The 57,671-nt window shown below is 53.6% G+C and carries 56 protein-coding genes and 1 riboswitch (2 of these 57 only partly in view); of the genes, 11 read left to right on the plus strand and 45 right to left on the minus strand.

What is annotated here, in order from left to right; all coding sequences use genetic code 11:
* On the minus strand, positions 1-325 hold the 5' end (the start) of the coding sequence (locus ACZ439_RS26680; protein WP_464620433.1) for a xanthine dehydrogenase family protein molybdopterin-binding subunit. 2,078 nt of this gene lie to the left of the window's left edge; only the first 325 of its 2,403 coding nucleotides appear in the window; its start codon is at positions 323-325; its stop codon lies beyond the left edge, outside the window.
* Positions 326-531: 206 nt separating this feature from the next.
* The gene (locus ACZ439_RS26685; RefSeq protein ID WP_372812852.1) at positions 532-1,323 is read right to left on the minus strand and encodes an IclR family transcriptional regulator; all 792 of its coding nucleotides are present in this window, start codon (positions 1,321-1,323) and stop codon (positions 532-534) included.
* 440 nt (positions 1,324-1,763) lie between these two features.
* Between ACZ439_RS26685 and ACZ439_RS26690 the strand changes: the two genes are divergently transcribed.
* Entirely contained in the window at positions 1,764-2,495 is a 732-nt protein-coding gene (locus tag ACZ439_RS26690) for a DL-endopeptidase inhibitor IseA family protein (protein ID WP_464620434.1), read from the plus strand.
* Between the two features lie 153 nt (positions 2,496-2,648).
* On the opposite strand, the gene ACZ439_RS26695 is transcribed toward ACZ439_RS26690, so the two are convergent.
* The 7 genes from ACZ439_RS26695 to ACZ439_RS26725 all read right to left on the minus strand — a co-directional run bounded on the left by ACZ439_RS26695 (position 2,649) and on the right by ACZ439_RS26725 (position 9,780).
* Positions 2,649-3,506, minus strand: coding sequence for an ATP-binding cassette domain-containing protein (locus ACZ439_RS26695; RefSeq protein ID WP_464620435.1), 858 nt, complete (start codon positions 3,504-3,506; stop codon positions 2,649-2,651).
* 24 nt (positions 3,507-3,530) lie between these two features.
* On the minus strand, positions 3,531-4,361 hold the full coding sequence (locus tag ACZ439_RS26700; protein ID WP_201318643.1) for a hypothetical protein: 831 nt from the start codon (positions 4,359-4,361) through the stop codon (positions 3,531-3,533).
* Positions 4,348-4,962 carry an RNA polymerase sigma factor gene (locus tag ACZ439_RS26705; RefSeq protein WP_258313421.1) on the minus strand — a complete coding sequence of 205 codons (615 nt, stop codon included), beginning with the start codon at positions 4,960-4,962 and terminating at the stop codon, positions 4,348-4,350. The genes ACZ439_RS26700 and ACZ439_RS26705 overlap by 14 nt, the downstream gene beginning before the upstream one ends.
* A complete protein-coding gene (locus ACZ439_RS26710; protein ID WP_464620436.1) occupies positions 4,949-5,647 on the minus strand; it encodes a hypothetical protein in 699 nt (232 codons plus the stop codon). Before ACZ439_RS26710 ends, ACZ439_RS26705 begins: the two co-directional genes overlap by 14 nt.
* Positions 5,640-7,808 carry a hypothetical protein gene (locus tag ACZ439_RS26715; protein ID WP_464620437.1) on the minus strand — a complete coding sequence of 723 codons (2,169 nt, stop codon included), beginning with the start codon at positions 7,806-7,808 and terminating at the stop codon, positions 5,640-5,642. Before ACZ439_RS26715 ends, ACZ439_RS26710 begins: the two co-directional genes overlap by 8 nt.
* A complete protein-coding gene (locus ACZ439_RS26720) occupies positions 7,801-8,670 on the minus strand; it encodes an ABC transporter ATP-binding protein (RefSeq protein WP_054795464.1) in 870 nt (289 codons plus the stop codon). Before ACZ439_RS26720 ends, ACZ439_RS26715 begins: the two co-directional genes overlap by 8 nt.
* Before the next feature lie 177 nt (positions 8,671-8,847).
* Positions 8,848-9,780, minus strand: coding sequence for an LLM class flavin-dependent oxidoreductase (locus tag ACZ439_RS26725; RefSeq protein WP_464620438.1), 933 nt, complete (start codon positions 9,778-9,780; stop codon positions 8,848-8,850).
* A 242-nt stretch (positions 9,781-10,022) separates the two neighbouring features.
* Between ACZ439_RS26725 and ACZ439_RS26730 the strand changes: the two genes are divergently transcribed.
* Entirely contained in the window at positions 10,023-10,280 is a 258-nt protein-coding gene (locus ACZ439_RS26730) for a hypothetical protein (RefSeq protein ID WP_127605932.1), read from the plus strand.
* A 283-nt stretch (positions 10,281-10,563) separates the two neighbouring features.
* Here the strand turns inward: ACZ439_RS26730 and ACZ439_RS26735 are convergent, their stop codons facing one another.
* From ACZ439_RS26735 to ACZ439_RS26765, 7 genes are all read right to left on the minus strand, one after another.
* Positions 10,564-11,712 (minus strand): NAD(P)/FAD-dependent oxidoreductase, encoded by a 1,149-nt coding sequence (locus tag ACZ439_RS26735; RefSeq protein WP_464620439.1) that lies wholly within the window; start codon positions 11,710-11,712, stop codon positions 10,564-10,566.
* The gene (locus tag ACZ439_RS26740) at positions 11,709-12,449 is read right to left on the minus strand and encodes a methyltransferase domain-containing protein (protein WP_054798950.1); all 741 of its coding nucleotides are present in this window, start codon (positions 12,447-12,449) and stop codon (positions 11,709-11,711) included. Before ACZ439_RS26740 ends, ACZ439_RS26735 begins: the two co-directional genes overlap by 4 nt.
* A complete protein-coding gene (locus ACZ439_RS26745; protein ID WP_464620440.1) occupies positions 12,442-13,593 on the minus strand; it encodes a type III polyketide synthase in 1,152 nt (383 codons plus the stop codon). The genes ACZ439_RS26740 and ACZ439_RS26745 overlap by 8 nt, the downstream gene beginning before the upstream one ends.
* Positions 13,594-13,752: 159 nt before the next feature.
* Positions 13,753-13,962 carry a CLC_0170 family protein gene (locus tag ACZ439_RS26750; RefSeq protein ID WP_054798949.1) on the minus strand — a complete coding sequence of 70 codons (210 nt, stop codon included), beginning with the start codon at positions 13,960-13,962 and terminating at the stop codon, positions 13,753-13,755.
* 41 nt (positions 13,963-14,003) lie between these two features.
* Complete coding sequence (locus ACZ439_RS26755; RefSeq protein WP_464620441.1) at positions 14,004-16,322, minus strand: Ger(x)C family spore germination protein; 2,319 nt, start codon at positions 16,320-16,322, stop codon at positions 14,004-14,006.
* Positions 16,270-17,874: a spore germination protein gene (locus tag ACZ439_RS26760; RefSeq protein WP_464620442.1), complete on the minus strand. Its 1,605-nt coding sequence runs from the start codon at positions 17,872-17,874 to the stop codon at positions 16,270-16,272. The genes ACZ439_RS26755 and ACZ439_RS26760 overlap by 53 nt, the downstream gene beginning before the upstream one ends.
* A gap of 261 nt (positions 17,875-18,135) precedes the next feature.
* The gene (locus ACZ439_RS26765; RefSeq protein ID WP_464620443.1) at positions 18,136-19,497 is read right to left on the minus strand and encodes a hypothetical protein; all 1,362 of its coding nucleotides are present in this window, start codon (positions 19,495-19,497) and stop codon (positions 18,136-18,138) included.
* Positions 19,498-19,778: 281 nt separating this feature from the next.
* Here ACZ439_RS26765 and dctP point away from each other — a divergent pair, with 281 nt between their 5' ends.
* The 3 genes from dctP to ACZ439_RS26780 are packed head-to-tail and all read left to right on the plus strand — an operon-like array spanning position 19,779 to position 22,620.
* Positions 19,779-20,804 (plus strand): TRAP transporter substrate-binding protein DctP, encoded by a 1,026-nt coding sequence (gene dctP / locus ACZ439_RS26770; RefSeq protein WP_127605916.1) that lies wholly within the window; start codon positions 19,779-19,781, stop codon positions 20,802-20,804.
* Between the two features lie 53 nt (positions 20,805-20,857).
* On the plus strand, positions 20,858-21,346 hold the full coding sequence (locus ACZ439_RS26775; protein ID WP_054795459.1) for a TRAP transporter small permease: 489 nt from the start codon (positions 20,858-20,860) through the stop codon (positions 21,344-21,346).
* Between the two features lie 2 nt (positions 21,347-21,348).
* Positions 21,349-22,620, plus strand: coding sequence for a TRAP transporter large permease (locus ACZ439_RS26780; protein WP_155614013.1), 1,272 nt, complete (start codon positions 21,349-21,351; stop codon positions 22,618-22,620).
* 113 nt (positions 22,621-22,733) lie between these two features.
* Here the strand turns inward: ACZ439_RS26780 and ACZ439_RS26785 are convergent, their stop codons facing one another.
* From ACZ439_RS26785 to infC, 3 genes are all read right to left on the minus strand, one after another.
* Positions 22,734-23,642, minus strand: a complete 909-nt coding sequence (locus ACZ439_RS26785; RefSeq protein ID WP_054798946.1) for a DMT family transporter — start codon at positions 23,640-23,642, stop codon at positions 22,734-22,736.
* Positions 23,643-23,792: 150 nt separating this feature from the next.
* Entirely contained in the window at positions 23,793-24,425 is a 633-nt protein-coding gene (locus tag ACZ439_RS26790) for a GntR family transcriptional regulator (protein WP_230875960.1), read from the minus strand.
* A gap of 184 nt (positions 24,426-24,609) precedes the next feature.
* On the minus strand, positions 24,610-25,086 hold the full coding sequence (infC, locus tag ACZ439_RS26795; protein WP_054795453.1) for a translation initiation factor IF-3: 477 nt from the start codon (positions 25,084-25,086) through the stop codon (positions 24,610-24,612).
* Positions 25,087-25,148: 62 nt separating this feature from the next.
* Between infC and ACZ439_RS26800 the strand changes: the two genes are divergently transcribed.
* Entirely contained in the window at positions 25,149-25,457 is a 309-nt protein-coding gene (locus tag ACZ439_RS26800; protein WP_054795452.1) for a hypothetical protein, read from the plus strand.
* Between the two features lie 71 nt (positions 25,458-25,528).
* Here the strand turns inward: ACZ439_RS26800 and ACZ439_RS26805 are convergent, their stop codons facing one another.
* Genes ACZ439_RS26805 through ACZ439_RS26820 form a run of 4 tightly spaced genes read right to left on the minus strand, consistent with a single transcriptional unit; the run spans position 25,529 to position 28,209 of the window.
* Positions 25,529-26,362: an energy-coupling factor ABC transporter ATP-binding protein gene (locus ACZ439_RS26805; RefSeq protein ID WP_201318653.1), complete on the minus strand. Its 834-nt coding sequence runs from the start codon at positions 26,360-26,362 to the stop codon at positions 25,529-25,531.
* Positions 26,363-26,366: 4 nt separating this feature from the next.
* Positions 26,367-27,164, minus strand: coding sequence for a cobalt ECF transporter T component CbiQ (cbiQ, locus tag ACZ439_RS26810; protein WP_054795451.1), 798 nt, complete (start codon positions 27,162-27,164; stop codon positions 26,367-26,369).
* Positions 27,161-27,445, minus strand: coding sequence for an energy-coupling factor ABC transporter substrate-binding protein (locus ACZ439_RS26815; RefSeq protein WP_054795450.1), 285 nt, complete (start codon positions 27,443-27,445; stop codon positions 27,161-27,163). Before ACZ439_RS26815 ends, cbiQ begins: the two co-directional genes overlap by 4 nt.
* Positions 27,442-28,209 carry an energy-coupling factor ABC transporter permease gene (locus ACZ439_RS26820; RefSeq protein ID WP_054795449.1) on the minus strand — a complete coding sequence of 256 codons (768 nt, stop codon included), beginning with the start codon at positions 28,207-28,209 and terminating at the stop codon, positions 27,442-27,444. Before ACZ439_RS26820 ends, ACZ439_RS26815 begins: the two co-directional genes overlap by 4 nt.
* 167 nt (positions 28,210-28,376) lie before the next feature.
* Positions 28,377-28,573, minus strand: a riboswitch (cobalamin riboswitch).
* A gap of 192 nt (positions 28,574-28,765) precedes the next feature.
* Between ACZ439_RS26820 and xerS the strand changes: the two genes are divergently transcribed.
* A complete protein-coding gene (gene xerS / locus ACZ439_RS26825; protein ID WP_141334756.1) occupies positions 28,766-29,866 on the plus strand; it encodes a tyrosine recombinase XerS in 1,101 nt (366 codons plus the stop codon).
* Positions 29,867-29,896: 30 nt separating this feature from the next.
* Here the strand turns inward: xerS and ACZ439_RS26830 are convergent, their stop codons facing one another.
* Entirely contained in the window at positions 29,897-31,186 is a 1,290-nt protein-coding gene (locus tag ACZ439_RS26830) for a PASTA domain-containing protein (protein WP_464620444.1), read from the minus strand.
* Between the two features lie 401 nt (positions 31,187-31,587).
* Positions 31,588-32,280: an SOS response-associated peptidase gene (locus tag ACZ439_RS26835; protein WP_464620445.1), complete on the minus strand. Its 693-nt coding sequence runs from the start codon at positions 32,278-32,280 to the stop codon at positions 31,588-31,590.
* 177 nt (positions 32,281-32,457) lie between these two features.
* On the opposite strand from ACZ439_RS26835, the gene ACZ439_RS26840 reads away from it, so the two are divergent.
* Positions 32,458-33,330, plus strand: a complete 873-nt coding sequence (locus ACZ439_RS26840; protein WP_054798940.1) for an aldose epimerase family protein — start codon at positions 32,458-32,460, stop codon at positions 33,328-33,330.
* A gap of 169 nt (positions 33,331-33,499) precedes the next feature.
* Here ACZ439_RS26840 and ACZ439_RS26845 read toward each other — a convergent pair whose 3' ends face one another.
* On the minus strand, positions 33,500-34,138 hold the full coding sequence (locus ACZ439_RS26845) for an NUDIX hydrolase (RefSeq protein ID WP_054795444.1): 639 nt from the start codon (positions 34,136-34,138) through the stop codon (positions 33,500-33,502).
* Positions 34,139-34,331: 193 nt separating this feature from the next.
* Between ACZ439_RS26845 and ACZ439_RS26850 the strand changes: the two genes are divergently transcribed.
* Complete coding sequence (locus ACZ439_RS26850; protein WP_054795524.1) at positions 34,332-34,589, plus strand: YpbS family protein; 258 nt, start codon at positions 34,332-34,334, stop codon at positions 34,587-34,589.
* A 101-nt stretch (positions 34,590-34,690) separates the two neighbouring features.
* On the opposite strand, the gene ACZ439_RS26855 is transcribed toward ACZ439_RS26850, so the two are convergent.
* The 3 genes from ACZ439_RS26855 to ACZ439_RS26865 all read right to left on the minus strand — a co-directional run bounded on the left by ACZ439_RS26855 (position 34,691) and on the right by ACZ439_RS26865 (position 36,632).
* Entirely contained in the window at positions 34,691-35,239 is a 549-nt protein-coding gene (locus ACZ439_RS26855) for a hypothetical protein (protein WP_054795443.1), read from the minus strand.
* A gap of 18 nt (positions 35,240-35,257) precedes the next feature.
* Complete coding sequence (locus tag ACZ439_RS26860; protein WP_464620446.1) at positions 35,258-36,022, minus strand: SDR family NAD(P)-dependent oxidoreductase; 765 nt, start codon at positions 36,020-36,022, stop codon at positions 35,258-35,260.
* A gap of 85 nt (positions 36,023-36,107) precedes the next feature.
* Entirely contained in the window at positions 36,108-36,632 is a 525-nt protein-coding gene (locus tag ACZ439_RS26865) for an ADP-heptose synthase (protein ID WP_127605877.1), read from the minus strand.
* A gap of 184 nt (positions 36,633-36,816) precedes the next feature.
* Here ACZ439_RS26865 and ACZ439_RS26870 point away from each other — a divergent pair, with 184 nt between their 5' ends.
* Positions 36,817-37,758 carry a DMT family transporter gene (locus ACZ439_RS26870; RefSeq protein WP_141334764.1) on the plus strand — a complete coding sequence of 314 codons (942 nt, stop codon included), beginning with the start codon at positions 36,817-36,819 and terminating at the stop codon, positions 37,756-37,758.
* Here the strand turns inward: ACZ439_RS26870 and ACZ439_RS26875 are convergent.
* From ACZ439_RS26875 to ACZ439_RS26920, 10 genes are all read right to left on the minus strand, one after another.
* Positions 37,755-38,582: a DegV family protein gene (locus ACZ439_RS26875; protein ID WP_464620447.1), complete on the minus strand. Its 828-nt coding sequence runs from the start codon at positions 38,580-38,582 to the stop codon at positions 37,755-37,757. The genes ACZ439_RS26870 and ACZ439_RS26875 overlap by 4 nt on opposite strands.
* A 188-nt stretch (positions 38,583-38,770) precedes the next feature.
* Positions 38,771-40,138, minus strand: a complete 1,368-nt coding sequence (locus ACZ439_RS26880; RefSeq protein ID WP_127605873.1) for a sensor histidine kinase — start codon at positions 40,136-40,138, stop codon at positions 38,771-38,773.
* Positions 40,135-40,824 carry a response regulator transcription factor gene (locus ACZ439_RS26885; protein WP_054795439.1) on the minus strand — a complete coding sequence of 230 codons (690 nt, stop codon included), beginning with the start codon at positions 40,822-40,824 and terminating at the stop codon, positions 40,135-40,137. The genes ACZ439_RS26880 and ACZ439_RS26885 overlap by 4 nt, the downstream gene beginning before the upstream one ends.
* A gap of 229 nt (positions 40,825-41,053) precedes the next feature.
* Positions 41,054-41,479, minus strand: a complete 426-nt coding sequence (locus ACZ439_RS26890) for a hypothetical protein (RefSeq protein WP_464620448.1) — start codon at positions 41,477-41,479, stop codon at positions 41,054-41,056.
* 41 nt (positions 41,480-41,520) lie between these two features.
* Positions 41,521-41,808: a hypothetical protein gene (locus ACZ439_RS26895; RefSeq protein ID WP_141334771.1), complete on the minus strand. Its 288-nt coding sequence runs from the start codon at positions 41,806-41,808 to the stop codon at positions 41,521-41,523.
* Positions 41,809-41,890: 82 nt separating this feature from the next.
* Positions 41,891-44,194, minus strand: coding sequence for a thiamine pyrophosphate-dependent enzyme (locus ACZ439_RS26900; protein WP_127605867.1), 2,304 nt, complete (start codon positions 44,192-44,194; stop codon positions 41,891-41,893).
* Between the two features lie 29 nt (positions 44,195-44,223).
* On the minus strand, positions 44,224-45,228 hold the full coding sequence (locus tag ACZ439_RS26905) for a 2-oxoacid:acceptor oxidoreductase family protein (RefSeq protein ID WP_127605865.1): 1,005 nt from the start codon (positions 45,226-45,228) through the stop codon (positions 44,224-44,226).
* Positions 45,229-45,876: 648 nt separating this feature from the next.
* On the minus strand, positions 45,877-46,176 hold the full coding sequence (locus ACZ439_RS26910; protein ID WP_230875937.1) for a hypothetical protein: 300 nt from the start codon (positions 46,174-46,176) through the stop codon (positions 45,877-45,879).
* Positions 46,177-46,231: 55 nt separating this feature from the next.
* The gene (locus ACZ439_RS26915) at positions 46,232-47,440 is read right to left on the minus strand and encodes an MFS transporter (protein WP_141334775.1); all 1,209 of its coding nucleotides are present in this window, start codon (positions 47,438-47,440) and stop codon (positions 46,232-46,234) included.
* A 16-nt stretch (positions 47,441-47,456) separates the two neighbouring features.
* Positions 47,457-48,626 carry an iron-containing alcohol dehydrogenase gene (locus ACZ439_RS26920; protein WP_054798937.1) on the minus strand — a complete coding sequence of 390 codons (1,170 nt, stop codon included), beginning with the start codon at positions 48,624-48,626 and terminating at the stop codon, positions 47,457-47,459.
* 181 nt (positions 48,627-48,807) lie between these two features.
* Here ACZ439_RS26920 and uraA point away from each other — a divergent pair, with 181 nt between their 5' ends.
* A complete protein-coding gene (gene uraA / locus ACZ439_RS26925; protein WP_054798936.1) occupies positions 48,808-50,100 on the plus strand; it encodes a uracil permease in 1,293 nt (430 codons plus the stop codon).
* Positions 50,101-50,168: 68 nt separating this feature from the next.
* On the opposite strand, the gene ACZ439_RS26930 is transcribed toward uraA, so the two are convergent.
* From ACZ439_RS26930 to ACZ439_RS26955, 6 genes are all read right to left on the minus strand, one after another.
* On the minus strand, positions 50,169-50,564 hold the full coding sequence (locus ACZ439_RS26930; RefSeq protein WP_054795436.1) for a hypothetical protein: 396 nt from the start codon (positions 50,562-50,564) through the stop codon (positions 50,169-50,171).
* Positions 50,565-50,776: 212 nt separating this feature from the next.
* On the minus strand, positions 50,777-52,930 hold the full coding sequence (locus ACZ439_RS26935) for a hypothetical protein (protein ID WP_464620449.1): 2,154 nt from the start codon (positions 52,928-52,930) through the stop codon (positions 50,777-50,779).
* A gap of 39 nt (positions 52,931-52,969) precedes the next feature.
* On the minus strand, positions 52,970-54,145 hold the full coding sequence (locus tag ACZ439_RS26940) for an ABC transporter permease (protein WP_127605855.1): 1,176 nt from the start codon (positions 54,143-54,145) through the stop codon (positions 52,970-52,972).
* Entirely contained in the window at positions 54,142-54,861 is a 720-nt protein-coding gene (locus ACZ439_RS26945) for an ABC transporter ATP-binding protein (RefSeq protein WP_054795523.1), read from the minus strand. Before ACZ439_RS26945 ends, ACZ439_RS26940 begins: the two co-directional genes overlap by 4 nt.
* A gap of 25 nt (positions 54,862-54,886) precedes the next feature.
* Complete coding sequence (locus ACZ439_RS26950) at positions 54,887-56,590, minus strand: efflux RND transporter periplasmic adaptor subunit (RefSeq protein ID WP_054795434.1); 1,704 nt, start codon at positions 56,588-56,590, stop codon at positions 54,887-54,889.
* Positions 56,591-56,731: 141 nt separating this feature from the next.
* Positions 56,732-57,671, minus strand: the 3' portion of a protein-coding gene (locus tag ACZ439_RS26955; RefSeq protein WP_054798934.1) for a sensor histidine kinase. 320 nt of this gene lie beyond the right edge of the window; the window shows 940 of its 1,260 coding nt (coding positions 321-1,260); its start codon lies beyond the right edge, outside the window — the gene reads right to left on this strand; it ends in the stop codon at positions 56,732-56,734.

Here is a 57,671-nt window from a genome sequence, read left to right on the forward strand (position 1 = left end):
CTGCCTCGCCAACAAAGCGGACCTTCTTGTAGGCAATCGGATACACTTCCGGCACTTTATTGGCGATATCGATCGTCGTCGCCAATTTCCCCGTGTACTTCAGCGATTCTTCACCCGTCAGAACCGCTACGACACCGGGCAATTTTAGGGCTTGGCTGGTATCGATGCTTCGAATATGAGCATGAGCATGGGGACTTCTCAAGATCGCCAAGTGAAGCATGCCTTTCACTTCAATGTCATCCGTGAAACGGCCATAACCGGTTAACAATCTCGGGTCCTCTTTACGTTTATAACTGACTCCCAATCCAGTTTTCGTTTCTGTCATGACAATATCGCCTCCTCAGAACTTATATTTAAATTCCTGATCCTGATGACCTGCCGGCCATGCTCAGATGGGTAGAACAAGGTACAATCCACCTCTCCATGTAAACGGTTGCATTTTGCATTGAAAGACAGTTCCGTTAGTCTTTCAAGATGATTTCCAGAGAATCCATCAGGCAGTCTAACGGATGAAGCTACGATACGCTGCATTTACAATATGGAACTGATACTTGGAACAAATCCCAGCCTCTGGGAAATTCTTAATCCCGCTTCCATTAACTCGCGGGTTAATTCGTTCTTATTTTCTATCATGCGGGAAGCAGGACCACCCAGACTAATCGTCCCCACCGACCGTCCGGTGTAGTTATAGATGGGTACCGCATAACAGGTTAAGCCCACTTCGATTTCTTCACGGTCCATGGCATAACCTGCTATGCGTATGTTTCTTAATTCCTCATGAAATTGTTCAAGATCCACAATTGTATTTGGTGTATATTGGGTCATCCCTTTTTCTTGAATAATCCGATCCACTTCTTCTCTTGAATAAGTGGACAGGATGGCTTTGCCTACGGCCGTGCAATGAACAGGCCTCCTCATGCCTAGCTCAGCCCTTATACTAATAGATCTTGAGCCCTCAATTTTATAAAGGTAGACGGTTTCACCGCTGTTATAGGTCGCAAGAAAAGAAGTTTCCCCGGTAATCTCTGATAATTCACGCAAATGTCGGGAGGCGACTTCTACGATTTGCATTTTATGCAGTCCTAATACTCCGATCTCCAGCGTCTTCAAACCGATCGAATATTTTTCAGTATCCGGATCGAATTGAACGTAATTCCGGTTTTTTAAAGTTTCCAAGAGTCTGTAGATCGTAGTCTTAGGTAAATCGACCTCCTTCACTAATTCCGCAAGAGCTACTCCTTCGCCCTTCTCGGATACCAATTCCAAGAGGATTAAGGCGCGCTCCACGGTAGAGTTGACCTGTTGATGCTCAGTCCCTTCCAAAATGACAATTCTCTCCCTTCATGATTAAAGGCTCTAAGGTATGTAAGCATGCTACCCTGCCATATACCACCTTCCTAACACATCGGCGAGTGCCGCTACTCGCTCAACCTTCCGCCAGGTACGATCACGTCTGATTGATTGATGATAAAGCGCTTACATAAATGCTTGTTTTTAATCATCAGCCCCTCTTTACATGGTATACGTCGAAATCAAGCGTCGAAATCAAGCCATGACAACTTAATTATTGGAACGACGTTCCAATGGAACACTGTTCCAATAAAAGAATATAACATGGAATCAGGTATGTCAACACCTTTCATTTGTGAATATAGTATGACTTTCGCCTCCTTTAGAAATAATTTCCGCTTGTTGTAACTAATCTGGCTCGTGCAGCGTCATAAGGAAGAATAAATGAATATATTAGAGGCGGTGCTTGACAAATGAAAATGAGTTGGAAGTCTTTTGTAAGCGGGATGGTTTTAGGTTCCGTCCTATTTTCCGGTATTTCGTATGCCGCTCCCAAAGTGGTAAAGCTGGTCGTTAACGGCAATGACATTCATTCCGAGGTCGCTCCACAGATTATTGACGGCAGTACCATGATCCCGGCAAGAGCCTTGGCGGAAGCCTTGGGAGCCCGCGTATTTTGGGACGAAGACAATCAAACTGTAGTTGTTGAAAATGAGGAATATCGCCGGCTACAGCGGAAACAAGCCGACATCAGCGAGCGGGATGCCGCAGGCTTAGCGGCGGATGCGCAGCATCACTTCTGGCAAATGATGATCGGCGGAGGCGGCGATCATAAAGATGGTTCCTTTGACGTCAAAGGGAATGATTACCGGTGGATGGGCACTGAATTGGATACAAAGACTAAGTATATCGAATACCTCGAGCTTCTGTATACGCCTGAACAAGCCCAGGCCTACTGGAAACAGCAAACGGAGAACGGGTCCATTGTGGAAATCGAAGGCAAACTGGCTCAGCCTAACGCTGACGGCGGAAGCCGGATGGAATGGGAGAACGCCCAGGCAACATTCATTCAAGAAGGCAACGGAGTAAAGACCTTCCGGTTTTCTGTGCCGATCGAAGATTCGTCCGAGGTTAAAGAAATAAAATTACGCTTTGTTGAAGGAAAGGGCTGGCGCATTGATGAGCCGGTGGACACGATCCGGTAAACCAACGGACCATCCATCCGCTTCTGCCGGGGTCACCCGGTCCAGCCCCTTTCCGATTGAAAATAGGAATGATGGGAACAGACATAGTTTACATATTATATATTATGTAAACTATGTCTTATTTCAAACTTCAAGGTACCGGAAACCTGTCAATCAGTGACTGACGAAGGGCTGCGACAACCGCCGAATAAAATACGCATCCTCAAGGCTCGGTCTTTCCTGCTTAAATCCGGGCGGCGGGAGCTCCCCGATCATCCGAATATGCGCCTTTCCTTCCCGGATGGAGCAGCGGACAAGATTTCGTTCCTCAATCCCGGCCAGCTGCTCCGCAGCTATAATGCCGGAGTAGACGTTCAGCGGCAAGCCTGCGGTCCACTCCTTCTGCGTTCCGTGAAAACAAACGCGTCCTGAATCGAGCCAAAGAATCCGATCCGCCCTTTGATCCCACTCCCCCAGCTCATGCGTCACGACGACAACAAGCCGATCCGCCGCATATTGGGTTAGTAATGCCATTAAATATTTACGCTCTAAACTATCCAGGTGGCCTGAAGGCTCATCGAGCAGCAGCGCGAGGGGACGGCCAAGACAAGCCTGCGCTACAGCAACGGACTGCTTCTGCCCCTGGGACAGTCTCCCGATAGGCTTTCGGGAGATGTCTTCGATGTGAAGCTTCTTTAACCATTCCCCCGTCTCGCTCGTATCTCCCAAGCCCTTCAAGCCGGCCATATATTGCAGAAAGCCCCGCGGCGTCATGTCCTCGTACAGCTCCATCTCGGATGGAGCAAAACCGATATTCCGCCTGATGAGGGGAAGATGCTCCTTCACGGTCATCCCCCCATACCTGATTTCACCCGAATCCGGTTCAATGCCGGTGGAGAGAAGCTCCAGGAAGGTCGTTTTTCCCGAGCCGTTGCGGCCGACCACGACCGTCATGCCGCTCTCCAGCGTAAGGTCATCGATCGCAAGGTCAAAGTCCGGGTAGCGTACGCAAACGTTTGTCATATGAATCATCCGTTGTTCCTCCTCTCCGTCAGGTTATATCTCATACCGGTACAATTTAGCGCTAATCCGGTAGCTGTACATGAGCAGCAGGCAGCCTGCGGCCAATCCGAGCAGCTCCAGGATGGAGGTAAGCGTTGTGGGAACGAATTCGTTAAAGCGGAGCCATTGTTCCCCCGCCAGAAGCATCGCCCAAGCGCCTACGCCAGCGGCAAAGCCGTGCTTTATCCCCCGCCGAAAGGCAACGTAAGCCAGAAGCCCTCCGATCAACAGCAGTTCGCTTAACCAGCGGAGCATGAACGACAGTAAAGACAAGGAAGCATCCGTGCTCAAGACCAGGTACACCGAACCGATCAAGCCGAGCAGTGTCGTCATTCCGATCATAAGCAGAAGCCGGATTAGCATCAATAGGGCCGGTGGAAAAGGCGTGACACTCTCCACCATACGCATCTTCGGATTCCACGTCCGGTAGCCGTACAGCAGCGAAGCGAAGAAAAATAACGGCAGGGTCTTTCCGTATAAATTGGAGTCCAGACCCGGCGTACGGTTCCATAGACTGCTGCTCAATGTAAGCAGGACGAAAGCGATAAGGCTGATGATCCAAAACGCTTTACCGAATGTTTGCACTTGCAGCAGGCATTGACGCCAAAACGTCGGCTTGTGCCACACCGCCGGGTTTTCCCATTGCGAGGCATCCTGTTTCTTCCTTAACAGCTCAAACTCAGGCTGCAGCTTGGCCAAGAGCCTCGCCGTATCCTCCATCCGCGGAGCTCGCGCCACATAACCGGCCAGCGGTTCCCTCAGCTCCCGTTCCAATGTATCTAATTCCAGATCGTCGATCGGATGCGTTTTTTTAGGTCGCGCCATTTCCGGTCCCCTCGCTTTCCGTAATAAATGCTGGGCTGTTGACCAGCTTTTTTCTCAGCTTTCGAAGCGCATAGTACAATTGTGATTTAACGATACCGAGCGGCTGATCCACGACCTCGGCGATCTCTTGAAGCTTGAGATCTTGAAAAAAACGCAGCAATACAATATCTTTCTGGATATCCGTAAGCTGATCCAACGACTGAAGCAGTTCCTTGCGGGTTTCCTGACGCTCGTAAATTTCAACAATCGACGGACGGACGTCCACAGGGTCCGGAAGATCCGGCTGCAGCTCTTTTGTTGAGCGATAACTCGGGCTGCGCCAATAGTCCACACACAAATTTTTGGCGACCCTGTACATCCAGGATCGGACCCGTTCGGGTACGCTTCCTTGCCGAAGCTGCCGCAGCAGACGGATGAACGTCTCTTGGACCAGATCCTCCGCCTTATCCGTATTTCGCAGAGTCCGTTCCAGATAAGACAACAACGGACCATGGTATCGGTGAACGAATGCTTCGAAGGCAGCTTGGTCGCCGTCTGCCATCCTTCGAACGAGCTGCTCGTCTGTAACCAAGCCGTGCCCCTCCTCTCTATTCCAGCTCATCGTGCACGATCCACCGCTCTCTCCGGTTAGCGAGTATGATCGTGAAGCCAACGATCGCAATGGCCGCGGAGGCATGCATCCACCGATTGGCAGTAAAGGTTGCCTCCGGGGGAATATGATGCGTAAACAAAGCGCCGTGCCCCAGAAGCCTGCCTTCCGAAAGAACCTCGGCCAGCCATAGGGCGAACCCTGCCGCGGCGCCGCTGTACAACTTTTTGAACGCCAGTATGAACAGCAAAGACAGCGCCGTCATGGACATATAAGCAGGCCAGGCTTGAAGCAGCAGTTGCAACCATCCGGCCTCCCCGCGCGTGCTTCCGCCGCCTGCATAGGAGAAGATTTCAGTACGAATTTGCCCATACCTGCAAACATACGACCCGACCATCCCTCCATGCAAGGCAAGCAGTGTCGCCGAAATGAGCAGCAGCTTGCGCCATATCATACGAGGGAAGGAAACGGGGAACGTAGCGTAAATTTCGAGCGTACCCCCGAGCTCCCGTTGAAAATAAAGGGTGCAAACCATCGGGACGAGCGGCAAAAACGCCATCTCGTTGTAGGTTGTCATATTTTTGGGAATCTCGGGATCGCCTAACCAAATCGAAATATGGAGGAGCAGCAGGTACAGGGCGGGAACCGCCGCCATCGGGGAGTACAAGCCTTTAAGATCAGAGATCATTTTACTCATTCTTAGCGCCCCCGCTCCAGGCTTGCTCCCAATCGCTCGCTTGTATGATCGGATAGCGGTAGGCCCATTCCCCTTCAATCGAAAGTCCTTTGCTGTAGTAATTGTCCAGCACCCGCTTCACATGATCGAGCCGTCCCTCGCGAATAGCTTTCTGCACCGCACGATCGACCGGATCGCCGGCTGCCTCTCTCCCGGCTCCGACCGGAAATCTCGGATACAGCAGCCCGGCGCCAAGCGGCGTTTCCTCTTGTCTCTTCGGATGTTCCGCCTGGTATACTTGATAAAATGCTCGGCGAATCGATCCGACCAGCGAGCTGCCAGGGCCTTCCCCGGGAGAGCCTATCCCTGCATTGCGGTCGCCGAACAACGAAACATGAACCATCTGAGCCAATTGAAAGGCGTCTAAATTCGTATGCAGCGATTCACTGAATACAAACCGGTTTCCCGCAGCCTTATGAATGGAGCGTTCTTGCTGCGCAGCGACCATATGAAGCGGCATATACAGCATCGCTTCCGGCTTCGGAAGCGGCTTGCTCAGCCAGGAATCGTAATAAGCCATAATATCCGAGTAGGCTTTCAGAAATTTCTCCGCCTCGTGTTTATTAGCGGGAGAAGTTAGGATCGCCATCGTCTCGCCGGGTATTCGGATCTCCGTTAAATGACCCGCAAACAGCGTCACCCCGTTCGTTTTGTCTTGTTTGAACGATTGCGTGAAGTCTCCCTGTTCCGGCTGCTTGCGGATCGTACCGAACAGTTCCCCGGTAAATCCTGTAAGTTTCACGTCAAAGTCGGCCAGCAGCTCGTGCCCAGCTTCATAACGGTCGCGAAACGTTCCCGGCGTATCCTGTACGTAGAGCACCTGCTTGCCCGGTATCGGATACCACGCAAGATGTGAAGGCAAATAAACAAGATCCCCCCGCACAAATCCGTTCACCACCTCGCGGTAGCTGGATGCCGGGTACCAGTTAAAGAGCTTGCCCTCATATTCGAATAAAAGGGTTTGACGAGCGGGTCCGTCTTCGAGCGCGGCCCGGTCGAATGATACGAGATCCCCTGTTTGCTTCGCAGGAACCGGTTTGCCGTTGACCGAAAGCTTCTTCAATACAAAGTCCCGGTTCAGTGTAAACGTCATGGACGTTCCGTCCGTTTGTGGCGGAGCGTCGAGCTGAACCGCCGCCGTTACGTCAAGACGATCGTCAGGGTGCCGATGAACCGTCAACTCGTAGCTGCTCACGGAAAAACTGGATTCTCCGTACGAAGTGCGGTCCGCATAATCGGGAGGCGCATCCTGCAGCTTCTTCTCATAAGCGGAGAAGCGTTCCTGCCACATGGCTTCATAAGGAACGAAAGCCAAGACGGAAGCGAGCAGCGCGAGCAGCATCGCGGTGACGGATGAACGGTAAGCGCCGCTCGGCCGCTTTTTATGAATGAGCATGACAACCGTCGCCAGCATCCATAATGTAAAACAGAGCACAAATCTCCGGGACAGCCACAATTCCTCACTGAGCAGGTACGGGCCCCAGACGTCGTTCTCCCATAAGGAATTCGTAAAGAATTGGCTGAGATGAAACGTTTTTAAGTCATACAGCCGGAGCCGGGAAATCAGAAACACATCCAGGAAAAACGTGCCGAATATCCAGGCGCAAAAGCCGATCATATAGCAAACCCGATTCGGTATAAGAACGGCCAGCAGCATGGCCAGCGCCAGCGTCACCATGTAGGAAACCGTATACTGCACCGCGAAGAAGCTTAAGTGGCTTCGAAGCTCCGAAACCGGCAGCTCGGCCAAGATCCCGAACCCCGCATATACCGCGGCCATGGCGAAGGTGAACAAGCTTAAATAAAGCAGCCCCGCCGTATATTTAGCGGCAATGAATGCAGAACTCGATACCGGCAGCCCGGCGCTCCATTCGTAGGAAGGCCTGACCATATCCTTCCGGATCAGCAGCATGCCGATCAACATGGCTATGCCCAAACTAAGCGTGTGCTGCAGCTTGTGAAAATCATAGGCATAGAGATATATATTTTGGGAGACGTCCGGCTCAATCGCGGTCAGCGTATAGGCGAACCAAAGCCCGAACAGCGGAGGCAGCGGCCACAACAACCGGTTCGTGAACAGCAGCCGGCATTCCAGTTGAAGCTGGCGGCTCCATTTACGCATGGCGCACACCTCCGAGCAGCGCCAGGTATCCGTCTTCAAGCGTGGGCTTGACCGCCGCGGCATAAAGGCCCGGACATGACGCAGATACCACCCGGCATACGATCCCATGCTCCGTACGGCTTGTCGAGACGATCTGCGACGGAGAGAAGGCGGCGAATTCCTGCTCAGATACTTCCAACTCCCAGACCGAGCCTTCGGCATAGGCCCCCAATTCGTGAACGGAGCCGGTTAACGCGACCTCCCCGCGATTCAATACGGCAAGCTTCCGGCAGCTCGTTTCGATATCGGCCACAATATGCGTAGATAAGAGGACGGTGCGGTCTATGCTGAATTGGGTGAGCAGGTTGCGAAAGCGGACGCGTTCCTCCGGGTCGAGCCCTGCAGTCGGTTCATCCACAATAAGCACTCTGGGGCTGCCGAGCAGCGCCTGAGCAATGCCAAGACGCTGCTTCATACCGCCGGAGAACGTTTTGACCTTGGACTTCCCCTTGTTGGCCAAGTTTACCTTCTCCAGCAAATGCTCAATTTCTTCTTTCCGTTTGCGCTTGTCGTCCAGCCCCTTCATGACGCCGACGTAATCGAGAAATTCGAAGGCGGTCAACTGCGGATACACTTGAAAGTACTGCGGCAAATAGCCGAGCATGCCGCGGACCCGATGCGGTTCTGTCAACGGAACTCCATGCAGAAGCACGTCCCCTTCCGTCGGATGAAGCAGCGTTGCCAGGATGCGCATGAGCGTCGTCTTGCCTGCGCCGTTCGGCCCGAGAAGCCCGAACATGCCGTTTTCGATAGACAGGTTAATGTGCTGAAGGGCCCATTCGCCATTCTTGTATTGTTTGGAAAGATTGCGAATCGTAATCATCGGTAATCAACCTCATAGCTTTCATTTTTTTGATGACGGCCGGTTCATCATTTTATATAACGAGATGACTGGGCAAAAGGATGAAAGCTATTTTAATTTCGCGGGCGCAAGCCAAACAAACGTAGTCGGACCGTACCGCAGCAGTCCGACTACGTTTATTGGTGCTGACGCACTTGTTTATGCGTTCCAGAAGGCTTCGGCCAGCAGCTCATAACAGCGAAGCCGCTTCCGGTAATCCGGAATCATCGTGACGATGATGAATTCATCCACACCGTACAACAGCGACAACTGCTCCAGCCGGGCCTTCACCTCGTTCGGCGTCCCGACCAGCAGCTTACGGTCTGCGAGCGGAGACGGCTCCAGCGTGTCGCCCTCGTTGGGGAACAAGGCGTCGCCCGCCCCCGCGAGCTGCTTCGCCTCGTCCTCCGTGTCGGCACAAACGACACCTAAGGCAACGATGGCGCGGGGTTCGGGACATAGGCGGGAAGGAACGAAAGCTTCCCGGTAAGCGGGCAAAACATCCTCCCCGGCCAAATCGCTCATGAATTGGCCGAACACGTAGCCCGTTCCAAATTCGGCGGCGTATGCCGCGCTCTTACGGTTCGTTCCCAGCATCCAGGGCTCGGGCGTTACGGGCGGAGTCGGCCGGGCGGTGACCGGCTCCCCTTCCCATTCGTAGTTCCCTTGCAGCAGCTCGGTGATTCCGCGCAGCGATTCCGGCAGCTTCCGGACATTCTCAAGAAAGTTGCCGCTCAGCGCCATGCTCACGTGAGCCGAACCGCCTGGCGCCCGGCCTAGGCCAAGATCCACGCGCCCCGGGTATAGGCTGGCGAGCATGTGAACCGACTCGACGACTTTCAACGGTTTATAATGCGGCAGCAGCAGCGCCCCTGAACCGAGACGAATGCGTTCCGTCCGCGCTCCGATATGCGCCAGCAGCACTTCCGGGGATGTGCACGCAAGCCCCGGCATGTCATGATGCTCGGCGACCCAGTAACGGGTATAGCCGAGCCGTTCTGCGGCTTGAGCAAGCTCAAGCGCTTGTCCCAGGGCATACGAGGCATCCGCCCCGCCGAACACGGGCACCAGATCCAATACGCTAAGCTTCAAAGGTTGTAGGTTCAAAGGCTGTATGATGGATGACCCCTCCTGTTTATTTAAACCGTAGTCTTAACCGGTATTCGTACAAACGATTAGCTGTATTGTAACTGTTCTAACACGATTTGATCAAATAGGCAAGTTTAGAGACCGAGACAAAATCCGCACATACTGGACAAACGAACAAGCGCGCGGAGTAGGTCCCACATATACAGGTAATGTATTGAAAACTTATCCGACGAGGTGAATGTACTATGCATTGCCCGAAATGTCCGGCTAGTCAGATTTTTGACCCGCCTAGAGTGATTTTCCAAGATTTTTTCCACCCGCAGGTTGTGGAAATCGTCCACCCCATCGAGATCGTCAACCGGCATCATTGCGTCCCCGTTCCTCACCATGTATTTACGTTTACGGTTAAAGATGAATTTTGCCCAAGCCCGGGTATTGGCCCAGGTCCACTGGGCGTAGCCGCAGCTCAAGTCAAAACCCGCAAGAAAAAAGCCCCGAAATGATCATGGAGCTGCCGAAGGTCAAGCTTTAATCAACATGACTAAGCAGGAACTTTGTGCGCTTAGCCGCAGCACAAATGTTCCTGCTTTAAAGAGAAAGAAGCCTGTGTACCCCGATTGACGCCCTCTGCCCTTCCCTTTCCGATGCCTGAGTCCACAACGAAGCCAGAAGTACCCTTCGAGGGGTCTTCGCATTACATAGCGTGACACAGTTGTTCTCAAATTGTGCTGATGGCTCGGTTTACGTCCGACTGGACAGCGGATTTCCCGATAACTGATGCGATGCCTAGGTATCGGTTTCTCTTAATCGGGTCGCTCGGACCAACCCGGACGCGAGTTCAGGCAGAAGCTGCGCCAAGCCAGGCAGCAGCCGGGGCAGAACGGGTGCGTCGAACAGCCATTGAAGCCGACGTCCCCACCGTAGGGGACGCTTGAATTCCCGATGAATGGACTGCGTGTATTCCCGCTCCCAACGGGAAAGTGAAATTTCCCCGCGCAGATAGCGGTCGGCAAGCGGCGTACACAATCGGGCCGAACGCAACGCCATCGACATGCCGTCTCCACAGAACGGCGGGAGCATGACTGCCGCGTCGCCTACATGGGGAATCAAATCCCAGGCAACCGGCTTGCGGTTTAGATTCACCGGGGCAACCGCCGCCTGCGTACCGGGGACTGGAACGGCTTGCTTCAGCTTTAAGTAAAGCTTCGGGTTGGCGCGGGCCGCGGCGTCAATCATTCCCACAATCGTTGGGTCGACGCTGCGAGAAGCTTGCCGTTTCAGCAGGGCCGCAACGTTGACGAGTCCGCCTTCAATGGGCGATATGCCCAGGTAACCTCCGGGGAAAAAATAGAGCTCGACCACCTGCTCCATGTCGATCCCCCGATAATGGGATTTCACGCCAATATATGAATGCTTGGTTGAACCGGCCGAGCGGTAACCCGGAAATCCCGCCTGCCGATTGGCACCCCATGCAGCGATAACCGCGCGAGCCTGGTAGGTGATACTTCCCTCCGCCTGTATCGTCTCCAACGAATATCCCCTGTCATGGGGATACACGGATTTAACCGCTGCGGCGGTCTGCACCTGTACGCCTGCGCCTAGCGCAGCGTGATGGAGAGCCGGGTCCAGCGAATGGCGGCTCACCCCGAGAGCCGTGCCGGGCAGAGGAATGTCTATGGCATCCCCCTGGTTGAAGATTAAGCGTGTCCGGTTAATCAAGCTGGGGTCAAGCGCTTCAACGTGGCTGCGCAACCCAAACGCGTTCAACATCTGTCGGGATTCAGGGGAAAGAAACTCGCCGCAAACCTTATGCCGGGGAAACCGCTGCCGGTCGATTAATACCGTATCCCATCCTCTGTCCGCTAAAGCTTTGGCCAAACTGCTGCCGGCGATCCCCGCGCCAACAACCGCTACATCCCGGATGCGATCCTTCATCCCTGTTCAACTCCGTCGATGGAATGAGCTCTTCTTGTTCCGATGACGACTACATACCGAAATAACGGCCTCCAGGCATAGAACATGTCCGATACGCCCAGCGCATGCTTAAGTTCCTTCCAATCCGCCGCACGAAACCCTTTGGCTACGGACAACGGTCCGTCTTTTCGAATATACCGGTTATTGGAAATCAATCGCGCCGTAAGCCATACCGCGGCCCACGGGAGCCAGTGCCGATGAATGTCATTGATCACAACGCCCAGCCGGGATGCCTTACACATGCTTGCTACAACCTTGGGCAGCTCGCTTGCCGCAAAATGATGGACAAACTGCGTCCCCGTCGTCACATCCGCACTTGCCTCCGGCAGCTCAAACAAATCACGTCTGATGACCCGTACCCGCGGTTCGTCATGAAAGAAGAGCCTTGCCTCTTCGCAAGCCTCTTCGGTGATATCCACCAACGTGACGCTGAGATCGATCCGGTTCGCATCCGCCCATCTCAGCAGATGCTTATTGACATCCCCCGACCCTGCCCCGATATCCAGGATGGATAAGCGGTCCGGTTGGCCCGCTTCCATCCATAATCGCCGCACGCCGTACAGCGTAGGCGCGGCGGCGGCGAAGATCCGGTTCAGCACGCGAAGATGCTGCAAGGCTTCGCGAAGCTCGGGCCCCCCCATAGACAAGTCATCCATCAATTCGGGCTCTTCGATCCGCTGACGAAGCGCTTTACACATAGGCACCGCCTGCAAGCTGTTTCTGGATACTGGCGGACGGGACATAAGCGAACTTGATCATCTCCGCGGTCAGGCCGGGACCGAAGGCGAGGGCTATCCCGTTCGCTGGTCCGGAGCCGAGGACTTGCAGCTCCCGTCTCATCTCGTTAAGCACGAACAAGATGGTCGCCGAAGACACATTCCCATACTCGCGAAGTACGGTTCGGCTTGAGCGGGTTTGCTCATGGGTAAGCCCCAACTTGTCTTGCAGCGTATCAACAATCCCCCGGCCGCCGGGATGAATTGCCCATAAATCCGGCTTGATCTCTCCGTTCAAAAAACGCTCTACTTCTGCCGGTATCATACGGCCTATCAGCTTGGGAATGTTGCTGGAAAGATAAAGATCAAAGCCATAATCGCCTACTTCCCACACCATTTCTTCGGAGGAGTCCGGCAGCAGGACGGAATGAGGTTCATGTAACCGAAAGATCGATCTATGGTGAGGTCCGGCGGTACCGACAATACAAGCCGATGCTCCGTCGCCAAAGAACGAAGCGGCGTATAGGTGCTCCCGCTCGCTGGAAGGCTGAATATGCAGCGTGCATAACTCCACACACACAATTAATACGTTGGCGGACGGCTGGCCGGCCACAATTTGCCTGGATAGGCAAACGGCCTTCAAGCCCGCCGCACAGCCTAAAAAATGAAGCGCAATCCGGTTCACGGTGGGAGCGAGTCCCAGCTGGCGGACTAATGCGGTATCCATTCCCGGCAGGAATTGCCCGGTGCAGCTGACCGTGATCAGATGGGTAATATTCGAAGCGTCCATGTCTCCATCCGAGAGGGCCAGTCTCGCAGCTTGGAGTCCCAATGGAACGGACTGTCGCTTATAGGTTTCCATACGCGCTTCGGTCGTCGGCACATCTTTGTTGGATGTTCGCGGCAAATAACGGCAATCGGAGGCGGACTCCAGCAGGTTAGGTTCACAAGTGTAACGGGTTTCCACTCCGCATTGCTTGAATATTCGCTTTGCCCAGCGCGCAGAGTCGGGCCTATCCTTCAATGCTTCAGCTAATCTTTGAGCAGCTTCGGCTTGTTCGATGCGATAATCCGGCACAGCAGTACCTATTCCCAAGATCGCAATGATTGGATCTGCGTATTCCATTTCCGGCCTCCATCCCCTCGTGCCATGTTCAATAACATCGTGATAATGACGGATAAGCTGCATGCTTTCCTATGTGTATTCATGCCATTTGCACATAATGACGGTTCTGGTTCCATCTTACGAAAAAAGGCAGCCCCTGTAGTCGGAGCTGCTGATCCATCATTTTACTCGCTCATATATCCAATGCCCTGCCAGAATGGCCACGCCTAGAATAAGGTTGAACCATCCGAGTATTTGCGCGACTTTATGTTCCTTCCACATCTTCGCTTGCGCATATCCTTTCACATCAAATTGCAGAATAAACCAACCCGACAGCAGGAGCAAAAAAATCGTAAAATTTTCATAGCCGATCGCAAGGCCCGTAGCCATTGTACCTCCCCCTTATTTTGATGTACGAAAGTCCCTCGCAGCTAGGTAGCCTTCATCCCGATTCGGCGAACATGGATGTTGACCTTGACCTCGACTTGAAGTTCCTTGTATACGTTTTGCCAGGCTTGCTTCGTCTTCACATGCTGGTTCCAATAGGCCGGTTTTTTGGCCCTCACGTATTCGCCGAATCCGAAGATGTCGGAGCCTTTCTTCTGGGTATCCGCGATGAATCGCTGATAGCCAGTCAGCAGCTGCGATTCTAGCTGCTGTTCAATTTCATGGATGACGTCATTGCTGAGCTGAACCGATTCGTTCGATTTACTCAGCAGGTTGCCTTCCAGGGAAATCGTGACGTTCATGACGGGCTTCCCGTTTAAGATCCGTACTTTCTTCGTTGATTTCCGGCTTCTGACTTGATACATGAAGTAGTCCCTGGTGCCCGGCACTCTCACGAACGATTGCCCGCCGGCCAGACTGAGGCCCGTGATTCCCATGTATAGCGGAACCTCGATAGGTTTGGAGATGCCTACTAATTTTTCCCCTCTGAAATAGGCCATGCCGCTAATCTGTATATTTTGTTCCTTCTTCAGTTCCACATACGGCAAAAATCCCTCTCTCCCCTTGGAAGAAGAAGCATTCCAGAAAACACCTAGAAAATCGTTAGGGAACCGTCCCATCTTGACCGCTTGATCCATCGTCGTCATGAGATAAAGGGAAGGCACACGTTCAAGCTGCGGCGAGGCAAACATAATATCCGAAGCTTCTTGCTTGCAAATGAACATCCAATTCAATCTGCGCACTTCCGGATTACGCCGAAAGTAATCGTTCAAGTTCTGCATGCCGAGTCTGGCCACGGCTTCGGATACGACGATGATGCGAAGATGGCCGAAAAACAACGGCGGCGAGACCCGCTGCTGTAAAGCGTTGACGGCATCATCGATGGTAAACCCGACGGCATCCACGACCCAAACCGTCCTTTTTCCTCCGCCCCCGCCCCCGCTTTCTCCAGGTCCAAGCGGTATTCGACCGGGGACGGCGATCTGGACGGTAACCTTCACCATACCGGTATCCGAAGCATGAATCTGTCCTTTCAGGTGAGATATTTCCTCGTCCGCATTTTTCTCCTCCGGATCGGCAGTATCAATGCCAATGCCAAGCACGACGGCCCGCTCCTCAATCTCCTGACGATCCCAGCAGCCCGTGAGCATCGGAATCGTCAGCAGGAAGACGAGCAGCAGGCTAGCCGTTTTGCTCTGTCGGCATACGGTCATGCATCTCCCCCTCTTCCTTCGGATTACCGCGACCAGCAGCAGGAACATCGGATAGACGATCGTGATCAACAATCCGAATTGTCCGACCCTTACAATAATCTCGTACATATGCAAGATGTTCTGTGGTATCATGGCCAGCACAAACAGGAAGGGCAATATAAATAAGGAGAGCATCTTCTGGTCGCGCAGCCGGAACAGCCTGCTAATCGCGCGGATGGTTAAATAGTAGCTGGAGAACAGCGTTGTAAAAACCGCGGTTACCCAAACCGCAAGAAAGGCCGCGTCCAAGCGTTCAAGAATATTTCCGGGCAGCGCTGTGGTTTTGGCCAGCTCCAGCGTCGGCCATAACAACAGCTTCGTTTCTTCCGGACCGAACACCCCGACCGCTGCGGTTACGATACTGAAATACAGCCCCCCCGCAATGATCATGCCCCAGACGCTCGCCTGCATCGCTTTCTCCGGACGGCGCATGGCTGGAATAACGATCGTATGAATGAAGGAGCCTTGAAACAACCCCGCAATCGTCAACATGCCCGACAGCATGCCGTGGGGCTCGTTGCCCCAAAGAGGCTGCAGATTGGTAAGCTGCGCGTTCTTGAGCGATAACGCCACGATCAGGATACAAGGGAACACGATCAGCGGCAAATAAAAATGATGAATATAGGTAAAGGTCGTCTGGTTGTTTCGTGACGACAGCGTCGCGAGCAGCAGCATGACAATAACCGTAACCTCAAGCGGTGTTTTCCTTAATACGGAAGTGATCACCACCTCCCCGAATTCGCGTGCGGCCAAAGACGTAAGCAGCGAGAAAAAACCGATGATCAGGATGCTGCCAAGCCATGCCGGCCATCTGCCCAAGACGACTTCACTGTATTGAATAATCGATTGATTCGGAAAGCGCATACCGAGCTTCGTCACGGTCCACAAGCCTGTGAAGGCTAGCAAAATACCGAGCAGCGTGACGAGCGGCGCTCCGGTGTCGGCGGCACGAGCCGCAAATAGTGGAAGCGGCAGTACGCCAACACCGATGATGGTGCTAATCAGTACCGCGGTCGCTTGAATGACGGTCACTTGGCGTGGATACTCCATCTGCTTCCCCCCATTTCTCGTTCCCGACTTTTAGCGGATCCAGCGTATTGTGATAAGGTTGATCCAGCTTTTGTTTGACATCATCCCCGAGCCGATTCTGATTGGGCGGATGCAGGAGCGCAGGACGTTTTTTCATTGACCACAGCGGAGCCCTCATCGCCGTGTCCTTCATCCCTTCAAAATTGCCAGGCACGATCGGGCTCAAGTAAGGCACGCCGAACGAGCGGAGGGAAAGCATATGATTGGCAATGAGTATTAATCCGACCATAACGCCGTATAGACCGAACATCCCGGCCAAAACCACAAGCGGAAACCGCAGCAGGCGAAGCGCCAAAGCCGCATTGTAAGCGGGCGTCGCGAAGGAGCCGATAGTCGTGAGCGCAATCGTAACGACCGTGATGGGGCTGACAAAACCGGCCGCGACAGCCGCTTGTCCGATGACAAGAACGCCGACAATCGACAAGGCCCCCCCGATTTGCTGAGGCAGTCGTAAAGTCGCCTCCCTCAACACCTCCATCGACGCCTCCATAACGAGCACCTCGACCACCGAAGGGAAAGGCACGCCCGCACGCCCGCCTGACACGGCAACGGCGAACTCCGTTGGGATCAGCTCCGGGTTGTAGGAAATAATCGCGACATACAAAGAAGGTGTAATCAAAGAGAAAGCAAGCGCGAGCAACCGGGCCAATCGAATGAAGCTGACCATGACAAACCGCTCCGAGTAGTCCTCGGTCGTCTGGTAAAACTGGCTGAATACCGTCGGCGCTATTAAGGCAAAAGGCGAGCCGTCCACCATGATGATGACGCGGCCCTCCAGCATATTGGCCACCGCTTTATCGGGCCGCTCCGTATTTTGCACCTGAGGAAACGGGGAATAATGATTATCCTCGATGAATTGCTCCAAATAGCCCACATCCAGCACGCCGTCAATGTCAATGACGGCCAGCCGGTTCTGAACTTCCTGGACGAGAGCGTCGCTCGCGATTCCTTTAAGGTAGCAAATCGCCACCCGTGACTTCGTAATCCGGCCGATTTTTGTCATTTTTATACGAAAGTCCGGCGTCGGCAAGCGGTAACGCAGAAGCGCGATGTTCGTTTCAAGCTGCTCAATGAACCCTTCGCGCGGTCCGCGGATGACCTGCTCCGTCTCGGGTTGATTGACCGTCCGCTTCGTCACGCTAGCCGTATCCAGCAAGATGGCCTCATCGAATCCCTGTATGGCTACAACGGTCTGTCCGCGCAGCACACCGTCAACAATGACGGACACCTTGCTCTCCAAGGTTCCTTTGCTGTGGTGGAGCGAATCGTAAAGCAGCACATGCTTCAAGCGTTCCGGTTGAATTTCCTTACCCTCCAGATGCGATGGCACATACATGAGAGACTTCATAATCTCGCTGTTGATTGCCGCTTGATCCGCCATATTGGAGAAATACATCAGGATGGCCGGGTGATCGCCGAAAATATGAAAACGCCGCATGATGAGATCCTCGTTCTCTCCAAGCAGCGATTCCAGCAAGTGAATCGTATCCTCCAGTTCCGTCTGAATCTTCATTTGGAGCTCCGGCTTATCAGAAACTGCGGACGGGGAACTTGTACCGCGGCTTCCCCTATTGTTTTTTGCCGGTTTTCTATGTTTAAATCTTTGCCAGAAGAACAATGCCCTGCCTCCTCCAGATAAAGATAAGCTTGAACCGATCGACTTTCCATAGTATGACCTGGCTTGAATGGAAATATGTAGAACTTGGAAAAACACAAACAGCCCGCATAGTATGCAGGCTGCCGGAGAACGGATACGGCCCTCGCCGTGATCATTTTAAGGAGTGCTTGGAAGAGCCAGCTTCGTCACTTCTCCCGTAACGGCATTGCAAATCCAATCGCAATCCAGCGTGTAGACCAAGATCGCGCGTTTTGTTTCGTTTGCCGGAACGCCCTCCTCCAATCTGTAATGCAGGTTCAATTCGACTTTTCCTTTCAGTTTACTCCATGCTTCTTCCATTGCAATTCGGGGTTCTTTATATGCAAGGACGTTAGATTTGGCGGCCATCTTCCAAAATTCCAGGCCGTCCATGACATGGTTCAGCTCCCAACTATCGCGATCTATAAACAAACGGACGGCTCCCCCAATGACAGGTATTCCGTTGTACAGGCGTTGGATCTCAACCTGAAGCCGATTTCCCTGCATGCTCCTTGCCACTTCATGTCCTTCCTTGCGAATAAAGGCGTACTGACACGTTTCTTCGCTCATGTGCTGCTGCAAATAGGAGACGGCGATGTCTTTGGCTTTGATCACCTCTTCATCCGACAGTACGGGAAAAAAAGGATGCGGCGCACAAGGATCTACCTCGGTCACATGATCGCTTACCCTTAAAGCCTCATACTGATCCGCGGAAAATATCGGTTTACGCACAAACTTGACCGGTTGACGGCGCTGCGGCTTTGTTGGCTGCAAATCTATCATTTCGGTCAACTCCCCTCGATCCGCGCTGACCAGACGTCCCGAGACGGCCACGAACGTATCCTCTTTCCACATATAGTAAGGATGTTCCGATGAAAGCATCTTCATATAGTACAGCATCAATTGCTTCGAATCAAACTGCAGCTTGAAGGCATCCGGCGCTATCGGTATTACGCGATCGTCGAAGATGCAAGCATCCCATCTGCAAAATAAATGAACGAGACCGAACGCTTGATCCAGCTTGATGTTGAACGTCCCAAAATTACGCACAGGAATGCCCGCGTACTGCCTGCCGTAATCCAACTCATACAGATCGCCGTCGATGACCTGCTTCCTCTTTAACTCCAGCTCCGATTCCGAAATGGGCAAGCCTAACTTGCCGATCCATTGAAGAACGTACGGAAAGACGACGGCATATAAGGCATTGTCCATTTCTGCCTTCTGGTCTTTGCCGTTCTTCCTGAACTCATGGCGGTAAAATGCGATCATATGGCCTGAGACGGCATCCAATTCGGCTCGTATCGTCTGCTTGTTCACCAAGCCGTCGTCGTCCAGCGCAGGCTCGCCTTGTTTATTCCACTCCAGCTCAACCCGATAATAGGGCGTCTGGTTAGGCTCCGAATTGCGGTAAATACCGCTATGGATCACGTCATGTGTGACTGGAATATGGAACCAGGCGTTGACTTTAGCTATTGCGTCTTGAACCGTTAGAAGCTTCATGCAGCCACCCTTTCCCCATTCCTGAATCGAACTTGTTCTATTGTACTAGCATTTATTTCCTTGAATCAAGCCAGCGTCGAAAAATATAGGTTACATAATATTAGTTATGTTGTCTTTTTTGAGTGCATGGCATTTATCATAATCACAAATGTAAGCGAATACATTTTGGGGTATAGGTGCTTTGTCCAGTCTCAGATTTTTTAGCCTCTAAGATTCTAGAGTATTACGAAGACGGGCACGGCAGTTCTCAATCCAAAGTCATTTCTAAGGGGGAAGTCCACATGAACATGTGGTTTCGGTCAATGAGCGTTTTGGGCATACTCGGTTTAATCCTCTCCGGCTGCAGCGGCAAAAGTTCCCAAATACCGCAAACCGGCGGGACGAAGCAAGAAGCCAAAGTATTGAACCTTGCAACATCAGTGAATTCACAGCATTCCTTGCATGAAGGCTTGGTCAAGTTCAAGGAAATGGTGGAACAGGAAAGCAATCATAGTATTCAGGTCAAAATTTTTCACAGCGGTCAAATGGGCGGCGACCGTGAGCTCGCTGAAGCGCTTCAGATCGGAACGGTTCAGGCCGCCATCATCTCTCCATCGGCATTAGGCAATTTTGTCCCGGCCTTTACGGCGTACGATTTGCCGTTTTTATTTGCCGACGAACAACAAGTCGACCGCTTTCTCCATGGCCCGGTCGGCATGGAAATTCTGAACAGCGGCGAGGCCAGGGGCTATGCCGGTTTAAGTTATATGGAGCTCGGATTCCGCAATTTGACAAACAACAAGCACGAAATTAAATCGGTTAAAGATTTGCTGGATATTAAGGTCCGGGTAGCGGAGAATCCGTTGACCGTCGACACGTGGAAAGCATTGGGGGCGAAACCGACACCGATGGCCTTCACAGAGCTCTTTACCGCTCTTCAGCAAGGAACGGTCGATGCCCAGGAGAACCCGTATGGACAGATTGCGGCCACCAAATTTTATGAGGTGCAAAAATATTTAACGAAGACCAATCACACCTATAGTCCCGCACCGCTGATGGCCAGCAAGAAGTTTATGGATTCGCTCAGTAAAGCGGACCAACAGATAATCCGTAAAGCGGCCGAGACCGCAGCCGAACAACAGGTCAAGATCAATCGTGAAAGGGAAACCGCTGCCTTGCAGCTGTTGAAGGACAATGGAATGAAGATCACCGAGCTGTCGCCGCAAGAGTTGGATGGGTTCCGTAAAGCGGTCCAGTCCATTAATGAAAAGTATGCAGACAAAATCGGTAAAGATTTGCTGCCGAAAATTATGGATGCAGTGAAATGAAGCTTCGATCCGCCAAGCCATTCAGATAAATCCAAGTTTCGAGGGGTGTCCATATGAAATGGCTAAGTAAGCTTGACCGTTATTTTGAGGAGATTTGGGCCGCCTCCCTCCTATCCGTCATTTCAGTCCTGTTGTTTCTACAAGTCATATTCCGATACTTCCTTAATCTTCCGCTCGATTGGACCGAAGAGCTAGCCAGATATTTGTTCGTCGCGTTAGTCTATCTTTCGGCCAGTTTAGGGGTCAAGTACAACCGGCATTTTCGAGTCGAACTGCTGACGACGCTGCTTCCCCAATCGGCGAATCGTATAGTCGATCTGTTGCGGAATGCGATCTGGCTCCTGTTTGCCATCGTTATGATAAAAATCGGCTGCGAAGTTGCCATAGAGAACATGATTGTCGATCAGCATTCGCCTTCCCTTCAGATCAAGATGGGGTATGTTTATTTCCTCGTGCCATTCGGTTATGCACTCCTATCGCTTCGGATTATGCAAAGGATTTATCGAACGGCTGCCCGTAAAGAACAAACCGGAGGAGAATAGTTATGGAGGCTGTCTGGGTACTGGCAATTTCGCTGTTCATTACATTGCTCCTGGGGATTCCAATTGCCTTCGCCCTGGGGATTTCCGTTCTTCTTTCCTTATGGGCGGGAGGCGTGCCGTTAACCTTTTTGGGACAATTGTCTTTTACGTCTCTGGATTCCTTTCCTATCTTGGCCATTCCCTTGTTTATATTGTCAGGCGCCCTGATGGAAACGGGAGGAATATCGCAAAGGCTCATTGATTTTGTACAAAGCTTTACGGGTCATCTTAGAAGCGGGCTGGGCGTTGCTACCGTGCTGGCGTGCTCCATATTTGCCGCGATCTCCGGATCCAGCCCGGCTACTGTAGCCGCGATCGGAGCGATTATGATACCCGCCATGACTAGCGCCGGATATAAGAAAGAGACAGCCGCCTCCATTTCTGCAACCGGCGGAGGGTTAGGCATCATCATCCCCCCCTCCATTCCGATGATCTTATATGCCATTTCTACAGACACATCCGTTAAGGATATGTTCCTGGCGGGCTTCGGACCTGCCCTCGTCATTATTGTGTTTTTAATCGCGCTTGTCGGCTGGATTTCCAAGAAAGAAGGTGTACGTACCCTTAATCAAGGATTTTCGTTCCGGAACGTGCTCCGTACAGGTTGGTCGGCGAAGTGGAGTTTATTGGGGCCCGTCCTCATATTGGGGGGGATTTACACCGGAATTTTTACCCCGACAGAATCTGCCGCCATCGCAGTGGTATACAGCTTTATCGTGGGCATGTGGATCTACCGGGAACTGACGTGGAAGAAGCTTCCGCAAGTCCTGATCCATAGTTCAATTACGGCGGGTACCGTGTTGATTATTATATGTACGGCCACGGCCTTTGCACAGCTCATCACGCTTTATCAAATTTCGAATGTTTTTGGCGAGTGGATCATTGGCTTATCGAATAACCCCACCGTTTTATTGCTCATCATTGCCCTGTTTTTATTGATCGTCGGCACATTTATGGAAACCGTCACCATCATTATTATTCTCGCTCCTATTTTATTGCCGGTTTTGCAGCCTCTTGGCGTCGATCCTGTTCATTTTGGCATGATCATGGTCATTGGCGCGGAGATCGGCATGCTGACGCCTCCGGTTGGCGTCAACTTATTCGTCGCTTCCAGTATATCCGGCTTGCCGATAGCCAAACTGGATAGAGCCATTATTCCATTCGTTCTATGCATGATCGCCGCTTACCTGGTTATTGTGCTATTGCCGCAAATTTCCTTGCTATTCGTTAAGTAAAACGGCCAATCCCCCTGCTGGCCTTGATAGCTCGTCCGGAATATGAAAATGAACCGTGGAATTAACGCTCCCACGGTTCATTTTTATTCGAGCAGGCTTTCTAACGGACCCTTTTACAGCTCACGCATGTTGCCGCTGATCTCACTGCTCGCAGCGGCTTGACGATTGACTAGATAAATACCCAAACCGATCAAAACGGAACCGATAAATAAAGATAATGTAACCTTTTCATTCAGCAGAATCGTGCCTAGCAAAATGGAAATCAAAGGAACCGCAAAGGTATAGGAGGAAACGCTGCTGGCCTGGCCCTCGTGAATGAGGACAAACCATAACACCCACGCGAACGCAACCCCGATGATGGCGGTAAATAGAAGGCTGAACCAGAAAGGAAGCGTCCACGCGATGGCGAACCAGGACTCCGCCCACAGGCCTACCAACAGCAGAACCAGTCCGCCAACAATAAATTGGCCCGCTACAAGCCAAAGGATGGAAACCTTCTCTTGCACCGATTTGACATAAACCGTGCCCACCGCCCACACGAATGCGGCTGTGATACCGAGAACAATTCCGGTTAGAGAGGAAGCTTCGCTTACTTCTTTAAAGACGCTGATCATGACAACACCTATAAAGCCTAGCAGCAAGCCTGTAATTTTCTTCGGCGACAGCGCTTCGCCCAGCCATATCCTTGCAATAATTCCGACCAGAATAGGCTGCATATAAATAAGCACCGCGGCTAGACCGGAAGGCAGATAGTCGATGGAGAACGTCATTAGGCCTGTAAATAAAACGACATTAAACATAGCCGATATCCCAATAATGTGCCAAGTCCGGGAGAACGAGATGGCTCCGCCCCAGAGGGCCGCAACCACAGCCATCAGGAGACCGCCGAGAAACATGCGCAATCCGGAAAATAAGATGGGCGGGCAATACTCCAACCCGATTTTAATGATGGGAATGCCGGATCCCCAAATGACAATCAACAAAACAAACATGACCATCGTATAGCGGCGGAACATGAGCATTACACGACACTTCTTTCGTTTCGATATCCGGTTCCTTACGATATTTATCATACATCCCCAGCACAAGATTGTCACCTGCTGTAAGAATTGAGAATACTTGTATCCTTCCGGGACAAGGCTGATGCCTCTGCGGGCGGCCTCGCACTTCCTTCATCGGTCATTAAACAATCCGGCAAACTCGATAATATGTTCTTCCATCGCAAATCGCGCTCCCTTCTCGTCTTTGTTTTTGATTTTGGCAATAATGACATCGTGCTCCGAGATACTTTGAGCAAGATGGGTTTTGAATTGGAAGGAATTGACCAAATAAAAATCGTTCAAATCCCACATGCTCTTCGTGAACTGCAGCAGTTCCTCCGAGCGGGCCATTCTCAAAATCGCTTCATGCAATTTCCTATTTTCAGCAAAATAATGTTCATACGAAAACGGCGTTGTCGTTATGATGCTCTTCAATGATTCGTTAATCGCGATCAGCTCTTGAACCTCTGTATCTTCTCTTCTTCGTGCGGCCAGTCCGGCTGCAAGTCCTTCCAGACACATTCCGATTTGAAAATGGTTAACCATCTGCTCTTTGGTACAATTGACGACGCGGCAGCCCGTTTGCGGGATGATTTCTACAAAACGCTCCATCTCCAGTTTCTTCAAGGCATCAATGACCGGTCTTCGTGAAAAATTCATTTCTTTCGAAATATCCATGACCAATAATTCATCGCCAAACAACCACTTCCCCGTTTTCAAGCCGCTCTTCACGTACTCATACGCCTGTATCGTTTTAGGTATCATTTTGTCCAAGACCAGAACCTCCACCAAACACTAAGATCTTATTGCGTGCTTGGTATCATTCTATGTATCCATGATCCTATTCATTTCCGTGTTCCGAACTTAACTTAATGGAAACAAACCGATAACTCGCAAATTAGATTACGTAATATATATTATGTATACTATATTTCAAAAAGAATCGCCCCTACAGTATCGGGTCGATTTGTACCGCAGCTTGCTTGCCGCTCAGCTGAATCCCGGTTTTGGTGCGTCCGTACGGCTTCAATTCCTGCAGCAGCGACTGCAGCAGCTCCTTCGCTTTCGGACCTTCCTTTCCTTGAAGACGAACGACCGCCAGCACGGCATCGCCGGATTTCAGGATGCGTTCCGCCTGCTGCTTCTTCGTGTCGAAGTCATGCTCTTCGATGTGCGCAGTTAGACGGATTTCCTTGAATTTCGGCTCCCGTTCGCGTTTGCGGGCTTGTTGCTCTTCCTGTTTGGCCGCTCCCTTGCCGATTAGCTTGCAGGGCGGCGGGCTGCTCATCAGCGAAGTGCATACTAAATCGACCTTCAGCTTGCGGGCTAAAGCGAGCGCTTCCGAGGTGGGGACGATCCCCAGCTCCTCGCCGTTGATACCGGTCAATTGAACTTCGGACGCTTTTATCTTTTCATTCATGATCATTGTGAACTCACCCGAACTTTCGTTATAATGATCCATATTACCCGCCAGAAGGAGATTTTTCAATGAGCCGCAAAGAATTGGAAGAGCAAATCATCCGCAATTATCAGCGCGACGAACAAATGATGATCCTCGTATTCGCGCAGTGGTGCGTCAATCACAATCTGGACCCTTTCGATATTTACTTGCGCGCGTATCCGCAGCAAGAAGGCAATGAAGCGCTCCGACAAGCGGTCGAATTAACGGTGCCCAAGGAAGAATCGGAGGAGATTGGGGATGAGACGCTGCTCGGCGTACTCTCGTTGTTTGGCAACGACGAGCTCGCTTATATCGTCACGGAAGAAATCGCACAGCGCAAGAAGAGCAAACGTTAATCTCCTCATCTCATAACGACAAAGGGCCGCCGCCCCTAACGGTTCGACGACCCTCTAGCGCAAGACCAGGCTCAGCGCCACGTCTCCTGCATCGCCTTCCATGCGGCGATGTCCCTCGGAGGCTTGGCACCGAGTCTTCTGTCAGCGGGCAGCGCCTTCCACAGCTCAACGAGCGCCGGCAGCTCCAATCCGTAAGCGGCCAGCACGTCGGCTTCCGTGAACACGTGCTCCGGCGTACCTTCCATGACGCACGCTCCTTCGTACATGACGAGGATCCAATCGGCCCACGCATAGGCCATGTTCAAATCATGGGTGGCCATCGCCACGGTGATCCCTTGTCCATGAATCCGGTTTAACTCCTCCACCAGCCGATGCTCCGAACGACGATCCAGATAGGCTGTCGGCTCGTCCAGCAGCAGCAGCTCAGGCTCAAGCACGAGCACGCCGGCTAAGGCGACGCGTTTTTTTAGACCCAGACTCAATTGATGAAGCGGAGTCTCCGCCCATGGCGTAAGCCCCATCACATCCAGCATGCGTTCGGTGCGCCGGCGTATTTCCTGCTCCTCCAGACGGGCGTTGCGCAGCCCGTACGATACGTCCTCGTAAGTCGTATGTAAGATCAACTGCTGCTCCGGGTCTTGAAACACAAGACCGACTTGCCGGCGAAGCCGCTGCAGGTCTTCGTTCTTATAAACGTAAGGCGCATCCTTCCAAAGCATCGTTCCGGACTTCGGCCGGTGAATACCGACGGCATGCAGGAAGAACGTAGATTTGCCCGAGCCGTTAGGTCCGCAAATTGCCGTGCGTTTTCCTTCAGGTATACGTATATTCAGCTGACGCAGAGAGGGCGTTTGAGCGCCCGGGTACGTGAACGTGACATCTGAAGCTTCCAATATCGGCTTCATCCTCTCACACTCCCCCCACTCGAAGCCAAATACTGAGCAGCGCGAGCGTCGCAGCACCGAGAATGCCTTCGGCTCCGTAACGTCCTGGAATCGGCTTAGGTTCGTAAGGCATAAAGTGAAGCTCTCCGGTAAATCCCCGCGACATAAGACCCTGTGACAACCCCCGATAACGTTGCATCGTCTTGGCAAAAAGCTGTACGAGCAAGGCCGCGACGTCCCGCAGCGTGCGCCAGAAGCCTGCGTGTCCGCCCCGTGCCCGCTGCGCGGCGATCATTCCTTGTGCGGCATCCGAAAGGTGGAACAAGAACCGGTAGGTAATCACCATCAGCTCAAGCACGGCTTGAGGCATGCGAAGCCGCTTCATCACCTGCATCAATTCCGGGAACGGAATCGTGAAGACGATGAACAGCAAACACGCTTCACAGGCGGCTATCCGCACGAACACTTCCACCGCCTGAACCAAGGCCGCCGGTGAAATATACAACCACCCGCGAAATACCGGAACAGCCAGCAGCGCATCCGGCCGGACGCTTGCGGCGGACGAAGCCGCCTCGATCACCCACGCCGGCAAGCTGGTCACATAAAAGAAGCACGATGCGCCGAACAACCAGCTGTACGTCTTTAACGGGATACCCGCGTAACCGACCGTCCAGACCAGCATCCAACAGAAGATCGCAGCCTGAACCGCAGGCTGCGCCGCATACGCAAGCGTCAGCAGCACGGCCGCAAATCCGCATTTCCACATCGGGGAAACGTGCCGCAGCTTATTGGTATACGACAAGCTATCGATCGTATGGATCATCGGTCTTTAGATTTCGCGGCTTTTCCTTTATAAAGCCCGACCGTATACCCGATCACGGCAGCGCCGACGGCGGCCTGCAAAGCGAACAGCATGCTCTCGGTTTCCGCAGGCGGCTCCAGCAGCGGAGCAAACCAAGGCTCGTAGGCCGGCGACAGCTGGCGGATCATATCCTCGGCCGCCCCGTCGGCTCCCCCGAATTCTCCGTCGACAAGAAGCAGCGGAAGCGTGCTCAGCAGCACGACGCCGGCGATAAGCAGGCCGTTTTTCATCCTTTTGGTCATGAATGATCGACTCCTTTCGTTGTATGCCGCACAACCGACAAAGCTTCGGCATGGTGCAACCGCAGCCAGTTCCAGACAAGCACAGTCAACAGTCCTTCGCTAATCGCAAGCGGTACTTGCGTGATGGCGAAAATACCCGAAAATTTCATGAACGAGGCGGCAACGCCCCCTTCTGCAGCAGGGAACGCCAGAGCCAGCTGCACGGAAGTTACCAAATACGTCGACAAATCGGCTAGAGCGGCTGCCGTGAAGACGGCCCACACTTCTTTACCCGTCGTCTTCACCATGAATTTGTAGGCGAAGAACCCGACGATCGGGCCGGCAACCGCCATCGCAAACGCATTGGCTCCCAGCGTCGTCAATCCCCCGTGTGCGAGCAGCAAAGCCTGGAACAGCAGAACGATCGAACCGAGCACGCTCATCGGCAGCGGCCCGAACATCACGGTGCCGAGACCGGTTCCGGTCGGATGAGAGCTGCTGCCTGTAACCGAAGGAAGCTTCAAGGCGGACAGTACGAACGTGAACGCAGCCGCCAGACCGAGCAGCAGCTTCAATTCCGGCGACGTCTTCGTGATCCGGGCAATGGCGCGGACGCCGAGCACGAAGAACGGGATAAACACCGCCCACCAGAAGATCGCCCATCCCGGCGGCAAGAATCCCTCCATGATGTGCATCGCATTAGCAGATTGCGGCTCGTTCACGACAAAATAAACGATAAATCCGATGATAACCGCGATCATTGACAAGACTTTGGACGATTTCATTTAATCTCCTCCCATGAATTTGTGCAACAAAAAAAGCATTCCCAACCGTAGACGGTTAGAAATGCTTCTTATCCTGATAAACTTTCGGAACGAAAGGGGCCATTCACCCTCCGTACGAAAACCGATCGCAGCAGCTTCCTAACACCTCCCTATCTTCCGTAGGTATATCAGTGTCGTCAGAACAGGCAGGTCTCCTGGCTACCAGCATCGACGCCCGCAAGCCGCCTTCCCGATCCGGTTGCGAATCAGTGGCTTCGTGGCTGCGAACTACGCTGTTACAGTGGCGGGACCGCATCGGATTTGCACCGAACTTCCCTATTAAGCTTCAACCTGAAGTTGAAGCACCTGTTCCCACAATATGCACTTGTGTAAGACTAGCCTTAATGTACACGAACCTGCCTGTGAATTCAACCCCCATATCTAACCGATTTCCTGCAATTGTGATAAAATAACGGGTACAGCGATCGGTTCAAGTAGCTGTCAACCAACAAAACAATACATAATTATAATTATGTTAACTAATTGCTGAATACAGGCAGTTAAGGAGCGTGGCCCGATGAACGTAATCAAAGTCAAAGACCGTTTGGAGCTGGAGAAAAAAATCCCGCTGATGCCCTGGTACGTGGAGAAATTCATTAATTATAAACTGCCCGACTTGTCTCCCTCTTCCCTGCTCGAATATGTGAGGGATTACGAGACATTCTTCGGCTGGCTGCTCGCCGAAGGGTTGAGTACGGCCGGACAAATGAAAGATGTGCCGCTCCTCGATCTCGAGCGGCTGCATATGGAGAGCATCGATCATTACAAGATGTTCCTCGCCATGCGCAAAACGAACGCCAATTCGAAAACGACCATTTCCCGCAAGCTGTCCTCGCTGCGCTCGTTGTTTCATTATTTGAGTCAAATCGCCGAGGACGAGAATTTCTACCCGCTGCTCAAGCGCAATGTCATGGCGAAGGTGGAAATTAAACGGACGCATAAACCGAAAGACTCGGCGGCCAAGCTCGAAGGCAAGCTGCTGCAGGAGGCGGAGATCGCCGAGTTTATCGACTATGTGAAGACGGGCTACGGCCAAGACGTGGCATCGAACAAGCAGGCGACCTATGCTTACGAGATCAATAAAACACGCGATGCCTGTCTCGTGAGCCTCATCCTCAACTCCGGACTGCGCGTGTCGGAGGTCGTTAACCTGAACGTCGAGGACGTCGATTTGAAGAAGAAGCTTATTTATGCGTTCCGCAAAGGCAAGAACGACGAGACGTTCAAAACGCCCGTCTATTTCCGGCAGGACGCGGTAGATGATCTGGCCTGTTATTTGGAGCTTCGCAGCTCGGTCTACAAAGCGCCGAAACGCGAGAAGGCGCTCTTCCTTGCTTTGGCTAACGGCAAACAGGAAGGCGAGCGTATGACCAAACGGGCGATTCAGGAAATGGTGATCAAATATGCCAAAAGATTCGGCAAACCTTACTTATCGGTTCATAAACTGCGCCATTCGTTCGCGACGGACTATTACTTGCGCAACGATCTGTACAAAACGCAGGAGCAGCTCGGTCACGCCTCGCCCGAAACGACACAAATTTACGCCCATCTAACCGATAAAACAATGTCTGAAGCGATCGACAAAGAGAAGAAGGACGGGATATCCGGTGCGTCTTGACGCCCGGAATTCCCGTCCTTCTTCGTCTGCTTAAGGCCCTTTGCTTACCCAGAACGATACATTGTCGCCTTTCTGGAGCGGAGTGCCCGGCGCAGGACTTTGACGAAACACCGTATTTGCCGAATGCGGGTTTTTCTCCAAATAAAACTGGTACCGAAGACCGGCGGCCAGCGCCTGTTTCTCCGCTTCTTCTTTGCTTAGACCGACCAGCTGCGGCGCTGTGACGGCTTGACCTTCTCCGGGTTGCGCCTCCGACGATGACTGAGGCTCAGCCGGTGTCGCGGGTACCGGGTTCGCTGCGGACGGCGTCTCCGGCAAAGCGGAGCTCTGGCCCGATTTCGCGGCGGTTTGCTGCGAGTCCGGAGACTTCCGGCCGATCCCGAGCTCCATAAACAATAGAAACACGCCGACCGCGGTCACGGCCGCCACCGTAAACAAGGCCATGCCGATCAGCGATTTTTTCCAAAAACCGCCGCTCTTAGCTTCTTCCACTTCTTCCTCTTCTTCGACGATCTCATCCTTTACGGTTGAACGAACGAGCTCATCCTTGGCCGGTACCGCTGCATGCTCCCGTTTGATCGCGAAGCGCACCTCTTCTTCCTTGTCCGGCATCCCGGCTGCCCCATCCGGCGCCGCCTGTCCGGACAGCTGGCCTAACTGCATGATGAACGACGATAAGGTATGCTGGCCCCTCCATGCACGTCCGAGAAGAACGAGCAATGCGTCCTTACGCTCATCCGTCGTGGCAACGAGAGCCGTACGCAAACGCTGCTCCCTCTGTTCCAGCGACGAAGGAATAGATTCCGTCCCCATAAACAGCTGATAGATCAAGCTGGCAAGTCCTCGAGCGCCCTGCTCGTCGCTCTTCACTTTTTCCCAGCAGTTAATAATTTTAAGGTGACCGTCGTTTCCGATCCAGACGTTGTCCGCCATGACGGAGAAGCCGGCGATGCCTTTTTCCAAGGCGTCTAGCATGCCTTTACTCAGCTCGAACGACATGGCAACGACGTCGGCCAAGGTGAATGCTCGGCGTTGTAGCCTGGCCAACAGCGGTTCCCCGTCGAACGATTTCAGAACGGCGTAAATCGATAAATCTTCGAAGCCGACGTCGAGCACATGCAAGAAGCGGGTATCATTTAAATGAGCTACCTCTTGAATCAAACGCATGTACGCTTGTTGTTCGTCGCGGTTCGGCTGCTCGGATACGAAAATAACGATATCCCGCCGCAGCGACAAATCCGTCCCCTCGAATAAAATACCGTTTTTGGCTGGAATAACCGGTTTTTTGAGTACATAACGGGCACGGAGCGTTTTCTCCATCGTGACCCCCTCCAAGCATTTACTTCTAAGCGATACTCGTTACTAACAGCATTAACCCGATTCGCAGGTTTTTAAACAGAACGGAAGACGGGCGCAAGACGGTTCTTATACGATTCGTACATCATCGTAAATTTGGAGGCGTAATCTGGAAAATCGTTTGCGGGATGCGGATGGGACACCGTTCGATAATTATTAATATCATTAATTATTAGTAATATTAAATATAAGATGGCCTTCACATCTGCTTTAAGGTGTATTCGTGGGAAACCGCTTCTATACCTGACAAATTCCATTCCCGTCTCATGGCCGCTTCATGCCCGGATGATCTGTCCTGCACGGGAAAACGGCCGAAAAGGACGTTCCCAAGCGACCGTCCTTTTCGCCGCGGCACATGAACAAGCCTACCGTTTAAGCGATGCCTGAAGCAGCGCTTTTACCTTCATCGGCATCTCCCCCTCGCTGTCTTCGTCAGGGCTTGAGCCGGACCATTCGTCCGCACCTACCGGCTCCACGCGCATGCGCTCCGGCGGAAACGGCGATAACAGGCTTTGCAAAAAATCAGGCTCGCCGTTGCGCTTCGAGTCGAGCCACTCCTTCAGATCTCGTTCCTGTAAAATCGCCGGCATCCGCTCCGTATAATCGTAGAGCAGCCGGTTGGCGGCAGTCGTCATCATGGTGCAAGTCCGAAACTCGCCGTTCTGCTTGTCTTTCCAAATTTCATAAAATCCCGCAACCCCGAAAGTCTTCCGGTCCGTCAACGAAACACGGACATAACGGCGGCGCTTGCCTTCCGCCGCAGATACATAAAACCCGTCGCAAGGAAACACACAGCGGTGTTTGGCAAACAGCTTGCGATACTCGCGTTTTTCCTGAATATCTGCGCCGCTGGTTAATACGGCGTCCTTCGCCCAAAAGGGGATCAGCCCCCAGCGGTACCCTTCCAGCTTGCGCTGTCCCTGCTCGTTCACGATAACCGGCACCGTACGGGTCGGAGCATAGTCCGAACGCGGACGGAGCGACATGCGGATGTCGTTCAACTCGAACCGATCGAATAACTCCGTAACCCCGCTCATGAGCGAGAACCGTTCGCACATGTCCATCCCCCCATCTTTATTCATCGATACATTACCAGTATCTTCTTGGGGTAAAATATTATGCACGCCGTCATCGTGAAGCCTTCTTGAAGCGGCGGCGATGAGCAGGGAATGAATGGCACAGTTTGTCCGGTTTATGATACCATAACGAAGTGTAATGAACGAGGAGGCGAACAAATGAGCGGTTATTCAATTCGAACCTACGAAGATACGTATACAGTTTATGAGTTAAAGGAAGCGGATGGCGACGCCTGGTTTCGCATCGTCCCGGAACGGGGAGGCATCGTGACGAGCTACGGAACGGCCGGAGTCGAGCGGCTTTACCTGGATCGGGCTACGCTGCTTGATCCATCCGCCAACATTCGAGGCGGCATTCCGGTACTGTTCCCGGTTAGCGGCTACATAACCGATAACCGTTACGAATGGAAGGGAACTCCATATTCGATGAAAAATCACGGCGTCGCACGGAACCACCCTTGGCGCGTCGAGAAGACCGGCGACGACAACGGCGTCTATATTACGCTGTCGCTCCGGGCTAACGAAGACACGCTGGCGTCGTTTCCATTCGATTTCGAGCTGAGCTTCACCTACCGTCTGCTGAACGGGACCTTAACGATCGAGCAGCAGTACAGCAATCATTCCGCAGAACCGATGCCGATGTACCCCGGCTTTCACCCGTATTTCCTGGCGGATCGCAAGGCCGTCCGCTATGACATCGATGCGGATCGCTACTATGATTTCAACGATCATCGGGAGAAGCCGTACGAAGGTGAGGTCGATTTGGATCAGCTGCCTGAATCGGTCGTGTTCCTGGATGCGAAGGAACCGCGGATCGGTTTCACGTTCGAAGGCCGGCAAGTTGTCGAAATGACCTACAGCGAGGCGTTCCGATACGTCGTATTATGGTCGATTCAAGACAAGCCTTTCATCTGCGTCGAGCCTTGGATGGCGATGCCCGATGAGCTGAACCGCAAGCAAGAGCTTACGTATGTGCCGGTCGGCGGTGTCGTGCAGGCCGTTCTTGCCATAACGAGCAAATCCGGCGAATAGCAAACACGTGTTCGAAGACGGGCAAGCCGGACGGGCGCCTTCATGAAACCCTGATGAAAGCCTGCGACATTGCCCGTTTCTCGAATTTCATGAACAGAAGGTAATTTGTCGAAAATGTCTGAAAAATCGAAAAACAAATCATTTCTTGCGCTTACCCGGGAAATGATGATCATTTCTCATCGTTTATTACCCGAACGGCATCGAGCACCATCCGGTAATACGCTTCCGGACGCGGTACGAAATCCGCCGTGGATACGACTCGGTGCGCGGCCGTCAGCTCCCCTGCATCATCCGGCCGGACACCGTGGATCCGCAAGTGATTCAGCTTGCCTGCCGCTAGAGCCTGGACATCCGCGAAGCGAACGGCGTACAAGCCGGTCACTTCGTCCGGTTGAAGCTTATAGGCCGTAAGCGGACGGCCGCTCTTCAACACAAATACGTGGCAAAACTCGCGGTCGATGCAGTCCGGCGCAAGGAGGGCTTCATCGGTATACATACCGCACTTATGCAGCTGCTCGAACGATGCTTCGACGCCCAGTTCTTCTTCCAGCTCCCGCAGGCCGTCCTCTACGCGTTCCCCCGCCAGCAAATGACCGGCGCACGATATATCGAGCAGTCCGGGATACGTATCTTTACCGGGATGCCGCTCTTGAAAGAGCAGCCACCCCTCCCCTTCCGTCTCGTACCACAGCCAGCATTGAAACGTCTGATGCCAGAAGCCTTGCGCATGCACTTCGCCCCTGGATGCCGTTCCAACCAGGTTCATCCGTTCGTCGAATATGTCGAATCGCTCTTCTGATTTACTCATCTTTACAGGCCTCTCTCCGTGTATCGTTTCACTCTATCCGCGATCCGGAGCGGCCCTGCTCCTGCTCCGTTCGCGCGGGCAATGTCCGTTGATACTCATAAGGTTTCGCTTTTCCGCCTGTTGTCATCGTCATAAGGGATAGTGTATCATGGATTTTATTGAAATGCATGATAACGAAGGAGTTGCAGTCTTCATGAGCGTACATGAAGCCATTACGGCCCATACGTCTAAGCAGCACGCCCATCTGGAGCGATTTCTACAGCTGGAAGAAGCACGCGAGCGGGCCATCGATCAAGCGGCAGCCGACTGTGCGGCCGGGAAACCGTTCAGCGTCGAGGCGATCAATGCGATTACCGCACGCATCAACAGCCACGCGCAGCAGGGGATATCCCCCACCCGCGTTTATGTGACGGAAGCGATGATTCGCGAATTCGTCACGCGTAACAAGTAAATGCGCAGACGCGTCCGGCGTCGCGATCCGTTTGGCGGATTCGCGGCGTCGGACGCGTCTTTTTGTCAACCGATAGCAGGCAGTGCCCAAGACGATCCGCCCTAACCCTGCACGAAATTTCTGCCCTCATCCGCGTACACAAGGGACATGACCGCGATATCGAGCCATTGCTCCAGCTCTTCGATGTGGCTTTCGTCGATGCGCTGACGGAATTTCAATTGAATCCGATACGTTTCCGGCGCTTCCGAAGGGCCTTCGTTCGCCTCCGGCTGCAGCAGCACGGTTAATTCGTGGCGAATGTCCGCTTCCTCGCCCCACAGCCGGGTTAAATAATCGTGCAGCTCCGCACAGTGCGCCCGGCGTTCCCGGGGCAGATCGAGCGTCAGCAGCAGGTCCGCTCCCGGCCGCCTGTCGGCAAGCCGGGCAATGCGCCGTTCCGCCGCGAAGTCGGTCAGGCCGCTCGCCAGCGTCACCGCAGCCTGACACGTGCCGCCGTTACGTGCAAAGCGCATACAGAATTTGCGCGACATGGCGGCGAGATCGACGATATCCTCGCGTCCGCTGATGCGGATACGGTTTTCCGCATCCACATCGTACAGGCGCCCTTCCAACACTACTTTCAAATTATCGAAAATCGTAGGATCGAACATCCGTTCCGTTCTCCTTCACTAAAGGTCTCTCAAATCCAAAATATCGCCTTGCTTCCAACCACCGTTGCGGACAACGCGAATCAGCTTATCCGCCGCCTCTTGCGGGGAGAACAGCTTGCCGGTACGCTTCAGCTCGACAAAGCGCGGCTTCGACGGGAATCGGGCTTCATCCGTTCCGCGAATTTGCTCTTGCATCGCCGTATCGACGACCCCGGGTGCAATCGATACGATTCGGGCCGCATGGGCTCCCTCCCCTTGCTCCGCCGCAACGCATCGGGTCAGCATGTCAATGCCGGCTTTAGCCGCGCAATAGGCGCTCCAACCGATATACGGCTTTTTGGCTGCGCCTGACGAGATGTTCACGATCGTTCTTACCGTTCGCTCCCGCAGCTCCTCCGTCAACCGCAGGAAAGCCGAAGTCATCAGCAGCGGCGCCGTTAAATTGACCTGCACATTGCGGGCCAGTTCGGCTTCGTCTGCAAGGCTAAGCTGCGCGATCGGTCCTAGCACGCCGGCATTGTGGATCAGCGTTAATCGGCCTCCGGCGTTCGTTTCCATCCGGACCGAATCGATAATACCCTCCATGCACTCGTAATGGCCATCCGCTCGTCCGAGGTCGAACGGCACGAAATCGAAACGCCCCGGAACCGAACCGGCGAGCTCGGCCAGGCGTTCATTGCTCGTCCGGGATACCCCGACGACGCGGTTATTTTCAAGCAGCAGCCGCTCGGCAAGCGCTTCGCCGAGGCCGCGTGACGAACCGGTAATGATATAGACGTCCAATTACCGTGTACCTCCTTCAAAAAAATATCCCCGAGACCGGGGATTCATCCGTTGTTGCCTTATTCGGTTCAGTTACGGTCCCAGCCTAGGGCTGCATCCAATCATCAGCGGTAATCCCCTGCTCAACGGCGAAATCAAAATCGTAAACATCGTATACTTGAACCGGAATTTCCGCTTGTATGATTTTATCCATGAGTTCAACCTGATCGGTCACGATGGGCGCTTGCTCACGCAGCGAAGTCAGAATAATTTCGGTTTCAATCGGATCGACGGCTTCGCCGTATTGGGCGTTCTCCATGGCATTGACGACGGTAAACGTCACATTGTCATTGATCGGCAGCGGCGGGCTTAAACGCCAAGGCGCCAGCAGCGCACGCTCCAGCTTCTTCTTATTGAACGAATCGTCAAAAAAGGCGATCAATTCACCGATTTTCTGCTTCACGTGAGCGTCGTCGTCGGCTTCCGGCATGACCGGCTCGGGGCTGTCTTTCATCTCGTAGAGCTCCATGATCGTGTTGTACGGGATCAAATACTCGACGGGCTGACTCGGTGCCAGCAATTCTCCATAAATCGCGACCAACACCGCTTCGATTACAAATCGCCGGGACATGCTCGATTCCTCCTTCAAATGATGCGTCCGTCCTTCTTGTCCGGCCTTAACTCTTTCTTAACATAAATGAACGGAAAAGTCCATCCGCAGCCGCACAAAGGGGCGTGATCTTTGACAAATATAGTGATATAATGGACTCTTGCTCACTATCCAACAACAAGATGCATACGAGGAGCGAATGCATATGAAGCCGTCCAAATCTTTTCCATTTCCGATCTCGCTGCTGCTTATCATCGGCATTGTGGCGATTTCATTCTCGTCTATATTTATCCGTTGGTCAAATTCACCTGTCTCGGTCTCGGCGATGTACCGGTTAACGATAACGGCGCTCCTGATGCTCCCGCTGCTGTTCCCATACCGGGCGTCCGTGCGTCGGATGCGCCTGCGCGAATGGTTGGAGCTGTTTGCTTCAGGACTTGCGCTGGGCCTTCATTTCCTGCTGTGGATGGGCTCGCTCCGGCTGACGTCGGTGGCCAGCTCCACCGCTATCACCTCGCTGGAGCCGGTGTTCGTGCTGCTTGGCGCCTGGTTGTTATATCGCCAAAAGACGAGCTGGCCCGCTATCCTGAGCATGGGCCTTGCCATGCTCGGCGCCTTGATGATCGGCTGGGGCGATTGGGGGCTTACAGGCTCGGCGCTGCTTGGCGATGCGTTATCACTGCTCGGAACCGCCGCGGTGGCGGCTCACATGCTGCTCGGCAAGCGGCTCCTTGCCCACATGCCGCCTTTCGTATACAGCTTCTTCGTCTTCGTGTTTGCCGCCGTTTGTATAGCCGGTTACAACCTCGCGCTTGGCATTCCCTTAACCGGTTATCCGGCGCGGGAATGGGGGCTGTTCCTGCTGCTCGCGCTCGTACCGACGGTATTCGGCCATTATGTGTTCAATTGGCTGTTAACGTACATGCGGCCGGAGACGGTATCCTTGAGCGTGCTGGGAGAACCGGTCGGCGCTACGCTGCTGGCATATTTCCTGCTCGGCGAAGCGATCGGCCCGCGTCAGGCGGCGGCGGGACTGCTGCTGCTGCTCGGCGTATGGTTGTTCATCCGTACCCATGAAAAAGAGCAGCCGTCCATCCAGCCGCCCCTTTCCGTATCAAACGCGAACACGGATCGATCCATGAATTAATGATAGCAAACGAGCAGTCCGCCTTCGCCGGCATACGTGCCGATCACCGGGCCCATCTCCGTCACATACGCTTGCCGGAACGGATACCGCTTGAGAATCCGGTCCTTCAGTGCGATCGCTTCCTCCAGACAGTTGCTGTGTGCGATTCCGAGAACGCGCTCCTCCAGACCGTGACCGATATCTTCGAACTTTTCAATAAGACGGTTGAGCGCGTTTTTGCGCCCGCGCACTTTATCGGTCACCTCGATGGTGCCTTCCGGACTGGCATGCATCACGAGCTTGATGTTGAGGACGGAAGCGATGGCCCCTTTAGCCCGGTCCAGCCTCCCTCCCTTGATGACGTTCTCCAGCGTGTCGAGATAAAAGAACGTTTTCGTTTCCGGCACACGCTGCTGCGCTCTATCTACGATCTCATTGAAGGTACGGCCTGCCTGTACGTCAAGAATAAGCCGGTATAACATCAAGCCTGTGCCCATGGAAGCCGTCTTGGAATCAAGTACGGCGATTTTCCGCTTGGCGGCTCCGCCGCCGGATTCTTCCAGGATCGATTTCGCCAAAGAAGCATGCTGATACGTGCTGCTGATATTGGATGATATGGTAATGAGGATGATATCGTCATCCGGATATTGTTCGAAAGCGCGTATAAAATCCTGCGGCGATGGACTAGCGGTTTTGGGTAAATTTGTATTCATTTTAATTTCCTGGTAAAACACGTTTAAACCCAAGGAGTGATCGAACTCTTTACCGTCGAACGTCACATAAAGAGGAACGGTGCGAATCGGGTCGGTTCCCCCCCCACTCCGCGGGAAAATCGACGCCGCCATCGGTTAATAATCGAATTGCCATGCGCTTCACTTCACTCTCTTCTTGGATGCTTTATTTCCTACAGTACGAGGAAAGTAAGATGCAGGTTTCATTATGACACACCCGGGAGGAAGCGACAATAAAAAAATAGGAGCCGTACCCGGATCGATACCGGATACGGCTATGCTTGCTGCAAGATCTTCCAGCGTCATGACGATTCTTCCGCGAGCGGCAGCCTGATTTCGACTTCCGTCCCTCGCGTTTCCCTGCTTCGGATGCGAATGCTGCCGTTATGCCGCTCGACAATTTGCTTCGCGATCGAAAGTCCCAGTCCCGTCCCTCCGCTGGAGCGGTGACGCATTTTGTCCACCCGGTAAAACCGCTCGAACAAATGCGGAATGTCGGCTTCGGGTATGCCGATCCCCTCGTCCTTCACGACAATGACAGCCTCGCTGCGCTCCCGGCTCAACCTGATTCGTACCGGGCGCCGGCTGTACTTGACTGCATTGTCGAGTACGATGACGAACAGCTGCTTCAGCGGTTCCGGTTCTCCCCAGCAAACAATCCGCTCATCCGCCGCATCCACGACCAAATCCCGTTCGAAAGCCACGCTCAACCTTCCGGCGGTCTCACGCATTAAGGCAACCGCCTCGACCGGCTGGAAAGAGATTTCTGCTTCCATACGCTCCAGCTCGGCCAGCCGCAGCAAAGCCTGAATGAGCCCTTTCAGACGGGAGGTCTCGGCTTGTATCGCCTGCAGCGCTTCTTCGCGAAGAGCCGGATCATTCGCTCCCCAGCGGCGCAGCAGCGAGGTATAGCTCTCAATGACGGTTAGCGGCGTACGCAGCTCGTGGGAAGCGTCGGCGACGAATTGCTTCTGCTTCTCGTCGTGCTCGCGAAGCGCTTCAATCATTTCGTTGAAGGTTTGACCGAGCTTGCCGAGCTCGTCCTTCTGCGAGGTGATCTTGGGGCTGAGCGTCACGAAGGTGCGGTTGCGCCGAACCGCCTTCATCGATTCGAGCAATTCCCGGATCGGACGGATAATAATTTGGGTGTAGACGAGCCCGCTGATCAGCGCAAAGGCGAGCACGCCGCCGGTCGCGATTACTAACCCGGTTCCGAGCTGCTTCATCCATTCGCTGACGACGTTCAGCGCCTTGCCCAGCTCCAACTGGCCGATTTGACGGTCATCGTCATAAATCGGCACCTGCAGGAACAGCATCCGAAATCCGAAATCGTTGACCATGTCGGTATAATAATTCGAACGAAACACGACCGGATACCCGGACAACTGCACATGGGTCGATATGCCGGCCACGACATCCCGGTTGGGCGCAATGATTCGAACCATCATATCGGGTTCTTTGAAATCTTCGAGCAGCTCCGGCTTCGTCCAATTGGAGCTATCGTGGATTTCCGGATTGCGCAGGATGATCTGCGCTTTCTTCCAGAGCAGCTTCGTTTCGTTAAGCGTCGTTGAAGCCGAGATATAAAAATATAACGATACGTTAAACACGACGACGATCAGTAAAATCCAGAGCGACGACAGCAGGATGAGCCTGGTGCGCAAGCTCATACGTCGGGAACCGATAACGCGTAACCGATGCCCCGCGCCGTCCGGATCAGTTTCGGGCGGTGCCCTTTATCGATTTTCAGCCGCAGATACCGCACGTACACATCTACGATATTCGTATCTCCCGTATGCTCATACCCCCACACATCGGTTATGATTTGCTCGCGGCTCAATACTTGCCCGGCGTGCTTCATCATATAGTGCAGCAGCTCGAATTCGGTGGGGGTCAGTTCAATCGGCCGGCCCCCGCGCATGACCTTCCGGGAGGCCGGCTCCAATACTAAATCGCCGACCGTCAGCGTCTGCTGGTCATCTGTTGCCGGCTCCGTCATTCGGATCAGATTGCGAATCCGTGCCAGCAACTCCTCGATGACGAACGGCTTGGTCACATAATCGTTAGCTCCCTGCTCAAAGCCGCCTACGATGTCAGGCGTCGAATCGCGCGCCGTCAGCAGGATGACGGGTACAAGCCGTCCATCCTGACGCAGGCGGCGCAGCACTTCGAGTCCGCTGCTGCCGGGAAGCATCACGTCCAGCACAATCAAGCTCCACGTCTGGCCCAGCGCCAGCTCCAAACCGGATAAGCCGTCACCGGCCACCTTCACCTCGTAGCCTTCGTGCCGCAGTTCCAGCTCAAGCACGCGGGCAATTTGTTGTTCGTCTTCGATCACAAGAATGGAACGCTTCATCCGGGTACATTTCTCCGCTCGTATGCGTTTTCACCTAGGTTCCCCTTGATGAAGTTCCTTTATTCGAGTAACCGTCAAGCATGGATAAACCGCCCGGTTGATGGTCCGGACGGTTCGGGTAGTTCGGGTGGTTCGGTTTACGCTTTCTTTTTCGACGGTTCGGAACGTTCGCTGCCGAACGCCATGATCACGTTTTGAATTTTTTGCAGCCGAATAAATTCGTTCTGCTTCAAGTCGGAGCGGAAATACGCGACAAGTAGGCGCCCTCCAGAAACGTTAAGGACGGGTAGCAAGCCAAATCTGTATTCGTATACGGATTGTCAATGAGAATCTGCCATTCCCCGGCCCGATCGTCGCCTACTATCGATTCCAGCACGGTTTGCTTAAACTGTGCAATCTGCTCGAACTCGTTCCAGATGTCCACCCAAGAAGGGCTGAACCGTCCCGGCTCGGGAAACAACTGCCTGGCTGCGGCAAGCAGCCGGTTTACGCGCTCGATTTCACCATCCTCAAACCGTTTCAGCATGTCGCGGAATCCTTCCAGAAACAGCCGGAACGCTGTAAATCCGCCTTCAACGACCGTTTGCCGGAACTGCTGCAGCTCCTGATCGGTAGAGGCTTGTTCGAATATGTTAAAAGGGTTCGTTTGGTTCAATAGGTTACCCTCCCCGTTCCCGTCCTGACCCGCCTGCGTGTTTAACGCTGCCGGGTCGTCATCACGCCTTCCAAGCTTAACAGCAGTATTCGTGACGGATCGTTTTTCAATTTAACGTTACAAAGCTTCACGCGGTTCTCGTCGATGGACAGTACGAGCCAATACGGTGCGTCATCACGGCCGATTGCATGCAGAAACGATTCCTTCTGCGCTTCGGCCTCTTCTTCCGTTTCCCATTGCTTGACGCCGTAATAGTCCAAATCATAGTTGTTCTTCTGCAGACAGGCGGCGATTTCGCCCGTGTTCGATTGTCTAAGCACAATGGGCATCTGATGAATCCCTCCCTTACCTGCGTCTTCGCGCCGGAAAAAAAGGGCGCAAGCCCATATCGAGTTTGCGCCCGGATTGATCTTACAAATACGGATTTTCGTGTCTGGCCTTCAGGCGGCTCCAGCGGCGCTCGACTTCGTTCTCGAACGATTGCAGCGCTTCGGCATATTCGGGCTTCGTCAAGTGTTTCGTCTTGCCCATGTTCTTCAACCAATCGCCGACCGGAATCCGCTTGTTTTTATCTTCCGGATTGTACGTGATCGTGGTCACGCCGTTCTCGATCTCATACATCGGGAAGAAGCAGGAGTTGACGGCTTCATCGATCAGCGTCTGGCCGATTTGCTCCTCGGACAACCAGTTAAGCGGGCACGTGATTAAGATTTTACCGTACACGAGGCCTTCGTTCTGGGCGTAATATTGAGCTTTTGCCGCTTTCTTCAGCAAATCCTGCGGCAGCGACTCGGAACCGGTGAACACGTAAGGGATGTTCGTGGCCGCCATGATTTGCGGCGTATCCTTATGGTGGAACAGCTTCCCGCCTTGATGCTTGCCGACGTTGGACGTGGACGTCCGGTGGCCGAGCGGCGTCGAGTAGGACAGCTGCGCGCCCGTATTCATATATCCTTCGTTGTCGTATTCCAAAATAATCATTTTATGATTGCGGAGCGCCGCGCCGATCGCAGGACCCATACCGATATCCATCCCGCCGTCGCCGGTAATCATGACGAAGGTGAAGTCGGCCGGCAGGTTATATTGATCGAGTTCGCCTCTTCGTTTGCGTTCCCAGAACATTTCTACCACGCCGGAGAGGGTAGCCGCACCGCTTTGGAACAAGTTATGAATGTATGTCGCTTTGTGTGAAGAGTACGGATAACCGGTCGTCACGACCATCGCGCAGCCGGTATGGAACAGCGCTACGATATCGCCCTCGATGCCTTTGAAGAACAGCTCGAGACCGGAGAAAATTCCGCAGCCCGGACAGGCCCCGTGACCTGGAGCGAGACGTTTCGGCTTCTTGGTCAATTGACGGATCGGCGGCACTTTCACTTTCAGCTGGCCGGTCTCTTCGTCTTTATTGACCGTGATCAGGCCGGTGTTCAAATCTTCGTACTTCATCGGCTCGATCACGCGCTGCGGCTTCTTGGCCGGATCGCCGGCCGTATGGCCATAGTAATCGAACGGCACGGCCACTTTGCCTGCCTCAACCGCCTCAAGTGCCAGTTGGAACAACGCGTGTCCGTCTTCGGCATAGAAATCTTTACCGCCGAGGCCGTAAACGCGGCTGATTACGAGCGTATCAGTGTAACCGGCCGTGTACAGCGCCGCTCTGATCTCGAGCGACATGTTGCCTCCGTGCGCGCCGTACGAATCCGCCCGGTCGCCGATCGTGACCGCCTTCACATTCTTCAACGCTTCGGCGATTTGCTTGGCCGGGAACGGACGAATCATGTTCGGTGCGATCGAACCGGCCTTAATGCCCTTCTCGCGAAGCTGGTCGACAACGTCTTTGATGATCTCGGACGACGAGTTCATCAGGAATACGGCCACTTCCGCGTCTTCCATCCGGTACAGGTCGAGGATCGGGTAGTCGCGGCCCGTCAACACTTTGTACTCCTGCCTGATGCGGTCAAATACTTCGCCCGCGCGATACATCGCTTCGGACTGCTGGTAACAGTTGTTGATGTAGTCCGGTTCGTTCATGTAAGGACCGACGGTGATCGGGTTGTTGCGGTCCAGCACGTGAGGGAAGTTTTGCGGCTGCTCGCCGATGAACGCATGCACGTCAGCTTTGTGAGCGAAGGTTTGCACCCGGCGCTTCTGGTGGGACGTGAAATAACCGTCGGAAGCGACGATGACCGGCAAGCGCACTTCAGGGTCTTCGGCCAGCTTGATGGCCATGATATTCATATCGTATACGGCTTGCGGATCACGGCTCATCAGAATCGGCCAGCCCGTATTCAGCGCATAGTACAAGTCGGAGTGATCCCCGTGAATGTTAAGCGGTCCGGAGACGGAGCGGCACACCAGGTTCATGACCATCGGGAAGCGCGTACCGGATTGCACCGGCATTTGCTCCAGCATGTACAAGTAACCGTTGGCGCTCGTCGCGTTGAATACGCGGCCCCCCGCGGTCGATGCGCCGTAACAAATGCCTGCGGAACCATGCTCCCCGTCGGCCGGGATCAGTTTAATGTCGTGTTGGCCGTTGGCCTTCATCAGATCGAGGAATTGCGCGACTTCCGTCGACGGCGAAATCGGAAAATAACCCATGACATGATAATTGATCTGGTGCGCGGCATACGCAGCCATCTCGTTCCCGGACTCGTACACCATCCGCTGTTCGACCGTGCCCGTACTCACTTCTTTATTGATCTCAATAGCCATTTGTTTCGTTCACCTCTCCCGAATTTGTATTATTTCACCAAATCAAAGCGATGCGGCACGCGGTTCGCTTCGGCGTAGCCTTCCATTTCGCGGTTGGATGACAGCGCTTCCGTCGGACAGGCGACGACGCACTTGAGACAGCCCTTGCAGTATTGATAGTCAATGCCCTGCAGGAACATCTGCGGTCTGCCCTTCTTGTCCGGCTGCTCATCCCACACGAAACAAAAGTCGGGACAGGCGGTGTCGCACGCGGCGCAATGAATGCATTTCTCATCGTCAAAATGCGGCATCATCCCGTTCCGGGAAATGCTCAAGTCTTTCAAAATGCTGTTCCCCGGGTTGGAAACCATCCCGCCGATCGGCTGGGTCAAGTACCCGTATACCGGAATGTCCCAACGCTTCGGCTCCGGCATCGACTCGCCCTCGGGCAGCGTGAACGTCTGGAACCTGACTTCGTCGTAACCGCGTTGGAACGTGCGCAAAGCCGGCTCCACGGCGCCCGGGTATTTTTTCTCCAGACTCTTGCGGATAATGCTCTTCATATGTTCGAAATCCAGAAATTCGCACAGACGGAACAATCCGCCAAGCATCGCCATGTTGACGCGGTTTTTCTCCTCAAGCGCGATCCCTGTAGCATCGACGACGGCCACGGTTCCGCCGATGAGGTTCATCTTCTCTTTCAAATCTTCAGGAGATTTGCCGGAGTTCACGAGCACGACGCTGTCCTCGTAAATGCCGCTGACGACGTTAATCGTCTTGGATAAATTTTCATGAAATACGCCGACCACGTGCGGTCGTTCCACCGGTGTCGTATCGCGGATATTCGTTTGCAAGTCGCAGAATCGAATATGCGCTTTAACCGGAGAGCCTTTTTTCTCGGAACCGTAGGAAGAAAAGCTGACACCGTTGAAACCGCTTCCGACAACGCCCGCTTCAGCAAGCATCTTGCCTGCCAGGTTAGCCCCAAGCCCGCCGATGGATTCTAGCCGAATCTCAAAGAAACCGAGCTCATTCGTTTTCGGGAGAACTCCCATGCTAGTAACGCCCCCTCGTACAATTGGATGGAAGGAATAGGATCCCTTTGCATCAGTATAACAGCTTCTAAGTTTCACGAATAGTGTTTTTATTATCATTTTTTCTGATAAGTGGCTTTCAGAAAGGATATTTTTCAACTTTACGCAGATATTTTTCACGTTGTTTAGTAGTATATAGTAATACTACTAATACAGAATGAAAAGGAGTCTGACGGTGTAATCCTACGTCCTGTCAGCTTATCCGGACTGGAATTAAATTACATCCAAAGCAGCAAGAGAGCTTATGCGTCCGAGCGTTCAAGATGGATTTGTCCGAAAATGGGGGTACGACCGGCAGCCTTTGCGCTATACATTTAGCCATGAGGGAACGTCAGGGAGCCTTGCGGCAGGCCGGCAGCCTGACATGTTTGGAAGCCCATATTCCGCGGAGATGTAAGAAAAGCTCCTGACCGGAGCCTTTTCGAGGAAGATACATTCGTGTTTTTAAGGCAGCTTTTCTTGCGATACAGCAAGTGTTCAGCTCCGCTGAAAACTAATACTTCCGGTATCTTAAGAAAAGCTCCTGACCGGAGCCCGGATCTTGTCTGCTGCGCTACGGTTTCCGAGCTAAAAAAAACTCCGTCCCGCACGGCAGGACAGAGGCATTCTTCAAACTTCGGTACGATAGCGGCGGAACAGCGTCCACCAGCCGATATACAGCGCGTACACGCCTAAATAGGCCCCGCTGCCCAAAAAAACAGGATCATAGAACACTTTATGCACTTCGGTCATCATCACGGTATCTTTCACGACAATATCGAACACCGCACGGGCCGTACACAATCCGAACCCGTACATCGCTGCAACCCCGACCGCGTCGAAAGCGATGGACGCCCGCGGCGCGAGAAAACGGATGACAAACATGAAGGCCGGAGCAGCGACGGAGCTTGCGGCCAGCAGCAAGAACAACGCGCATCACCTCAACCCTAGCTTGCGCCGGAGGCTGGGCGGCTATGCGCTGCTGTTACATGCTTTCCTCCCGAACATGCCGGACGGCCGAGCGTTTGCTCTTCGCCATAAACCATACGCGGGTCAATACGGCGGCGGTCAGCCCAAGAGCCCCGGCCAAATAAAATCCGCTCTTCAAGCCTCCCCATTCGTTCAAGCCTCCTGCCAGAAAAGGGCCTGCGAACATGCCGATCGCATAGACCGCCTGATAGAAGCCCATGGCAGTCGCTCGTTTCTCATCCGGGATATGCTCGATCGACAGACCGAGCAGCAGCGGCAGATGCAGCCCCTGCACGCAGCCGTTAATCGCTTGCGTGGCGACGAGCAGTCCGAAACCCGGTACGAGCGTAGTTCCTGCCGAGCATATCGCGCTGACAACGAAGCCGGTCATCACAACCGGCCATGCGCCGAACCGGGGCGCGAGCAGCCGGCCCGAGTAGTAGGCCGTCAAGGCGTGCGGGATCATGAAGGCCAACACGAGCAGGGTCAAGTCGAATTGATCGGCACCCATACTAAGTGCGTACGAAGGCGTAAACCCGAACATCGTAATAAAGAGGACGCCGTGCGCCAAGATCGAAAGCGTCGACACTTTCAGCAGCAGCCGGTCTTTCATGACCGCGAACAAATCCTCATACCGCATCGGCGCCCGATGCATCTCGCCCTTCGGCTCCTTCAAGGCAAACGCCAGCGCAAATCCGACCAGCCCAATGATGGTCCCGGCCCAGAACGTGGCCGCCCAACCGCCGGTTTCCACCAGCAAACCGCTGACGCTCATGCCGATCAACTGTCCGGCGGCGGTGAGCAGGCTGATCATGCCCATCGCACGCGTCGCCTCCTCTTTCCGGTACAGGCTGGCGTACATGACCGTAAAGGCAACCCATGTCGATGCGGATATACCGGCCATGATCCGCCCGGCAAGCGCCCAACCGAGCTGTTCGCCCATCGCAAAGCAGAGGCAGCTTAACGTGACGGTCAGCATGCCGAGAACCACATACGGCTTGCGGCGTTTCAACCGATCCGACGCGATGCCAAGCGGAAGCCGCAGAATGATTTGCATCAGCCCGTAACTGCCAAGCACGACCCCCATCATCGTATAAGAAGCGCCCAAATGCTCCAAGTACGGCGACAAAATCGGGACGTACACGTAAAGCGAACACCAATATAAAATCGTTACGAGAATGAATATCGCATGGTTAAGACGATGCGAACGCTGGTTATTGTTCATGGCCGGTACCTGTCATTTACAAGCTCATGCGCAATATCGCCAGCACATCATCCGCGCCCAGCTTCCGGAAATAGCCGATCGGACCGAAGCGTACAGCCTCCTCCGCCATGCGCGGCAAGCTTTCCTCTCCGATGTTCAAGTCGCTCAACCGGGACGGCGCGCCGATGCGCGTAAAATATTCGCGGGTCGCCTGAATGCCGGCAAGAGCGATTTCCTCGTCCGATTTGCCTTCGGGTTCAATGCCCCATACCCGGACGGCGAACTGGACGAAGCGATCGATCCGATCTCGGTATACGTATTTCAACCAGTTCGGGAAAATAATCGATAGCCCTTCCGCGTGGGCGATATCGTAGACCGCGCTAACTTCATGCTCCATGGCGTGCGTCGCCCAATCGCCCTGCATGCCGACGCTGATCATCCCGCCGTTCAGCGCGTAGGTGCCGCACAGCATCAGGTTCGCGCGCGCTTCCGGATGCGCCGGCTCCTGGAGCGCCTTCTCCCCGTTCTCAATGACGGTCTGCAGAATCGATTCGCACAGCCGTTCCTGCAGCGGCGTATCCGTCGTCTGGCTGAAGTATTGCTCCATCACGTGCGACATCATGTCCACAATGCCGTTCACCGTCTGATTCGCAGGCACCGTGTACGTCAACGTCGGATCCAGAATGGAGAACTTCGGAAAAGCGTACGGGCTGCTGAACGATTTCTTCAAATTTTGCTCCCAATCGGTAATGACGGCGCCGCCGTTCATTTCCGAGCCCGTGGCCGATAACGTCAGCACGGTTGCGATGGGAAGCGCCGCTTCAATCTTTGCTTTGCGAAGCAGAAAGTCCCACACGTCCCCTTCGTAAGGAACACCGACCGCTACAGCCTTGGCTGCGTCGATCACACTGCCGCCGCCGACCGCGAGTACCAAATCGACCGCTTCGTCGCGGCACAGCTTGATGCCGCGGCGCACGGTCGATACCCGCGGGTTCGGTTCAACGCCGGGCAGCTCGACGATTCGTGCGCCGATCTGGTGAAGCTGCTTAATCACCCGGTCATACAGCCCGGTTCGTTTAATGCTGCCGCCGCCGTAAACCAGCAGCACGGTTTGGCTGCCCAGTTCGGCTACTTGCTGACCCAGCTGGTCGGCCATGCCTGCCCCGAACAAGATTTTTGTCGGGTTATGAAAAGTAAACGAGTTCATCGTGAAATGCCTCCTTCGTAGATAGAGCGATATCGAATTGCCAATTTTCATTATACGCTTCGAATTGTAAAGATGAAAATTTAGAAAAAACAATGGTATTTTCAAGGGAATTTGATTATGATATTAGCCGACGATACATACAGGCCTAAATTAATTCTACTCGTCAAAGGGGTGCGTCATTTTGTCTCGTATTCGCGAAGTGAAGGTGGGCGAGCGCCCGCCGCTGCTTCAAAGTTTGCCGCTTAGCCTGCAGCATCTGTTCGCTATGTTCGGCGCCACCGTACTCGTGCCGGTGTTGTTCAAGATCGATCCGGCAACTATTCTATTGATGAACGGTATCGGCACGCTGCTTTACTTGCTGCTGTGCAAAGGGAAAATACCGGCTTACCTCGGGTCCAGCTTTGCATTCCTGTCCCCCGTCTTCGCCGTCTTAAGTTCCGGCATGCCGTATCAAGCCGCGCTCGGAGGATTTATCGTATCGGGTCTTATTTTTATCCTCGTCGCGCTTCTTATTCGCGCCGTAGGCACCGGTTGGCTCGATGTGGTTTTCCCGCCGGCGGCCATGGGCGCGATCGTCGCCGTCATCGGGCTTGAGCTTGTGCCCGTCGCCGCGGAAATGGCCGGGTACATCAAGCCGGCGGCTGCCGGCGCCGATTGGCGTATAGACCCGGATGCCGTGCTGATCTCGACCGTCACGCTGCTGATTACGATCGTCGGGAACGTGCTTTTCCGCGGCTTCTTCAAAATCATTCCGATCCTGATCGCGATTGTGTGCGGTTATGCCCTTGCTTACGGGCTCGGCTTCGTTAACCTGGACCCGGTCATCGCCGCCCGGACCTTCACGGTGCCGACGTTCTACGCGCCGCAGTTCGAGCTGTCCGCCATCACGATCATCGCGCCGGCGGCGCTCGTCGTCATCGCCGAGCATATCGGACACTTGATCGTAACGGGAAATATCGTCGGCCGCAATTTGTCGAAAGATCCGGGACTGGACCGCTCTCTGCTTGGAAACGGCATTTCGACGGTTATTTCGGGTTTTGTCGGCTCCACCCCGAATACGACGTACGGTGAAAATATCGGCGTCATGGCGATAACACGCGTCTATTCCGTCTGGGTCATCGGCGGCGCCGCCGTCATCGCGATTGTGCTGTCTTTCTTCGGTAAGCTGGCCGCCTTCATCAGCACGATCCCTTCGCCTGTCATGGGCGGCGTATCGTTGCTCCTGTTCGGTGTCATTGCCGCTTCCGGCATCCGGATGCTGGTGGAAACGAAGGTCGACTATTCGAAGACATCCAATCTGATCCTGACCAGCATCGTGCTCGTCGTCGGACTTAGCGGCGCGACCGTGACCATCGGCAGCTTCAGCTTGAAAGGCATGGCGCTTGCAACGGTGCTCGCCATCCTGCTCAGCCTGTTCTTCAATCTGCTGGAGAAGCTTAAGCTATCCAATGAATCGACCGACGCGCCGCACTGAACAGGCGTTTGTTACTTGCAAAAAGAGGACCGACCGAAGATAAACTCTTCAGTCGGTCCTTACTTCATTCAAGTCACGGCGTCGAGCCCGCCATATTTGGAGATCGCCAGCAGCAAATCGTTCAAGACCGGAAGGATGAACTGTGCCGTGCCAAGGCTGAACATTCCGCTTCGGTTATGCACAACGGCATCCTTAACATGAATACGGTAATGCTGCATGCCCGTCTGCATGTTAACCGTCTCGCTTACGCTTGAGCTTTCCCGCTTGATCCGCATCGGCTTGGTGCCGACGGGCAGTTCGAACGGGGTAATGCTGATAATGTCTTCCAAGCGGATATGGTAATTGGCGTGCGGCTTCTGATAGATCAGTTCTTTTGTTGAGACCGTCAACCCGAAATCACGCTTCTTGTGGGATAATTTAAGTTCGCCTTCCAGCGCTTTGATTCGAATAAAGTTCTCGTTCAAAGGGCCTTCCTCCTTGGGCCGGCGAGCGGCGGGAATCGTATGGATGCTGCAGCAGCTCATCATACCAATGCCTAAGGCATTAGAACGAGCATACCACATCTTACAGCGATGCGCTACACGCATCCTCCGGCTCCCCGCCGCTTCAATCCTCCTTGCCTTCCGGAGTGCTTCCCCCCGCAGGAACAAGCTCTTGCCGTTCCGCCGGTCGATGGTTATTGTTTCAAGGTTGTTAACAATCGCTTGGCCGCACCGTTTGGCGTCTGAACCGTTTCATAGATGCGGATACTGAGCGGATAGTTGAACTGGTTGTTGCTTACGCTCGCCAGCGTAACGGTCTGCAGCCCGTCGATCAGCTTATTCGCGCCCTGCAGCGAGTAGGTCGTACTGCCGAGGCTGCGGCCGGTCTGATCCGCCAATTCGAATTCGAGCGCCGCCATGGCGTCGTCAAGGATCACCTGCGCCTCTTTCTTGATGCTTAAATCAAGGATAAGTTTATACGACCAGGTGCTGTTACTGTAATTGCCGCTTAAATCCCACTGCTTGATATTCACTTCGTATGGATACATCGCGAGCTTCGTTCCGAACAATTCCGGTTTATCCTCATCCGAAGAACGTACGGCCACTTGAGCCGACGAGATCGGAAGTTTCAGCGCGCTCGCCGTATTTTCCAGGATGTTCAGCTTGAATGTGCCTGTAACGCCAGGCGGCAGCATATAAGAATAGCTGTATACATAGGCCGAACCGGGAATCAGCTGGGTTAGCGTCGTCGTTTGCTTGACGCCCGGATAAGACTTGCCGGACGAATCCTGCAATTCCGTCGCAAATTCAGGCAAATCCAGCGTCTCCTGCCCTTTGTTCACGAATTTATATTTCGCGATCACCGACTGGTAGCCGCTCTCCGTGTTCGTGTGGGCGTTAATTTCAACTAAAGACATCTCCAAATCGGAATCGATCGTCTTATTGTCCGCTTCGAAGACGAACGGCGTGCCGAAGGTGTACGCGCCGGACGTTATTCCCTCAGAGCTCGAAGCAAGACCGTTGTCCAGGTTCACAGCCGCGACCGGAACGCCAATGGCGCCTGTAACGGCCGAATTGTTCCCGGATGCCGCCGCTTGTCCGCTGCCGGCTGCGTTCGTATTCGCAGCGGCGGCTGCGCTCATCTGCGACGATTTCTCGGACAAATAAAATTCGTAAGCCTTCGAAACAAGCTCGTCAGGCAACTCTACCGCAAACTGATACGTTGTCGCCTTGCCGGCAGCCGTATATTTCTCGGTGCCGACGATGGTTTCCATCGTTACGGAATGTTGCTGATCTTTCGAGACGAGCAGCCCTATCAAATCAGGGTTGGCTATCGAACGGCTGCTGCCGTTGTGAACGACCGCTGTAAGCAGCGCCAGTCTTTTGCCGGACTGCCTCACTTCCTCCGCCTTCGTCACTTCAACCGACAAGCCTTCTTTTCCCTGACCGTTAAATGCGGCCTTCTCCCCCAATTGCACCAATTGGAACAAGGATTGAAGTCCGATTTCTCCGATTGATTTGCCCGTCGATTTGTTGTTCAATCCGAGGTTCACCTTCCCGAGCTCGGGCTCGGCATCCAACGAAGCATGAAGCAGCAAATGAGTGATCGATGATCCGTCCAGCTTGCTTTCATCCACTTTACTCGCCGTCAAAGCGAACGTTCTCTGCCCGTCCTGCAGCACATAATTCATATTGACCGGATCCCAGCTGTTTGCGCCCGATACTTTCACTCGCGAGTCCAGCGTGATGTTCCATTTGCCGTCTACCGGATAGGCGAAGGCCTTGTCGATTTGTACGGAAACAAACGTATTGCCGGTCACGGTGGAATCTGCGCTCGCAAGATTAAATACAAACTGATGATCGTTCTGCTGAACCGACATCGCTTTTTCAACGGAAAGCGCGCCCAGCTCCATATGATTCCGACTGCGGTCAAAGAAGCTTACCTTTAGCTGATCTACGGTTAAGGCCGAGGGCAGCTTGGAAATAAAGGAGAACGAACGTTTGGAGTTAGGTGCAACGAGGGCGTCCGCCTTTTCGCTCAGCTGCGCATAATAGCTTTTTCCGTCCGTTGTCGTCACCTGGACGCCATAGTTGTTAAAGTCAACCGCGGAACCGCCGGCGTTGTTCAACTGAACCCGGAACTGGATCGTTTGACTGTCCGTTCCCTTCGCTAACGAGACTTCTTCCAATGTGAAATAGACCGAGTTGTTAATAAATACGCCCTCTTTGCCTGCAAACGATACACCCGGATTCAAGGTATATAACAGCAGGCAAGCCACGATCAGCGCCCAGGCGATCAGCGGATATTTCACGCGGTGCGGTCGATTGAATTTTTGTTCTTTATTCAATGTTGTAGCCTCCTTAGAGCTTTTGCCAAAAAATGAGAGTCAATCCGTACGCAAGGCGTCGATCGGACGCAGCTTGGATGCTTTATTCGCCGGATAAATGCCGAACAGGATGCCAACTGCAACGGAAAATAAAAAGGCATAAATGCTGATGTCCCATGAAATGACGGTCATTTGATTCTTGTTGATGTAGGGCCAGGCCAGCGAAATGCCGATCCCCAGAACCAGCCCGATCAAACCGCCCAATCCGCTAATGACGACGGCTTCGACCAGAAATTGCATCAGAATGTTTTTGCGCTTGGCGCCGATCGATTTCCGGATCCCGATCTCTCTCGTTCGTTCCGTAACCGTTACGAGCATGATATTCATGATCCCGATCCCGCCGACCAGCAGGGAAATGCAGGCGACGCTGACAAGCTGGCTCGTCAACGAACTGGTCGCAGCCGTTCGCGCCTCGACCAGCGAATCCTGGTTCAGTACGCGGAAACCGTTCGCGCTCTTATACTTGGTCGTCAAATAATTCGAGAAAGTCTTCTGTGCCGCCGCCATCTGTTCCTTGTCGGCCGCTTCGATATAGGTCGTCCGGATGTTGCCAAGGCCCAGCTGTCTTTGTGCCGTTGACAGCGGGATAACGATCGATTCGTCCACCGAGGTTCCCATCGTAGTCCCTTTCGTCTTTAACGTGCCGATGACCGTAAACTCGTACCCTTTAATATTAATTTTTTTGCCAATCGGGTTCGCCGATTCGAACAGTTCCGTTGCAACCGTACTGCCGAGTACGGCGACATTGGTCCGGAAGCTTAAGTCCGATTCCGAGAGCAATCGACCGGCAGCCAAATTTAATTTCGTAATCGAGAAGTAGCGGTCGTTCGTCCCGATGACATTATAGGACTCCTGCGTGCGGTCATACTTGATGTTCACGCCCGAGGAAGTGACGGTAGGAGCCAAGTAATTGAATTCCTTGAATTGCTCGAACTGCATCACTTCGTCGTAGTTCAGGCTGTTCGCGCGTCCCTGACCCATAATGTTTACGGTGATGAGATTCGTTCCGAGATTTTCATATTGTTTTTCGATGGCAGCCGTAGTTCCGCGTCCGATGGAGACTAGCGTAACGACCGACGCTACGCCGATAATAACGCCCAGCATCGTAAGCAGCGTTCGCATCCAGCTGGCCGTTACCGTTTTGAGCGCCATGGAGATGAGTTCCGATACTCTCATCGCAATACCTCCGCTACCGCCCGGTGAGCGGGCGCAGCGTTGCGTTGATCGCTGACAATGTGCCCGTCCCGGATCGTTACAACGCGTTTGGCATTCTCTGCGATATGAAGATCGTGCGTAATCAGAATGATCGTGTTGCCCGCATGGTTCAGCTCGATCATCAGCTCCAGCACTTCCTGGCCGGTGGTCGAGTCCAGCGCGCCGGTCGGCTCATCGGCAAGCAGAATGGCCGGCCCGATTGCGAGCGCCCGCGCGATCGCTACCCGCTGCTGCTGTCCGCCCGACAATTCGCTCGGCCGGTGATGCGAACGCTGGCCCATTCCGAGCGTTTCCAGCATGTGCATGCCGCGCTCTCTTCTCTCTTTCTTGGAAAAACCGGCATATATCATCGGCAGTTCGACATTTTCAATGGCGGTTAATCTCGGCAGCAAATTAAATTGCTGGAAAATAAAGCCGATCTTTTTGTTCCTCACTTCCGCCAATTGATCGTCCTTCAGCTTCTCCGTCACGACGCCGTCCAACACGTAGGAGCCGGATGTCGGGACGTCAAGCAGCCCGATCGTATTCATCAAGGTTGATTTGCCGGAGCCGCTGGGACCTACGATGGCGATAAACTCCCCCTGTTCGACGGAGAGGGAAACGCTCTTCAGTATGGTCAAATCCTCCGTTCCCCGTTTGAATTGTTTGACGATATCCTTCAATACAATCAAGCTCATAACCGCTTCGCCTCTCTCTCCGGCATTATCTGTTGTTGCCGCCTCCACCGCCGCCAAAGCCGCCTCCGCCTCCGCCTGGAAAACCTCCGCCCTGGAAGCCGCCCTGGTTTCCTCCGGAGCCTCCGAATTGTGAAGCGCCTTGTTGGAATTGGTTGCGCATTTGCTCGATTTGCTGCGGGGTTAAATTGTTCACTCTGGTCGATCCGGCTAGCACGACTTGATCGCCTTCGGCCAAGCCTTCGGTAATCTCGACATGGCTGCTGTCGTTCGCGCCCACCTTGACTTCCTTCCGCTCTAGAGTGCCGTCCGCTTTCTGAATCGAGACTGTATGCCGCCCATTTCTCACTTGAACCGCTTGCGTCGGCAGCAGGAGCACGTCTTTCTTGTCGGTGATAATAATGTCCGCACTCGCGGTCATGCCGTATTTCAGCTCCGGACTGCTCTTCATGCTCAGAATGACGCTGTATGTACTGACGCCGTTGGTAGTCGTGCCGACGGTCGATACTTGCGTCACTTCCGCATCGAACGTTTTGCCCGGAATGGCATCGACACGCACCTTCGCCTGCTGCCCGACCTTGACGGAAGGCAGATCCAACTCATCCACGCTAATCGCCAGCTGCAAGGTGTTCAGGCTTGCGACCGCGCCCAATTTAACATCGCTTTTAATGGTCGATCCGACGCGGTAAGAAGCGAGCACATTCGTTTTGGTATCTGCAAAATCCGTAGAGAACACGCCGTCGAACGGCGCGTATACTTTCAAATTCGCGAGCTGATCCTCCAAATCCTGAATCGTCTTCGTTTGCTGCTCGATTTGCTGTTGTTTCGTCGCTATATCTTTGGACAAGCTGTCGTTCACGATCGTGGCAATCAACTCCCCGGCGCGTACGCTGCGGCTTTCCGTAATCTCCAGCTTGCCGATCGTCCCCGTAACGCCTGCGAATACGGTCGTGGTCGTTTTGTATTGAAGCTTGCCTGCGGCCGTCGACTCGACCTTCAATCCATTCACGGACATAGAGCCTTGAACGTTAAGATCCGCATCCAACGTCCCGTCGTTATCCACTCGAATCTTCACATCGCTGATCCGGTTTCCTTTCGAATCTGCCTTGTTCCCGGTCGAAATCGATTCGATCGTGCCCGACTTGGTCAGCAGAAATCCATCGATCGTTAATTCCACCTTATCGCCGACCCGAGCCTGCGCCGCTTCCTCCTGGATGAACGGCAGCGTGACCGTTAACGTTCCGGTATCCGCTATCGTCGCGATTTTCGTCGTTTTGGAAACGCCGGCGCCTTCGCTGATATTGGCGGCCAAAATCAGCTTTCCGCTCGTCGGCGCCGTCGTCTTCAGCGCCCGCAGCTGCTCTTGAAGATCCTGCAAATCCGTCTGGTATTGATTCAAAGTAATCTTGGCGCTGTCCAATTTCTCGACCAGATTCGTATCGGTGAGCTCCAGCAGCAGGTCTCCTTGCTTAACGGTTTGATTCCGCGCCAGGTTGATCGTTTTGATCATCCCTTCCTTGGGCGGAGTGATCATCTGCAATTGCTCCGCGGCCAGCTGAGAGGTGCCGGTAATCGTAGCCTGAAGATTGCCCCTGGTTACTTTGACGGTTTGTTGCCCGGCTGTCGCTCCGGGCTTCGTCGTTTTGGCGCCTTGGGTGAAATAAACCGCTGTCCCTCCCCCTGCGACGAGCAGTGCAGCCACTACAATGATTAGGGTTTTCTTCTTGTTCACTGGCGATGTACCTCCCGATAAAACTTCTCAAATTCGTTTCCCTGTGATTATTAAATCAGAAGATTATTAAAATAAAATTTGAAAAGCTTAAGAATAGCTTAGTTTAGCCTGAAAAAATGCAAAAAAAAGACGCCGGATTTTTCAGGATTGAAAAATCCGGCGTCTCTTCTTCAGCAGCTTCGGATTCCATTCGCAGGGAAACCGCATTTGAATGACCGTGCCTTGACCCTCATTGCTTTCCGCACGGATGGAGCCGTGATGGGCTTCCACAATCCACTTCGCAATCGATAAGCCGAGACCTACTCCGCCGTCCGACCGCCTGCGCGCCTTATCCGCTCTGTAGAAACGATCGAACACATGTGGCAAATCTTCCTTCTTGATGCCGATACCCGTATCCGCAATTTCGATGGTGACGTAGCTGCCGTCCGTCTCCGTCCGGATGCTTATCGAGCCTTCGTGTGTATATTTCAACGCATTATCCAGCACAATGACCAGCAACTGATGCAAATAATCCGGATCTCCCGTCATGGACAAAGCCTCGGGCGTATACGTTCGCAAGCGGATGCCTTTCAGTCGGCACAAGTCCTCGAACTCGTTCGCGACCTTAACAATCATGCCGGCCAGCTCCACCTTGGTATATTGAAGCTGGAACTGGTGTGAATCGGAACGGGCGAGCGTCAGCAAGTCTCCGACCATCTTGCTCATGCGCTTTGTTTCATCGATCATCACGGCGATTTTCGCGCTTTCCTGTTCGACCGTTCGCTCCGGATGCCGGAATAGACGCTCCAAGTGAAGCTGCAGCACGGATAACGGCGTGCGCAGCTCGTGTGAGGCGTCCGAGACGAACTGCTGCTGCTGCTCCCAAGCCTTCTGAATCGGCACAAGCGCGCGGCTTGCCAGAAACAACCCCGTCATGACGGCGATCAACAGGCTGACAAGGCTGCCCGTTCCGATCAGAAACAGCAGATTGTGCAGCACGTTCCGCTCCGGCTCCAGGTTGTATGCGATCTGCAGCCTTCCGTTCGGAACCGTTTTCGTCAACACCCGATATTCGGAATCCTGGACGGTGATATTGACGAAG

Source organism: Paenibacillus sp. JCM 9796 (assembly GCF_055379675.1).

Coding starts and splice junctions, on each gene's coding strand:
- ACZ439_RS26760 (WP_464620442.1), bottom strand. CDS start 17,874: ATGAAGATTCAGACGGAACTGGAGGATACGATTCACTTGCTGGAATCG.
- ACZ439_RS26845 (WP_054795444.1), bottom strand. CDS start 34,138: ATGAGTAAATCAGAAGAGCGATTCGACATATTCGACGAACGGATGAAC.
- ACZ439_RS26870 (WP_141334764.1), top strand. CDS start 36,817: ATGAAGCCGTCCAAATCTTTTCCATTTCCGATCTCGCTGCTGCTTATC.
- ACZ439_RS26780 (WP_155614013.1), top strand. CDS start 21,349: ATGGAGGCTGTCTGGGTACTGGCAATTTCGCTGTTCATTACATTGCTC.
- ACZ439_RS26730 (WP_127605932.1), top strand. CDS start 10,023: ATGCATTGCCCGAAATGTCCGGCTAGTCAGATTTTTGACCCGCCTAGA.
- ACZ439_RS26900 (WP_127605867.1), bottom strand. CDS start 44,194: ATGGCTATTGAGATCAATAAAGAAGTGAGTACGGGCACGGTCGAACAG.
- ACZ439_RS26940 (WP_127605855.1), bottom strand. CDS start 54,145: ATGAGAGTATCGGAACTCATCTCCATGGCGCTCAAAACGGTAACGGCC.
- ACZ439_RS26700 (WP_201318643.1), bottom strand. CDS start 4,361: ATGGCGCGACCTAAAAAAACGCATCCGATCGACGATCTGGAATTAGAT.
- ACZ439_RS26750 (WP_054798949.1), bottom strand. CDS start 13,962: ATGGCTACGGGCCTTGCGATCGGCTATGAAAATTTTACGATTTTTTTG.
- ACZ439_RS26775 (WP_054795459.1), top strand. CDS start 20,858: ATGAAATGGCTAAGTAAGCTTGACCGTTATTTTGAGGAGATTTGGGCC.
- ACZ439_RS26710 (WP_464620436.1), bottom strand. CDS start 5,647: ATGAGTAAAATGATCTCTGATCTTAAAGGCTTGTACTCCCCGATGGCG.
- cbiQ (WP_054795451.1), bottom strand. CDS start 27,164: ATGATCCATACGATCGATAGCTTGTCGTATACCAATAAGCTGCGGCAC.
- ACZ439_RS26735 (WP_464620439.1), bottom strand. CDS start 11,712: ATGAAGGATCGCATCCGGGATGTAGCGGTTGTTGGCGCGGGGATCGCC.
- ACZ439_RS26880 (WP_127605873.1), bottom strand. CDS start 40,138: ATGAGCTTGCGCACCAGGCTCATCCTGCTGTCGTCGCTCTGGATTTTA.
- ACZ439_RS26815 (WP_054795450.1), bottom strand. CDS start 27,445: ATGACCAAAAGGATGAAAAACGGCCTGCTTATCGCCGGCGTCGTGCTG.
- ACZ439_RS26830 (WP_464620444.1), bottom strand. CDS start 31,186: ATGGAGAAAACGCTCCGTGCCCGTTATGTACTCAAAAAACCGGTTATT.
- ACZ439_RS26740 (WP_054798950.1), bottom strand. CDS start 12,449: ATGTGTAAAGCGCTTCGTCAGCGGATCGAAGAGCCCGAATTGATGGAT.
- ACZ439_RS26745 (WP_464620440.1), bottom strand. CDS start 13,593: ATGGAATACGCAGATCCAATCATTGCGATCTTGGGAATAGGTACTGCT.
- ACZ439_RS26885 (WP_054795439.1), bottom strand. CDS start 40,824: ATGAAGCGTTCCATTCTTGTGATCGAAGACGAACAACAAATTGCCCGC.
- ACZ439_RS26715 (WP_464620437.1), bottom strand. CDS start 7,808: ATGCGTAAATGGAGCCGCCAGCTTCAACTGGAATGCCGGCTGCTGTTC.
- ACZ439_RS26705 (WP_258313421.1), bottom strand. CDS start 4,962: ATGAGCTGGAATAGAGAGGAGGGGCACGGCTTGGTTACAGACGAGCAG.
- ACZ439_RS26915 (WP_141334775.1), bottom strand. CDS start 47,440: ATGAACAATAACCAGCGTTCGCATCGTCTTAACCATGCGATATTCATT.
- ACZ439_RS26945 (WP_054795523.1), bottom strand. CDS start 54,861: ATGAGCTTGATTGTATTGAAGGATATCGTCAAACAATTCAAACGGGGA.
- ACZ439_RS26755 (WP_464620441.1), bottom strand. CDS start 16,322: ATGGAGTATCCACGCCAAGTGACCGTCATTCAAGCGACCGCGGTACTG.
- ACZ439_RS26895 (WP_141334771.1), bottom strand. CDS start 41,808: ATGCCCATTGTGCTTAGACAATCGAACACGGGCGAAATCGCCGCCTGT.
- ACZ439_RS26850 (WP_054795524.1), top strand. CDS start 34,332: ATGAGCGTACATGAAGCCATTACGGCCCATACGTCTAAGCAGCACGCC.
- ACZ439_RS26805 (WP_201318653.1), bottom strand. CDS start 26,362: ATGAAGCCGATATTGGAAGCTTCAGATGTCACGTTCACGTACCCGGGC.
- ACZ439_RS26840 (WP_054798940.1), top strand. CDS start 32,458: ATGAGCGGTTATTCAATTCGAACCTACGAAGATACGTATACAGTTTAT.
- ACZ439_RS26720 (WP_054795464.1), bottom strand. CDS start 8,670: ATGATTACGATTCGCAATCTTTCCAAACAATACAAGAATGGCGAATGG.
- ACZ439_RS26920 (WP_054798937.1), bottom strand. CDS start 48,626: ATGAACTCGTTTACTTTTCATAACCCGACAAAAATCTTGTTCGGGGCA.
- ACZ439_RS26875 (WP_464620447.1), bottom strand. CDS start 38,582: ATGGCGGCGTCGATTTTCCCGCGGAGTGGGGGGGGAACCGACCCGATT.
- dctP (WP_127605916.1), top strand. CDS start 19,779: ATGAACATGTGGTTTCGGTCAATGAGCGTTTTGGGCATACTCGGTTTA.
- xerS (WP_141334756.1), top strand. CDS start 28,766: ATGAACGTAATCAAAGTCAAAGACCGTTTGGAGCTGGAGAAAAAAATC.
- ACZ439_RS26855 (WP_054795443.1), bottom strand. CDS start 35,239: ATGTTCGATCCTACGATTTTCGATAATTTGAAAGTAGTGTTGGAAGGG.
- ACZ439_RS26835 (WP_464620445.1), bottom strand. CDS start 32,280: ATGTGCGAACGGTTCTCGCTCATGAGCGGGGTTACGGAGTTATTCGAT.
- ACZ439_RS26865 (WP_127605877.1), bottom strand. CDS start 36,632: ATGTCCCGGCGATTTGTAATCGAAGCGGTGTTGGTCGCGATTTATGGA.
- ACZ439_RS26765 (WP_464620443.1), bottom strand. CDS start 19,497: ATGAAGCTTCTAACGGTTCAAGACGCAATAGCTAAAGTCAACGCCTGG.
- ACZ439_RS26690 (WP_464620434.1), top strand. CDS start 1,764: ATGAAAATGAGTTGGAAGTCTTTTGTAAGCGGGATGGTTTTAGGTTCC.
- ACZ439_RS26905 (WP_127605865.1), bottom strand. CDS start 45,228: ATGGGAGTTCTCCCGAAAACGAATGAGCTCGGTTTCTTTGAGATTCGG.
- ACZ439_RS26800 (WP_054795452.1), top strand. CDS start 25,149: ATGAGCCGCAAAGAATTGGAAGAGCAAATCATCCGCAATTATCAGCGC.
- ACZ439_RS26820 (WP_054795449.1), bottom strand. CDS start 28,209: ATGAAATCGTCCAAAGTCTTGTCAATGATCGCGGTTATCATCGGATTT.
- ACZ439_RS26790 (WP_230875960.1), bottom strand. CDS start 24,425: ATGATACCTAAAACGATACAGGCGTATGAGTACGTGAAGAGCGGCTTG.
- infC (WP_054795453.1), bottom strand. CDS start 25,086: ATGATCATGAATGAAAAGATAAAAGCGTCCGAAGTTCAATTGACCGGT.
- ACZ439_RS26695 (WP_464620435.1), bottom strand. CDS start 3,506: ATGATTCATATGACAAACGTTTGCGTACGCTACCCGGACTTTGACCTT.
- ACZ439_RS26785 (WP_054798946.1), bottom strand. CDS start 23,642: ATGCTCATGTTCCGCCGCTATACGATGGTCATGTTTGTTTTGTTGATT.